Below are 46,181 nucleotides of genomic sequence, written 5' to 3'. Positions count from 1 at the left end.
CGAGGCCAGGTACAAGGCCCAGGGGCAGTAGGCAATCGCGAGCATCGATTACTAACGAGACGAGGGAGTTTATGCGGATTCTCATTACTGGTTGCAATGGCCAGCTCGGCAACGAGCTGAAGCGTCTTATCGAATCCGGTAAGGCCGAGATTGGTCCCATCCCCGCCGAGTACAAGGGCGCCGAGGTCATCTATGCCGATGTCGACCAGCTCGACATCACCGATGCCGATGCGGTCAACGTGTTCTTTGCCAATCATAAGTTTGACCTCGTCATCAACGGTGCCGCCATGACCAACGTCGATGGCTGCGAGAAGATTGAGGACGTTGCCTACAAGGTGAACGCCTTGGGTCCCCAGAACCTCGCTCGTGCCTGTGCCGAGCACGACGCCAAGCTCGTTCACGTCTCTACTGATTATGTCTTCCCCGGCAATGAGCCCGGCGAGCGCGTCGAGACCGACCCGACGGGCCCCATCAGTGCCTATGGCCGCACCAAGCTTGCCGGCGAGCAGCTCGCGCTCGAGGCTAACCCCAAGACCTTCGTTGTGCGCACTGCGTGGCTCTATGGCTATGTGGGCAAGAACTTCGTCAAGACCATGCTTCGCCTCGCCAAGGAGCTTGGTGGCATGACGGTTGTTGACGACCAACTTGGCAACCCCACGTCTGCCAACGACCTTGCCTACGAGATTCTCAAGATCGCCCTTACCGAGAACTACGGTACGTATCACTGCACGAACGAGGGCACGACCTCCTGGGCACAGTTCACCAAGGCCATCGTCGAGGGCGCCGGCTATGACCCGGCCATCGTGACTCCCTGCACGTCTGACGAGTACGCCGCGGCCCATCCGGACGCCGCTCGTCGCCCCCTGTTCTCGAGCCTTCGCAACAAGCACCTCGAGGACACCATCGGCAACGAGATGCGTCCTTGGCGGGATGCCCTTGCAACCTATCTCAAGAACCTTCCGGATCTCGAGGGCTAGAAAGCCGACCAGCCCCAATAATCGCTTGACCAGCTCGTGGGGAGCCAGTGGCTTCCCAAGGAGGAGACCACGTGCAACGCTTCAAGCTCGCCAACATCCTGCTCGATGACATCCCGCAGTTCCTCGAGGCCCCCACGCTGCTGTGCCGCTCCACGACGCCGTTCCGCAGGGCCAAGCGGGGTGGCAGCGCCTGGGTCTTCGAGGGCCCCGGCGAGCATGACTTCACCACGTTCTTCAATGCGCTCTCGGTAGAGAAATGGCGCAGCTTCACGGTGGCGCGCGAATTCCACCTGCACCTCGAGGTGAGGGGTTCGGCATTTACGCTGCACCAGACGCGTGCGGACCTCTACAGCTGGGATGCCGCGGACATCGAGGGCACGGAGCTCGAGGTTCCCGCTTCAGATGACTGGCACGAGCTGGACGTCACCATGGCCGCCGCCGAGGGTGACGTCATCGAGGCCTTCCGCATCTCCATCGCCGAGGCGGGCGAGGTGCGGCTGCGCAACGCCTACTACTACGCCCTCGTGAACGAGCGAGACATCCGCCCTGTCGAGCTTGCGCTCTGCACTACCACCTTCAAGAAGGAGAGCTACATTAAGCGCAACATCGGCCTTGTGAAGGACGGCATCCTTGCCTCCAACGAGCCGGTGGCTGCGCACTTTACGCAGCACGTGGTGGACAATGGCCGCACGCTGGACGTGGCGGCCCTCGAGGCCCCACGTGTGCACATCCACCCCAACGTTAACGTGGGCGGCTCCGGCGGCTACGCCTACGGCATGATCTGCGCCATGGAGCAGGAGCCCAAGGCTACACACGTGCTGCTCATGGACGATGACGTGGTCATCAACCCCGAGAGCATCATCCGCACGTACAACCTGCTCGCCATCGTCAACGACGCCCACAAGGACGACTTCGTGGAGGGCGCCATGATGGACCTCTTTCAGCCCGACGTGCGCTGGGAGGACACGGGCTACGTCACCTATAACGGAGACTGCACACCCATCAAGATGCCGGCGCACATCGGCCAGCTCCACGAGGTGGTGGCCAACGAGCTGGATGCCACGCTCATGCAGTACGAGGGCTACCAGGACCGCGCGCAGCAGTACGGCGGCTGGTGGTACTGCGTCATCCCGATGAAGGCCATCGAGGAGAACGGCCTGCCGCTGCCTGTCTTCGTGCGCTACGACGACATCGAGTACGCCCTGCGCTGCCACGCCAAGTTCATGACCATGAACGGCATCTGCCTCTGGCATCCGTCGTTCGTGCGCCGCTACAGCGCCGCAGTGGAGCGCTACCAGGTGACCCGCAACGCCCTGGTGGCCCAGTTCACCACCGGCGTGGCGCCCGAGGGAGACTTCCTCAAGAAGCTCTACCACACGGTGCAGCTTGAGCTCAAGAAGTTCAACTACACCAACGCCGAGCTTGCGCTCGAGGGCTTCGAGGACTTTCTCAAGGGCCCTGGCTTCATCGAGGAGCCCGGCAAGACCGAGGAGCGTTTCATGTGGGCCAACCGCAACGCGGAGAAGCTCATACCGTTCGCGGAGCTGCGCGAGCAGGCCAAGCGCGAGGGCATTGACCTGAGCAACATCCAGGAGGCGGACTCCCAGAAGGCCACGAACCTGGGTGAGAACCGCAGCCTACCCCAGCGCCTGTGGGACTTTGCCACCTTCAATGGCCAGCGCTTCGCCGCGGGCTACATCAAGCCGGGTGCGGCGGCCATCATCGACGTGGCCGGCTGGCTCTATCCGGGCAACCGCATCCGTCGGCGCGACACCATCGTGGCCGTTGACCTGGAGAACCAGAAGGGCGTCATTCGTCACCTGGACAAGAAGCGCTTCGATGAAGTCTGGGGCCGCTACAAGAAGGACATGAAGTACTTCAAGGAGCACGAGAAGGAACTCCGCGAGGCCTACGCCGCCAAGCGCGAGGAGTTCACCTCCGTGGCGTTCTGGAAGCAGTACCTCGCAGCGTGTGGCGGGGATAGGGGCTAGCAGGCCACACCCTCGCATCGTGTGGTGTAGATAGACGCTAACGGGTCACTCCCTCGCAGCTCATCAATTGCAAAAAGGTGACGGGCCCGGTTCGGTGGAACCGGGCCCGTCACCTTTTGAATGCTTCGGGTAAATTCGCAGCGCGGCCCAGATGGGCAAATCCTAATCGTCTATGTGATACAGGCACATGGTCCCAGACCTAAAGACGCAGGTGAAGCCCTTCGTGTCCAGAGTGATACAGTCAACGCCCGCAAACACCGAATCGTTGTAGTCGCCGCGGATGTTGAGCATTGAGAAGTCCGACCCCTTCTTGTTGAGTACCATCACGTACTTGGCGCCGGTCCTCTTCACGGCGTCCCTCACGGCATCGTCGTTGGCGATATCCGAGAGGCCTTTTCGAATGAGAAGGCTCTCCGTGGTCTCGTTCTCGTTGCCGTATCCCACGAAGTCACGGTAATAGACGCGCAGATCCGCATAGCCGTAGGCGAGGAAGCTGCCGTCCATGGGGTCATTGAGGACGAGGTCGTCACCAGCGATCTCCTTCACGTTGGTGACGAAGCGCTTCTCCTGAAGATCCAGCGGATAGTCGAAGCCGTAGGTGCTCTTGAAGTTGCTGCGATAGTCGCCAAAGGTCGTGTGGAAGTTCTTGGCGTAGTCCCTCGGCTCGATGTTCGAGAGGCTTTCGGTCATGCCGGGGGTCATTGTCTCGTTGCGATGCATGCCGGGGAGGTTGAACTCGGGCATGAAGTTGATCGCAAGAAACACCGCAGCGACTGCGCCGACAACAACGGGCACGTGAGTGGGCCTCCTGCGCTTCACGTTGTAGGACGTGACGAGGTCGAGCGTCACGCCGTACAGCCAATTGATGCCAAGCGCCGCGAGTGGAACGGCGGCAATGCAACACATGCTGGCGAGACGCATAGGGTCTGTGTACCAGAAGCCCGCGAGTAGCTGCTTAAGTGAGTTGGCCTGCGTGGTGCTGTAGAGGCAAATGAAGGCGGCGATTCCGTAGGAGAAGCTCATCCACCTGTTGCTGTGCGAGTAGAGCGAGGTCACGATACCTGCGATGACCAGGGGTGCCAGTGCGTACTGCACCGCCACCTCGCCCCAGAAGCCCAGAGCGTACGTCTGCGTGAATATGTTGACCAGCTGCTGAAGCGGCCTGGCATAGGGCTTCCAGACGTGGGAGACCGTGCCCTGGAACATGGGGAGCTTGTAGCAGACGTACCAGAAGGCGGCACAGACAAGCAAGAAGCCGGCACAGGCTGCCGCGGTCCTTGCTGCTCCCGCTCCGCGACCCTTGAGCTCCTCCGCGATTCTGTGGACGCAATAGGGAACGAGGATAACCGCGCACGTGAACAGCGTGTTTGGGTGGAGCAGGGCGAGCGCCGCAAAGGAGACGAGCAAAGCGAGCCCGAAGACCGCTCGGTCGCGATAGTCCGCGTCATGGGAACTCAGCAGCACAAAGAGCGCCATGGAGGCCGGCATGGCACAGAAGCCGGCGACGTTTGGGTACACGGGGCCAAAGATAACCAGGCCCCAGGGAAAGATGACAAAGGCGAGTGTAACCACCGCGCCAAAGCCCAGGAGCCGGGGCTGGCCGGGAAAGATGGCGCACAGGAAGGCACACATGGCCAGCGGATACACGATGGCTGGGAAGAGGAACATCGACGCGTTGATGGCGATGGGCGCGCTAAAGCCGGTTGCCTGCACCACGAGCGCACACAGGGCGTGCCATGCGGCCGGGTAGAACATACCCGTGGGGGCGGGGCTTATGGCGGCATCGGCGGGGGAGAGGTAGTAGTTCGTCCCAAGCGACGACAGATGGCCGGAGTCGGCCATGGCGCGAATGAGGTTGAGGTGCTGGGTGAGGTCGTAAGACTGGTAGATGATGTCTGTCGACGTGAGCCTGCTCAGGTAGAGGCTGTGGCCAAGGAAAAGCCCCATAAGCAAGAACAACGCGGGCGCCCAGCCCGGCATCTTGGTGACGCGGAGGGGCTCAAAGCGCAGGGCCCTCAAGACAACGAGGCATACCACCGGTAGCACTACGGCCGGAACAAGAGCCAGGACCGGCGTGACGGAAACGCCTGCGAGCGACAGCAGCTGGCACCAGACGGTTATGAGCGAGACGCTTATAACCGGGGCGACGCACACGGACCAGGCGCGGGGAAGCGAGAATGCCCTCAGCAGCAGATAGCCCGGGGCGAACAGCATGGCAGCGAGTGCGACTATCGCCAGATAAAGCTCAGACCACATAGTTGACACCATTCTGTAGGAAACCAAACAGCAAAAATCATAGCGCCCAGCCTGCGCGGTCCTTGCCGTTAATGGGGCTACGGCTCAGAATTAGCCTGTTGACGAACGAATCCCAGATCCACCAAGACCCATTCAGGCCCCAAGACCCAAGGAGCGCCCTCGGTGTTCGATCCCCTTCGCTTTCCGAGTCCCATCCAGCCGCTCGACCTCAAGGAGGCGAGGAGTCTCGGAATTCGCCTCTATGCAAAGCGCGACGACCTCATCCCCTATGCGTTTGGCGGCAATAAGGTCAGGATTGCGGCGGAGTTTGTCGCCGACCTGCGTACCAAGGGCTGCGACGCCCTCATCATGTACGGAGACCTGTGCTCCAACCTCTGCCGCGTGCTTGCGATGATGTGCCACGAGGAGGGAATTCCTTGCCTCATGGTTGCCACCTCCGCCGAGGGGGAGCCGTCGCGACCCTCCTTCAACGAGGAGATCGTCCGGGGCTTTGGCATTGAGGTCATCGAGTGCGATAAGGGAGCGATTGCCCAGGCCGTGGACAAGGCCTTCGAGCTCCTGAGGAGCAGGGGGCACAAGCCCTACTACATCTATGGCGACCGCACGGGTAGGGGCAACGAGGGTGTGCCAGCGCGCGCCTACGCCAAGGCCTATCGCGAGATCCTCGACTGGGAAGCCGCCCAGGGAACTCACTTCAACCTACTCGTGACGCCCTACGGAACGGGCTGCACGCAGTCGGGCCTTATATGTGGCAGCATGGCCGCTGGAGACCAGAGAGACATCGTTGGCATCTCCATCTCCTCCCGCCCGCGCGAGAGGGCGCTCTCGATTCTCGACGACGCGGTGCGCGAGTGGTTTGCCCTGGAGGACAGGGAGCTGCCCCAGGACTACGCAAGCCACATCACACTCGACACGAGCCACACGTGCGGCGGGTATGGCGTCAGAGACCCGAGGGTGGACGAGCTCATAGCGTCTTCCCTTGAGCAGACGTCCCTCCCCCTCGACCCCACGTACACGGGCAAGGCGCTGAGGGGGGCTTTCGACTATCTTGCCGAGCACGAGATTCATGACAAGGACGTGCTCTTCCTCCATACTGGGGGGCTGCCCCTCTTCTTTGATTACCTCAGAGAGGCACAAGAGGGTCGCTAGCTTTTCTAACAGCGTCCGGCCGCACGGGCGGATTTGGGAACAGGAGTCTTCATGGACGAAGTCAACAACACCGAGGCAACCGATGTCTCCATGGCAATCAGGGTCGATGACCTCAGACTTCTGGAGTGCGTGTTTCACGCGGAGGCGCCCATTGCGGACAGGGTCCCAGAGACGCGTCTGCTCATCACCAACCCCGACGTCAACTTCACGTTTGACGTGAAGACCCGCCGCACGGTGTGCCGCTCGATGGTCTGCGTCCAGTTTGGCTTGTTTGCGCCCGACGAGGAGAACGGCAGCGCGGAGGACGGCAAGCTTGAGCTCGTTCACTACGGCATCACGTGCGGCATGGTGGCCACGGTGCCCGTGCTGGGGGCCGCTGCCCCCGGTGCCCGTCACATGGCTGGTGCCGCGCAGGACAGCACGGCGCGCCGCGACAAGAAGATGGAGCACAGCCTGAGGCTCGAGTCCATCAAGGCCGCCTACGCCTACGCGTCCTCCAAGCTGCTCGAGATGACCTCGATGTCTCCGCTTGGCCCTATCAACCTCCCGCTCATCGACGCAGACGAGCTGCTGCTCGACATCGAGAAGCGCGAGGCGGTCAAGGTCCCCGAGGTCTAGTCGCCCGTTACTGGCAGCAACAGCCCTCCGCAGATTCCAGGAGCAGATTTCCCAATGAGCAAGCTCGTCTCCATCGTCATACCCTGCTATAACTCGGAGCACACGCTTCGCGAGGTCGTCGAACTAACCATGGCGGAGTTCAAGAACCTGCCGCAGTACGAGTGTGAGTTCGTGCTGGTGAACGACAACTCATCGGACGGCACCTTTGGCGTCATCCGAGACCTTGGCGGGGATTACTCCAACGTCCACGGCCTGAGCCTCATGCGCAACTTTGGCCAGCACAATGCCCTCATGTGCGGCATGAACTACGCCAAGGGCGACTACGTCATGGGCATGGATGACGACATGCAGACGCACCCGAGCCAGCTTCCCATCATCCTGGCCAAGATGGAGGAGGGCTACGACCTGGTCTACGGCGTCTACGAGAAGAGCACCAACGGCTCCATCAAGAACTTCACGAGCTGGCTCAACCGCAAGACGAGCCGCGTGCTGCTTGGCAGGCCCAAGGACATCCAGTCTTCCAACTACTGGTGCATCACGGGCCAGGTCAAGGGCGAGGTAATCAAATATCGCAACTACAGCCCGTATGTCGACGGCATCTTCTACCGCGTGACGCACAACATCGGCAACGTTCAGATTCAGCATCACAAGCGCGAGTACGGCGAGAGCGGCTACACCTTCCGCAAGCTCGTGAAACAGTGGATGGCCTATTTCAACTACTCGGTCATCCCCCTGCGCTTTGCCTCGGTGATTGGCGTCATTGCCGCGCTGGTTGGCTTTGTCGAAGGCATCGTCACCATTATTCGCAAGATCCTGCACCCAGACATGCTCATGGGATGGTCCTCCACCGTGTGCATCATGGTGTTCTTCTTTGGTCTCATCCTCATGGTGCTGGGCATCATTGGCGAGTATGTGGGCGACATCGTGCTTGCGATCAACGGAACGCCTCAATACATCGTGCGAGACAAGGTCAATCTCTAGCCGGAGGGCGAGGCGTCACGTGCCGCCTTGCCCTTGCGCACAAGCGCCGTGGTGAACGGTCCCGCCGCGTTGTCTGACCCTTGGATAGGAAGTTGGTGTGATATGAAGAGGCTCCTGATTCTTGGAGCCGGCATCTATCAGGTGCCCCTCATTCAAAAGGCCCGCGAGATGGGCCTTGAGGCCCTGGTGGCAAGCTATGCGGGCAATTATCCGGGCTTTGCCGAGGCGGACCGCTCCTTCTCTGTGGACACCACCGACGCCGAGGGCATCCTCGCCATCGCGCGGAGCGAGCATGTCAACGGCATCATGACCACGGGCACGGATGTTGCCGTAAAGAGCATCGGCCGCGTCTGCGACGCGATGGGGCTGCCGGGCATCTCGGAGGGCGCAGCTCTGCTTCTCACGGACAAGGCTCGCATGAAGCAGGCGTTTGCCAAGGGTGGGGTCAACACCTCTCCATTCCGCGTTGTCCAGAGCGAGGGGGAGGCGTTAGAGGCTGCCGCCGCAATCGGCTATCCCGTCATGGTCAAGGCCTGCGACGTCTCTGGCAGCAGGGGTGTCACGAAGGTTGACGAGCCCGATGCCCTGCCGGCTGCCTATGCCAGCTCCATGGCGGCAACGCACGCGGACCATGTGGTGGTTGAGGGATTCGTTCCGGGCATGGAGATTGGCGTGGACGGGTTTGTGAGCGGTGGCGAGCTCGTTCTCTTCGCGCCGCACCACAAGTTTGTGCGCCGCACCGGCGCTGTGACCATCCCGGAGGGCCATGCCTTCCCCATCGACGCGGACGAGGCGCTGCTCGGGCGCATTCGCACCCAGCTCGAGCGCGTGGTTGTCGCAACGGGCATGGACAGCTGCGCCGTGAATGGCGACTTCATGGTTGCGCCGGATGGCGAGGTGTACGTGCTCGAGGCCGGCGGTCGCTGTGGCGCAACCTGCATACCCGAGCTTATCTCGACGTACCTTGGCATTGATTACTATGAGCAGATGATTCGCGCGGCCTTGGGCGAGACGGCGGACTTTGTCCCGAGGGCAGAGAGGCCCTGCATGGCCAAGCTGCTCTTTAGCGATGTGTCCGGAACCGTGCGCGCCATTGACGGGGCGGGCCTCGCCGAGGTCGAGAGGCGCTTTGACGCCTCGGTGGGCCTTGACGTGGCCGTTGGCGACAAGATACATGCCGTGCACGACGGCACGGACCGCTTTGGCCAGGTCATCATGGCCACGGATGACGAGGCGAGTCTCAACGAGGCCCTCAAGTCCGTCTCGAGCTGTATCGAGGTGGCATAGGTGAAGACACTTCTGGGGCTCCACGCACTGCTTGCCCTGTACTCGCTCTGCAGCATCTGCGGCAAGCTGGCAGCGGGCTTTCCGTTCATGAGCATCGGCTTCATCCTGAGCTACGGCGGCATGATTGCCGTGCTGGGAATCTATGCGATTGGCTGGCAGCAGGTTATCAAGCGCATGCCGCTCACGGCGGCGTATGCCAACAAGGCCGTGACCATCGTGTGGGGCCTCGTGTGGGGTTTCTTGCTCTTCCATGAGACGGTGTCGCTTGGCAAGGTCATCGGCGCCGCGATCGTGCTTGTGGGCGTGGTGCTCTTCTCGCTGGCGGATGACAAGGCCGAGTCCGGGGAAGGGGAGCGCTGATGGACCTCTCCGTTATCGCATATGCGCTCGTCAACCTGCTCGGCGTCTTCATCAGTGCCGTCTCCCAGGTACTCCTGAAGAAGTCTGCCCTGCGGAAGCACGGGAGCGTGGCGGGGGAGTACCTGAATCCCTTGGTGATCTTTGCCTACGTGATGTTCGTGGGCTCAACACTCCTCTCCGTTGTCTCGTACAGGGGAATTCCCCTGTCCATGGGCCCTATCCTTGATGCCACGGGCTATCTCTGGGTCACGTTCTTTGGTGTAACCATCTTCAAGGAGAGGCTCGGCCGCAAGAAGCTTGCGGCGCTCGCGCTCATTCTCGTTGGCATTGGTGTCTATTCCATGAGCGTTTAGGGCTGTGCCGATGCCGCCCGCGGTGAGGAAGGCATTGCGGCCTATCCCATGAACCTCTTGGGTCGCAGGCTCGTGCCTTCTCTTGACCTGTTGGCCCCGCCTTTCGCCGGCACGCGCATCTTGGGGTGGGCGCCTGGTTGCCTGGCCTTGTGGCCCTTATTTGCGCAAAGGTGGTTGGTGATACACTAACCGGGCATTTGGACCCGTATGAGAGGTATCCATGGTCTCGAGTAAGCCTCGCGTCCTCATCATCATCCCGGCCTACAACGAGGCCGAGAATATCGTCGACACTGTTCAAGGTGTTGTCGACGCCGGCTATGACTATGTGGTCGTCAACGACGGGTCCAAGGACAACACCCTTTCGGTCTGTAGGGCAAATGACATCAACGTCATCGACCTTCCGCAGAACCTTGGCATTGGCGGTGCCGTTCAGACGGGCCACTTGTATGCGCGCGACATGGACTACGACGTCGACATCCAGCTGGACGGCGACGGGCAGCACGACCCTGCGTATCTTGGAAAGCTCGTTGCAGAGATTCAAAACGGCGCAGACCTCGTTATTGGCTCACGCTTCCTTGAGCAGACCGAGGGATTCCAATCTACTTTCATGAGGCGTGTGGGCATTACCTGGCTCTCGTTCTGGATCAAGCTGCTCACGGGTAAGCGCATTACTGATCCTACGTCGGGCTTTAGGGCCTGTGGTAGGCGTGCCACCAACCTCTTTGCCCAGAGCTATCCCATCGACTATCCGGAGCCTGATTCGATTGCGCATGCTCTGAGGCTTGGCATGGACGTGCGTGAGGTGTCCGTCGAGATGCGCGAGCGTCAAGGTGGCGTCTCTTCCATTGGTGGCTTCAAGAGCGTCTACTACATGATTAAGGTCACGCTGGCTATTTCCGTGGCATGCATGACCCGTCATACGCGTTAGGAGACTCCGGTGACTCTCGTTCTTCGAATCGTGGTAATAGCCGCGTGCGTGCTGCTCCTTGCCTATGTGTTCCATCTCGTGAAGCACGATAGGTTGTTGCTGAACTACTCGCTCATGTGGCTGGCTCTGGCGGCGGTAATTCTGCTCTGTGCCGTGTTCCCCTGGCCTCTGTTTGGCGTTGCGGCGGCGTTTGGGTTTGCCACGGCATCAAACTTCATCTTCTTTGTAGGGTTCCTCTTCTTGCTGGTGATTTGCCTCGTCCTCACGAGCATCGTGAGCAAGCAGGCACTCTCCATTAAGAACCTGACGCAGAAGATTGCTTTGATGGAGAAAGAGAATGAGAAGGGCGCCGAGAACCAAGCTCGGCGCCCCCTGTGAATTATTTTGAAGCTCCAAGTGCCCTGTAGCTCTTGAGGCAAGCCCTGAAGAGCGTGGGGTGTTTGGCGAAGAGCCAAACCGCTATGCGGTTAAACGGTGTCTCTCCGGTTGGACGGGAAGGCGCTGAGAGCTCGTTCTTGCGCCAGCCCCGGAAGTGCCCGTCGAGCCATTTTGTGTATCGGCGGTAGTTTCGACACATTCTTTGACGTTGTCTCCCCTGCAGGTGAAGAGGAGGAACCAGGCGACATATCTGACGAAATAAAACTCAAGGATAGCAGTGGGCTCCTTTTCAAGTTCTCTAATTCGCCCAAAGAGACCGTCGAGAACTTGACCAAATTCGAGTCCCCTTGACGACCTCTGTGATGTATTGGAAACGCTCTCATCGTTCATGAACCAGTTGTAACCACAGTAGGGAAGAACGACAACCCTGTCTGTGGAAACAACTGCGGGCAGCGTGAAATAGAGGTCCTCACCGATATTAACTGGCAAGAATGATAGATGGGCCTTTCTTACGTATTCGGTTCGGTATAGCTTCGCCCATGCCGCTTCTACAACGTAGGGACCCCATGTAGTGTCGGGTGTTGGCATTGCCGAGGAAACGATTCTACCTTCTGAATCGGGGCGCTTGAAGCCTCCGCAAACAACATCCGCTTTGTTTTCGAGGGCGATGTTTAGGAGGCTGCTTATATAGTCTTGGTCAAAGTAGTCATCGTTATCGATAAACGTTAGATACTCACCACGAGCGAGCTCTATGGCTCGATTACGCGCCGATGCAACGCCGCCATTCTCGCGGTGCTCAACGATGAAGGTCCCCGGATTACTGTTTGAGTATGCGTCGAGAATAGCCCCCGATTCGTCTTTTGAGCCATCGTCAATGGCGACTATTTCAATCGCCTTATGAGTTTGGGTAAGGATGCTATCAAGACAACGCGGCAAATACCTCTCAGCGTTGTAGACAGGTAGCAGGACTGATACGAGCGTTTCATTCTTTTGCATGAGATGGTCTTCCCCAAACTCCGGCACTCTAGTGACTCCTAGTCTCTCGGATTATGCCAATGAGGGCAACGAGGAGGCCGGCAGAATAGGAGGCTATGAGGACGTAGTTGATGCCGTCCATTCCGTAGCGAGGTATGACTACTTGCATGGCCGCGAGTGTGACAAGGAAGCTTGAGAGATTGGCGACAAGTACTGTTTTAAACGAACGCAAGATGATGAGAACGTCGCTAAGGAACATCATGAATGCCGCCTGCATGGTTATTACTAGAACCAGGGTAAGCAGGTATGTAAAGGGGGCGATGGAGGGACCATAGATAAGCGTCAGGAACCAATTGCCGAATGCCCCGAGGATCAGCATGAGAATGCCGAGAAAAGCGAACAATCCGAGAGACACTTTAACGAGGTGTTTGGCAAACGCGCCTTTGCCCTCTACGGAAAGTGTTCGCGAGAGCGGCTCAATAAGAGGACTGTAGAGGAAGCTGGCCATTGCCTGGATGATGACCGCCGGGGTTGCAACCGAGGCGTACTTACCAAGATCCTCCGTTCCGTAAAGGGTCCCGAAATACTGTCTCGTTATCGACACCACAGACGTAAGCAACAGGGTTGCGAGAACGGCGGGGAAGCACTGCCTGAGCAGGCTGACCGTGATGCTCTTATTGATCGCGGGCTTTATTGAGCCGAAAGCAGACATATGCGGAATGTCATAGAGAAGTGTCACCGCGAGACAGGACATGAACATGCCAAGAATGGCGAGGGATAGTGAGGCCGTGGCTCGGAGAATGAGGCCAAAGAAAAGCAGGGCGGCAATACCCCTCAAGAACTGCGAGATGCCGGCGTAATCCATCCGATTGAAGCGCTGCTCTGATCCGTAGCAAACCGCGGCAAGTTCCTCGTCTGCCTTGAAGAGGAGAAACAGGAGCGTGGGAACAATGACGTCTTTGGGAATGCCTGTGGCCAAGGCATAGATGGAGCACAGGACAAGCGCGAGGAGAATCGTGATGATTCTAAAGGCAAGATAGTTGCTCTGGGAGTATCTTCCCTCTACGTCGGATACCTGGTAGGTGCGCATGGCATAGATGGCTATGGTGAAGAAGATATTGCCGAGAGCCATCGCATAGGCGAGTGTTCCCGCATTGGAGTAGTTTCCGGAAAGGGCAACAACCAATACTGTCATGAGCCATAGGCAGCCTTGGTAGGTGAGGCTTCCGATAGTGTTGAACAAAATGTTCGTCTTAACGGGTAGTTCTTCGGTCTTAATCGTTCGGCCGAGATAGGTGTCCGTTCGCAAGGGGTTTTGCATGCAATGACCATCCCCGGGTTGTTATAAAGGTAACTTCCTAAATCAACTATGCCGCAAACGCTCATTTTGAGGTTGGCAATAACCAGAAGCTACAATGAAGAAATAGACAAAGTAGGATGACAAAACTATTGGAGCTAGTTTGTTCACACCAGCAGACCACACCTTTGTCCTGTGCGGCTACAAGGAGAGCCCCTTCATTGAGGAGGCCCTAAAGTCGCTTGAGAGGCAGACAGTAAGAACGAATATCCTGGTCTCCACCTCAACACCAAATGATTATCTGCGTGATATTTGCGCTCGCCATGGCGTGTGGATGGTAGTGAATACGGGAAAGACGGGCCTGGGGGAGGACTGGAACTTTGGTTACAACCAGGCTAACACCAAGCTTGTGACAATTGCGCACCAGGACGATATCTATGAGCCCGAGTTTGCCGAAAAGGTGCTAAAGGCCGCGAATGGTTGCAGAAAAAAAGAGCTCCAGATTGTGTATACGGGGTACTACGAGTTAAGAAATGGCAAGCGCGTTGAGAACAACAGGCTTCTCAAGATAAAGAGAGCCATGAATGCGCCGATGAAGATGGGGGCATTTGCAGGTTCCAAGCTCGGCAAGCGCCTGCTTCTGTCCTTCGGTGATCCTATTTGTTGCCCGTCGGTTACCTTTAACAAGGGCGTTGTGGGCCCATCCGTCTTTGATACGGGCTATAAGAACAGCTCGGACTACAGTACTTGGGTCAGGCTCGCATTGGTGCCGGGAAGGTTTGCTTATGTCCCCGAGGCTCTTATGGGTCATCGGATTTATGCCGGGTCGACCACAACCAAGAATCTTGCTGAGAGTATTCGGAAGAAAGAAGACCTTGAAGTGCTGTCGAGTCTGTGGCCCATGCCGATTGCGGGATTAATAAACAAGATTTATTCGAAAAGTGAGAAGAGCAATAAGACCAAATAGACATTCAATAGAGTCATTTCGATGAAATAGGGGATTAAATGAGAGAAGGAAAAGTAGAAATTGAGGGCATAGGCAGTACCTCAAGCAATAATCAAAAAATAATAAGAATTCTCGTGGTATTGAATGTCATCACAGTTGTGATTGGCATCTTTCTTTTTGGAGAAACAGGCACAAAGTACGCGCTGCTTGCCACTGCCATCGTGATTATCGCCACTACTATCGTAACTTCCATACATATTATATACGATAAAAATAATGAAAAGATTAATATAATATACTTATGTATATTGATCTTTTTAGGATTGATTTTTTGTTTCACATTTACTCCAAATACAGTTCCTGACGAGCACTATCACTATATGTCTGCATATAAGTATTCAGACTTTCTCCTTGGCGAAGAAGCGACGGATTCAGAAATCGTAATGAGGAATTCTGATTACGAGTATTATCAAGCAATGATGCCCTCTCATGGGGTTAATAGAGGACAATATGGGTATCTGATAGCCACTTTTTCCTTTTTTAATAATGAAGATGGGCAAAGTGTTATTCCGGTTTCGGATACATACAGCATTGCTACAAATGTCCCCCAAATGAGGCTGCCTGCTGCGCTCGCAATAACGGTGGCAAGATTGCTCAACCTTGGTCCTTCGGTATTGTTTTACCTTGGACGACTGGCAAATTACTCCCTTTTTGTTGTTCTTGCTTTTCTATCGGTGAGAATAACACCAATAGGAAAAAATGCATTTCGTATCATCTCGTTGCTTCCGATGACCTTGCATGTTGTAAGCTCATATTCGTATGACTCAGCAGTAATCGGCTTTAGCATGGTCTTTTCGGCCGTTTTACTTCGGGCTCTATTAACAGTTGGGCCTATTAGTAGGCGAGAAGTGATTGATTTGGCAATCACTGCCGTTTTGCTCGCTCCTTGTAAGGCTATATATTCTATTCTTCTGCTCGGAGTGTTGCTGATTCCGTCTTCTAGATTTTCCAATAAGGCTTCTTCAATAAAGATAAAGCTCATCATATTGACTTTATCGCTATGCGGCACATTCCTGTTAAGGGTTCCTTCTTTGCTTGCAATGTCAGGAATGGCCCAGGCGGCGTCCTCGGTAAAAAAGGACGGTGTGATTGATGCTCATTATTACTCTCTAGGAGATCTACTCTCTGCCCCTATTTCGACGTTGGGCCTCCTGGTTCGGACATTTAGAGTGCAAGGCGACTTCTATCTAAATACCCTTGTCGGTGGGTCTCTTGGCAACTTTCAGGCAAATATAGCTTCTCCTGGTTTTTTTGTTTCATTGCTGTATCTCGTATTGGGCAGCACTTCTGTATGCGATTCTGGTGATTCTATAGTATTGTCAAAATCACAGCGTGCTTTCTTGTTGACGATTAGTGCGTTGACGGTGGTGGCTATTGTTTTCACATTTGCTATGGCCTGGACGTTTACGTATGAAACCGTAATTCAGGGTGTTCAGGGTAGATATTTTGTGCCACTTCTGCCGCTTTTGCTCGTCTCTATCAAGGGCAAGCTTGTTCAGATAAATGGAAATACAGGTTTTTGGAGCTTGCTGGCCATCGTTTACCTCGATCTATTGTGCCTGCTCGGCATTATTTCAATAGTGGCCTCCTCTTAACCTCTTCAATCATTGTTATTTGTCGATTTATTTATATAGAAGCTGAGCACCTCAAATGCCCGACTTTCTATATAGAATGGTGCAGGATAACATCGTCCGTTTTGTAAAACTCGCGGAGGTCTGAAATGAATGAAGTAAGGTCTGGTAACTTTACATTTATTAATACTTCTATTGATGGAGTTAAAGTTATCGAAACGAAGTGTTTTGGTGATTCTCGCGGCTATTTCATGGAGACTTACAAGCGCCCCGACTTTGTCGCAGGAGGCATTGATGCGGACTTTGTCCAGGACAATCAGTCCTCCTCGTCTCGTGGAGTTCTTCGTGGCCTCCATTTTCAGATTGAACATCCGCAGTCGAAGCTTGTCCGCGTTGTCGAGGGCGAGGTGTTCGATGTGTGCGTTGACCTTCGACCGGGCAGCGATACCTTTGGCAAGTGGGAGGGTGTAATTCTCTCCGCAGAGAATCATCGACAGTTCTTTATCCCCCGTGGCTTTGCTCATGGCTTCCTCTGCTTGAGCGAGACGGCAGTATTTGCATATAAGTGCGACGACGTTTACCACCCGAATGACGAGGGCGGGCTTATGTGGAATGACCAAACTATCGGTATTGAGTGGCCTGCGCTTTCTGGCGATGAGGCGCTTGACCCGTCCAAGCTTATTCTTTCTGATAAAGATCAGGTGCACCCTACGTTTATCGAGTGGCGAGCTGAGCGGGGGTTGTAAGTGGGGGTTGCCGCCGTTAATTCGTCAAACAATATGATGGATCGAAATAGTCTTTCGGCTATTCCTAGCATTTCGGAGTACTTTTATGAGCACCCTCTGTCTGAAGGGGAGGTCGCTCGTGGCAAAGCTCTTAGGGTGGTGGGCTGCCTTCGAAGCGCAGAGGGGGTATTCGGCGACGGCTTCTCCTCGTTTCTTTGGATTGTGCTTTCGTGCTCTTGCAAGGGGGTGTCGGCACGTCCTAACATGCTTGGCTTTTCGGGGGGCGGCAGAATTCCGCGCAAGTTAAAAGGTTGCGCGGGAGAGCCTCTTGCCTTGCATTCTTACGAACTCGGAGGACGTAGCTGGACTGTCTCTGAGTTCGAATTTGTGATACCGGCCTTTGTTGATCGATTTGTTGTACACGCTGGGATGTTGGTCCGTATCGTAGACAGGGCCGGCATGTCGGGTTATTTGAGTGCGTATGGTGCCCGAATTGCAAATGCTAGTGTGGACAGGCGGTATGCAGAATGGCTTGACGCTCGTGCTCGTTCTCGTCGGGCCCTTCATGAGGTTCCCGTGAGTGGGCCTCTCATGAGTATTGTGACGCCGGCATATAAGACGCCGGCAGTATTGCTTCAGAAGATGCTCGAGAGCGTGTTGGCACAGACGTATACCAACTGGGAGCTCATCGTCGTTAATGCGAGCCCCGAGGACACTGAAATGCGTAGTGTGTTTGCGTCTTTCGATGACGCTCGTATTCGTATAATTGACCAGGAGAAGAATCTTGGGATATCAGGTAATACAAATATTGGTATTGCCGCCTGCACGGGTGAGTTTGTGAGCTTCTTCGACCACGATGATACGGTGGAGCCAGATGCCCTTGCGGAGCTTGTCCGGGCCATCAATGGGTGTGAGGTTGCCCCCGACCTTTTGTATTGCGATGAAGACAACATCGATGAGGACGACAATCCGTTCCTGCCGCTGTTCAAACCGGCTTTCAATATAGATTTGCTCCTCTCGAATAACTACGTTATTCACTGGCTAACTGTGCGTCATGCTCTTTTGCGACGCGTGGAGCTTTCCGACAATGCTGTAAATGGGGCACAAGACTACGATCTCACTTTCAAGATTGCGGAGCTTGGCGGAGCTGTAGTTCGCGTTCCGGAGGTTCTTTATCACTGGCGCATCCACTCCGGGTCGACGGCGGGCGATCCTGGCTCAAAGAGCTATGCGCAGGACGCGGGTGCTCGCGCTATTGAGGGGCATTTGCGCCGTGTGGGCTCGGAGGCAACGGTAGAGCGAGGTGCGGCATACTTTACTTATAAGGCTGAGTTCTCAACTCCAGTTCCGGCACCGAGCATATTGGTGGCGTGTGCGGGAGGTTGTTCGCCCAAGACCAGAGACGCTGTCCGTGCCTATGGGGTTCGTCATTCTGTTGAAGCTGGCTTCACAGCTGAGCCTTCCTTTGCGGAGGGATGTCAAAGCGGGGCTTCACTCTTACTTGTGACAACGGCTGAGCACGATCTTGACCTCGCAAATCTGGAAGTACTTGTTGCCAATGCATGCCGCCAAGAGGTGTTTGCGGTGTCACCGCGCGTTGTACGGGAAGATGGGCTTTTGGACTATGCGGGCATGATTGTGCTCCCGAACGGCGCTCTGGGCAGGCTTCTACACTTGCTTCCCGAACAAGATGGCGGCTATGTGGGCAGGGCACAGCGGCCGTATGATTCCTCTGTACTTAACGTGGGGTGCTGCCTCGTTGACTTGGCAAAGCTAAGGGAGCTTGGGGCGGGATCGGAATTTGAGACGCTGGAGTATCAGCTTGCTGATTTCTGCGTGATGGCACGGGAGAGGGGCTGGAGCAACGTTTTCATGCCCTACGCCACGGCACGGTATAACGTGCCGGTATCTGCCATTGGGGATGAGGTGGGAGAGGGCGTAGCTCGAGATGTAGGGCGCTTCTTGAGCATGCATCCCGAGTTTGTCTACGGCGACCCCTCTCATAATCCCAACTTCGACCCGTGGAGCTTGTATTACGGACTCGCTTGGGGTGAGAAGAGCGCATAGTCGAACGGCTTAGGCGATTTGTTAGACTTTTCCCAGCGTGAATTGAGGGACGGGAGCTCTATGGGCCGCTTTGATGAATTGAAAGAGAATTTTCGGTACGTATTGCACGAAGAGGGTGCCGGCGCTGCCGCCAGGCGACTCGGGCACCATGCTGGTGAGCTTGCCGGAAGGCTTATGCATAGGGGACAGCCTCGAGACGCCATGAGCGATAACGCTGATGTGCTTTTTATCAATGGCTGCGATTACTGTGTTCCTCATCCTATCCGGTATCGCGTGAATCATCAGGCTGAGCAGCTTGAGGCGGTAGGTATTACAACGCTTATTGTGAACGCCTGGGAGCTTACGGAGGACCACGTGCGTCTTGCGCGCGCCTTCGTTATCTTTCGCTGTCCATATGCTGACCACATTGGGGCGTTCATTGAGCTAGCGCACTCCCTCAACAAGGTTGTTCTTTATGATATCGATGACCTTGTGATTGACACTGCCTATACGGATCTGATTCCGTATCTTGCAACGATGTCTGAGGCTGAACGAGAGCAGTATGACGACGGTGTGCGCCGAATGGGCAAAACCCTCTCGCTTTGCGATGGTGCGATTACCACAACCGAGCAGCTTTCACTGGAGCTTCGTAAGTATGTGAACCCGGTCTTTGTCAATCGTAACGTGGCCTCTGAGGAGATGCTTCATCTTTCGGAGCGGGCCGTGTTCGAGCGCGATGTTCTGCCGAGCCTTGAGCGGGAACAGGTCAAGGCCGAGGATACTCATCGCTGGAAACTCGCTTGCGAGCGGCGAGATAATCGCAAGGGCTTCTCCATCGGGTACTTCAGTGGCAGTATTACGCATAACGATGATTTCGAGTTTATTCTTCCTGTCATAGCGCGGTTTATGGCCGAATACCCGGATGTGAGCTTGCATGTGGTGGGTGAGCTCAACTTGCCTAATGAGCTCAAGCCTTACTCTGATCGCGTTGTGCGTCTGCCGTTTTCTCCGTGGCGCCGGCTGCCGCAGATGCTTTCTCTTATGGATGTAAACCTGGCCCCTCTTGTTGACACGCTTTTCAACCGGGCGAAGTCCGAAAACAAATGGGTTGAGGCTGCGCTGGTCAAGGTACCCACGGTGGCAAGTTCTGTGGGCGCTCTGAGGGACAGCATTGAGGATGGAGTCACCGGCATTCTCTGCAGTTCTGTCGACGAGTGGTACGAAGCGCTTGTGAAGCTTAGGAGCGATTCTGATCTGCGCAGGCGTATTGGGGCACAGGCATATGAGGAGTGCCGCGCTCATCACGTGACCGTTGGCACCGGCATGCCGCTTGCTCAGTTTATACGCAGTCAACTGAATGAGAATATCGGCATCGTTTTGCCTGGACTTGATGTAAGCGGAGGAGTACTTGTAGCGTTCAAGCATGCGAAGATGCTCCATGACGCAGGGCTCGACGTCACTCTCATTGGAGATAAAATTAAGGTTGACGGGCGCTGGGCGGATGTCGACGGCATGAGGATACCGGTGGTCTCGCGGGATAAGGGGGTCATTCGAAGCTCGTATGACAAGCTTATTGCCACCATGTGGACTACTGTGCCGTTTTGCAAATTCTATTTCAATGTGAAGCAGGTTTATTACTTGGTGCAGAATCTTGAAACCGGCTTTTATGAAGCGGGCAAGTTCGAGCGCCATGAGGCTAGCAAGACTTATGGCTATAATCCCGAATTCACGTATTGCACCATCTCGCCCTGGTGCGCTCAGTGGCTTCATGATGACTTTTGCAAGGATGAGGTTCGTCTGGCGCCCAATGGCATTGATTTGAACCTCTTTAAGCCCGTTGACCGCGACTGGTCGGGCAAGATTCGAATCCTTGTGGAGGGGGACTCCTCGAGCGAATACAAGAATGTCGACGAGAGCTTTTCGATTATCAATAGGCTTGATCCCGAGAGGTATGAGGTTTGGTATCTCTCATATCGCGGTGAGCCGAAGAGCTGGTATCGCGTCGACAAATTCTTGAAAAGCGTGCCGCATGATGAGGTTGGAGCTATTTACCAGCAGTGTCATGTGCTGTTAAAAACAAGTGTGCTGGAAAGCTTTTCCTATCCGCCCCTTGAGATGATAGCCACGGGCGGCGCTGCCGTTGTTCTTGCCAATGAGGGCAACGCTGCCTATCTCAAGGATGGGGAAAACTGCCTGCTGTTTAATCGCGATGAGGACGATAAGGCAGCGGAGCTTATCGAGTGCGTTGTCGCAGATGGGGGATTGCGCGAACACTTGCGTGATGGAGGACTTGCAACGGCGCAATGTCTTAGCTGGGATACTATTCGCGATGATGTGCTGGCGCTGTATGCCTAGTGGCGTCAGCCCCACAGCGTAGCGCGGCGATATTCCATGCTTCATAGGCCATAGATACATGCATGTGAGGCTCTGGATGGTATTGTCCAGAGCCCCATTTTGTGTCCAATAATCGCGTAATTGCAAATCTCGTTATATAAGCATGCTGCGGTTAGATGGACTTGTTACCCGCGAAAGCGGGGCTTGCCTCAAAAGGATTGTCCCAATCGAGGTCATGATTGTCGGTAACGGCCAGCTCGACTTCTAACGGAATTGGCCTTCGAGGTGATTGCATGAGCTTGTTGAGCGCATGTTCGAGCTCGGCGGTTATGACAGAGCCGGAAAAGTGCTCGAGTGCGTAAGCACGAGCTGCGGAGCCCATGGCGTGGAGCTGCTGGGGATTTGCCATGAGAGTTTCGAGTGCAGAGATCCAGTCCTCCTCTGAGGAACAAAGGAAGCCGGTGCGCTTGTCTTCGATGGCTTCACGGTAGCTCTCGGTTGCGGAGGCACAAGCGGGTGTGCAAACTACTCCCGCCTCATATACCTTCAGCGCGCTCTTGCAGTTCGAGAAATCGTTTTCTACGAGGGGGGCGAGTACCACATCTACCGATGCTTGGAGATACTGAAGGGTGGCGTAGTCAACCTTAGGTACAAGCTTTAGTTTTCCGGTCTCTAAGAGGCCGTAGAGCTCATCGTCGAGCTTGAATTCTCCGCCGATAAGCAGCCGAGTTTCTCTATGGTTCTTGAGGAACTTCAGGAGCGCAGGCCGAACGAGCGCGAAGTCTTCTTGATGGCTCGAAGTGCCGCTGAAATAGCCAATAGTGAACGGGCGTGCGCTCGCTGTTGCTATTTGGATGGATGCGATCTCGTCAGAGAGCCTGAGTTGCTCCTCGTTTAGGAAAGAATGAGTTACGAAGCATGGCATGCCCGAGCGCCCCTCGAGTAATTCCGCGAAGAAGCGATTGGGTACGAAGACGCAGTCGGCAAGTCGCGAAGCGAGCTCAAAGCGTATCGCAGTGCCCGTCCAGAAGTCGCGTTCGAACTGGCTCGTGGGGTCATTGGCCATGAGATTGATTACATGGGGTGCGCAGGACGCACCAAGGACGTTGTCGTCTATGACGTAGGCAAGGGGCTTATCAGCCTGCTTGGCATGTCGGGCGAGTGTGACAAGCTCTGGACGGATGCGACAGCGCACGAGCGTGATGGCGTTGGCATGGTTCAAGATGTTGCGACATTGTGGCTGGGATAGTTCGTCCACAAAAATGTAAACACCGCCCCAGACTTGGGAGTATCCGAGCTGTTGGGAGACGTTGTAGCCGAAATAGCGGAATGTTGGAGCGTCGCCACAGTTGCGCTCATACACAGAAACGAGCAACCGCTTGCCATCGCTGACAATGCGTTTTGCGCTGGAAAGGCGTTGCTCTAGCGTAACCTTAGCCCAGGGCTCAAGGTCGAGTGTGCTGGTGGGTGCGGGCAGGTCGCGCGAGGCTAGAAAGGCGTTTACGAGTACGACCTGATCCTTCGGTGCGCGTGGAGTAAGGCGCTCAATGCTGCGAGGGTGGTTGCCGGATTCTGAGAGTATGGAGACGAGTCGCCAGCCGCAGCCTATCGTTGTGCGATTAAGCAGACAGTCATTGTGGGCCTGTGAGCCGATGCGTCTCCGAAGTTCCGGGTCAACCACCAGAGAGGAAACGGCGCGGAACCATTCGTCGGTGGTTTTGCAGAGAAAGCCCGTTTCACCATCTCTAACGGAGTGGTTAAAAGCACCGAGTTTGCTGGCTACAGTAGGCACGTTTACAAGCGCTGCCTCGGTCCATTTGTTTTCCGACTTTGCCTCGTTAAACAGGGTGCCCTCGAGTGGCGCAATATTGATATCTACGGACCGAATCAGTTTTGGGAGCTCCTGCCATGCGACGTAGGGAGAGCTTTCAATGCGTCCAGCGAAGGGCCGCAGCTCCTCAGGAAGGCGCAGCTCACCTACGGTCTTGAGGCGCACGTTTGGGTGAGTCTCGAATACGCGCACGAGAGCCGGTAGCACTTCGAGAAAATCGGCGTTGTGGGTCATGCTTCCGCTGAAGTAACCAATGGTGACGGTGTCGTCGTTGGTTGGCTCGTAAGAGGAAAGTGCGGCTTCGGAGAGGGCGACCATCTCTTTTGAGGCGACGTTGCGGTTTACAAATACTTTGGGAATGACATGCCGCAACTCTTCGGCAAGGCATTCGGTAGTGGTTATAGCGGCGTCACAAAGCGTGAGGGTGGCTCCCGCGCGCATTACCCCATCATCGAAGACGGCCTTCTCATCTTCACTCATGGCCTTCACCACGGATAGCTCATTTGTGTACGACGTGTCGATGACGAGGTCATCAACGTCGAAGAACACGCGCTTGCCCTGGCCGTGAGCGGAGTCTATGAAATCTCGGACGCCATCGGTGATGGGGCAGCGGTAGATAATGAAGGTGCGAGCGCGTTTGGCGTCGGTAGCTGTAACGGCGGTGTAGTGCACTTCATCGGTGGTTACGCCGTAGGTCTCAAGCTCCTCTCGTTGATGCAACACTCGGTAGCGTCGCAGCGTTTCGAGGTCGCATCCGTTGATGAAGAGTACATCGACATGCTGTGATGGTTCCTCGCGCGTGTCGATTATGCTTGATTCCGGTCTAAAAAAAAGACGCCTAATTGCATGGCGCGCCTGTCGCGAGAGGTTCTTGAGCGTGTTCTGGCGGGGCATGGGCCTGTCCTTCCGCTGAGTTACGATAATCGAACGGCCATCGTTTGTAACCATTGTTTGCCAATGTATATGAAAACGGGACCATAGACGAAGAAGGGTGCTTAAGAAATGAGCGGACAAAGCGCGGCCTGGTGTGTTCCCTTTCCCTCAAAGGGATCGGGGGGATTTAGGTCCATTATTCAAAATGCTCAGGCGCTCCGTAAAGCGGGGTTTTCTTGCGACCTATATGTTGCGCCATCACCGGACATTGTTTTCGACCCGGTGTCCATGCGCGAGAATCTCATGGAGTGGTATGGCTTCAAGGCTGAGGGTCTGTTTTTTGCCGACAACCTAACAAAGCCGTATGACGTGGTAATAGCCACTTCCTGGGATACCGTTTCTTTTGTCAGCGATGTGGAGTGTGATTGCAAGCTTTACTATGTTCAGGACTTTGAGCCGTGGTTCATGCCGATGGGCGATCTGCGAATTGCTGCAGAGCAGACGTACCGGCGGGGAATACCCGAAGTAACAATTGGCCGTTGGCTTTCGGCGCGCCTCTCTGCGCTCGGGAGCAAACCTATCGCCTACTGTGATTTTGGCGCCAATGGCGATGTATATCATCCCATTGAGGGCGCTGTTAGAGAGCATGCTATTTGCGCTCTCTGCCAGCCTGAGAAGCCTCGCCGCATGACCAACCTGCTCCTGAACTCAATTCGTGTGCTCGTTCAGTCTGATCCGTCTTTGAAGGTTTATCTGTACGGCTCTGATCAACTTGAGCTCCCCCTGTACCCCCAGGTCAACAATCTTGGGGTTCTGTCGATTGAGGAATGCAACGAGCTTTATAACAAGTGTGCCTGCGGCATTGTTCTCAGCGCCTCAAACCCTTCAAGGATTCCCTTCGAAATGATGGCGGCCGGGCTTCCGGTTGTAGACCTTTTTAGGGAGAACAACCTCTACGACTATGCCGAGGGGGATATCCTGCTTGCAGAGCAGACCCCAGAAGGTATTTCAAGCGCCGTGCTACAGCTGCTGAATAATCGAGCGCTTGCGGAATCTCTTAGCAGACGGGGGATTGCCCTAATGAGCGGCCGTAGCATTGATGCTGAATCTAGCGCGTTTGTACGGGCGGTAAAAAGCCTGCTCGTATCCGGAGACAAAGAGGCCGAAGCTAAGGTGCCGATGCGTACGTATGCCGGACAGGCTTTTACCGTTGACGCCGCGTGCCGGTCTCTTGCTTGTGAGCAGGAGCGCCTAGTGCGCCATCAGTCGTTTGTGCAGCAGAATCCCGTAAGCGCATCATCTTTTTCCGTTGAGGTAACTATCGAAAACGAAGGCTCTGCCGAGGCAAGCTATAAGCTGGCCATTTGGTCTGGCTACCATCAGGAAGACCTGATTTGGGTACCTCTGGCAAAGAAGTCTGTGGGAGTCTTGCGGTCAAAACGGATAGAGTTTAAGCGGGCGGTGGATGACCATCCGGTTAGGTATTGCATGCACCTCTATAAGGACGAGCCGGGAAATGAGAGCCAGTTTCAGGCCGGCTTTACGTTTCGAGTAAAGCACGGGAAAGACAGCGTCTTTCACTTGAAGCGACAGCACATTGTTTTGCGCGAGGCGACCGTGCAATTTGATGTGACGCTCATCCAGTGACGAGAGGGCAATGTAATTCGTATAGGAGGGTTTCGTGGAAAAGACGCCACGTGTAAGTGTCGTTATTCCTGCTTTTAATGCAGGGAAAACTCTGGGTCGCGCTCTGGATAGTTGTTTAGGACAAACGCTATCTCAGCTCGAGATTATTGTTGTGGATGATTGTAGTGACGACAATACGTCTTTGGTTGCACGACAAGTTGCGAATGCCCACCCGGACAGAGTCAGGGTTTTCCGCAATGAGAGAAATCTCCAATGCCTGGAGTCCCGTCGCGTTGGATGCCGGAAGGCCCGCGGTAGCTCTATTGCGTTTCTGGACGCGGACGATGAGCTCCCGGCTACGTATTGCGAGGATTTGTCGAGGCTTGCTGCGGATTCTGATGCGGATATTGTGACTACTTCAATCTTGCCATGCCGTGATGCAGATGGACCTACGGGGACGAATGACCAGGCGATTATCGCGGCATTTTCCGTTCCAGATGTCGTGCTTAGAGATGAAGAGGTGGTCCATGCTACCTATCGCCCTGGTTCCGCCGAGGACTCTATCCCCTGGAATCTATGTGGCAAGTTCTTTCGTAAGACCTTGGTAGATAAGGCGGAGTCGTCTCTGCCCCATACAAGCGTTTTCCACGGAGAAGACGCTCTTTTCTATTTCGTATTATCGGCGCATGCCGGCAAGCTAATTAGTTCTACTAATCTGCCGGCATATCGCTACTACATTGATAGCGGGTGTACGCATTCGACTGCGCTGGTGGGTTGTGACCGCTACTCTCTTGTCTGTCAGGGGTCTATTGCTGCCGAGGGAGTTTTTGCTTTTCTAACAGCAAGCGACATGTATGAAAAGTATCGTTTGGACTACGAGTCTATGCGTCGAAGACTCCTCCTTGACCCTGCCAATCGTTTTCCCGATACGGTCAAGCCTAAGGAAAGGCCTGCCGCGTTTGATGCCTTTCTTGGAAGCTGGCCTGCGGCGGAGGCAATAGGAGGCCTTGCGGAGCTCCACTGGCAGGACGCGTCTCTCGTTGTTCACGCTTCCCTTGGTTCGCGTTCCCTTCAATCCCGCCGTGGAGCGACACGGACCGTTGCAATATGCTGCCAAGCTCTCGACGATGGTGATGCCGGTCTCGCCATGCGAGGACTTGCGGACACGTTAAGGTCTGGAGGTTATAACGTCGTTCTTGTCCTTGATGAGGGGACTGGCGCGCCAGAGCTACCCGGCAACATTAGGATAGAGCGGATTCCTGGTTATTCTGGGTCTATCGGCAGTAGGTATGGCTCTCGGGCTGAAAGGCTATACGAGGCGCTTAGCCGGCACATGGTTGATACGCTTATTCACTGCCAATGGATTGCCGAGGCTCTGCCATGGGATCTCATGGTGGCGAAAAGTCTCGGCATACGCTGCATTGTCCATACGAGTGGGGCGTTCTATACCCCATACACGCGGAAATTGCCGAGTCTGCTTTCCAATGCACAAGGATGTGGGCTTGCGGATTCCGTGGTGTGTTTGAGCGGCGTGGACGCTGCGTGGTGGCGAAGATTCGTTCCGCGCGTTCACGTGGATGAAAAGCCATTTGAGCTGGCTTGCCTCGCAGATGGCCCCCACGCAAGCGCGGGAAAGACGGTGGCTTGGTGTGGGCGCGTGGAGAATGAGGAAGGGCCTCTTGACGCCATTTATGCCCTGCGAGAGCTCCTAAAATATGAGCCGGAGGCTCATCTGATGATGTATGGGCCTTGCACGAATCAGATGCGAGAAGCGCTGATGAATGAGGCGCGGAGCGCTGGCGTTGAGTCAAGTTTAAAGATATGCGGCCCAAGAACTGAGGGCGATCTTATAGGGGAGTATCGGCGGGCTGACGCATTTCTGCTCTCCTCGCATTTGGAAGGCTGGCCATTAGCCCTTGCGAAGGCTAAGGCAGCTGGGCTTCCGTGTGTCATGTATGACAAACCGTGTCTTGCTCTATGTCGGCCAGGTACTGGCGTGCTTACCGCGTGTGCGGGGAATGCTGATGGTCTAGGACGGCAGCTTGCTCATGTGCTTGGGGATAAGAGCGCGCGCCTACGGCTTGCAAATGAAGCTCTTGCGCAAGCGCGAGAGATTGCCGCGTTTGACCGGGAGTCATTCTGGGATAGCGTTATTGCCGAGCTTGATTATTTGCCTGAGGTGCAACCTCAGCCAGAAGATCTGGACGAAGAACGTATGTGGCGCTGTCTCTTCACCGAGATGCAGCGTCAAACTAATTCAGCGAATGATGAGTGTGAACGCGGGAAAGCCGCTTTGATTGCAAAAGACGCCGAGATTGAGGCAATTCATGCTGAGTTAGAAGCGGCTCGTACTCCTAGGACGCGTCGCCGGCGGGCTTACGCCCAGGCATGTGTTTGACGCACTACTAAGAAGGGGCGGGGGCCGCGGCGCCAGAGAATGATGGGGTGCGGATAGGTCTCGCGAAAGAGCGGCGATGATTATTACGCCGGACAAATACCGTCTGAAATGTGAGGCTCACATTGAGAGCGCGACCTTACTATTAACCATCATTTAGTTAATTAGCCTCTGTCTGAAAGGTTGTGAAGATGACCAAAGTGATGCGAGACTGCTCCGCATGGATTCCCAGTGCGCCTTCAAGGGTGGTGATTGCCGCGGGACTAGGTCTTGCTCTTGCGGCGTCGCCTACTATCGTTTGGGCCAATGAGGGGATAGCTGTTGACAGTCAGGTGGAATCAGACTCGCGACAAGCAGCAGACAACGAATTAGTTTCCACCGCCGAAGACGTTTCTACGACGGTAAATGACGAGGCCTCCTCGGCGGATCAATCCTCCAATTCCGGTTCTGATTACGAGGCGGAGGAAGGGGTTGAACCCGGCGGAAATGCCACCGATTCCTCGGATGAGGAGGAAACGGCTTCGGGGGCCGGCGGGCTCGAGGCTGCAGACGCGCTCGCGCCAGAGATATCTCCAGAGACGAACGACTCGACTTCGGCGAATCAAACAGACGGAGAGGGGTGGGGAGCCGGCACGCCTGTAGCGGCTACCCCGGCGCCCACCGATGTCGCCAAGGACACCTCTTCTGATGCGCCGAGCGCCGAGGGCTGGAATAGCACTAAAGACAAATATGCTGACAAGGTTGAAAAAGACGGATCAGTCTCTTACGTGTGGCGGACTGGATGGCTGGTTGACGCGAGCAGGGACCAGGGTCTCCAGCGGTATTGGTTCGATTCGAATGGCAACCTTGTCATTGGGTCCCTCATTGACACCCTTGACGGTAACTGGGTGTATGCCAGAAGCGAGGGATATGTTGTCCGCGGCCTGTATAAGGCCGAAGATGGGATGGTATATTACGCCGATAATGACGGCCGGCTTTGGAATCCCGGGTGGCATGTTGCCAATGTTGGACAAGGCCTTCAGCGCTATTACGTGGACTCCGACTCGCACGGCATGAAGGCTGGCTATTCTGATGCTGGTTATGCCCATTTCACGACTTCCGACGGCTATGTTGTGCGAGGCAAGTACGATAACGGCGCAGGACGAGTGTACCTTGCCGATAACGATGGCAAGCTTGAAGCCAAAAGCGGATGGGTTGTAACCGGAAAGTATGACAGCGGTGCTCTTCAGAGGTATTACGTGGAGCAGGGCGCGGCAAAAAGCAGCTACTTCACCCAGGACGGAAGCAATTATTACGGAATCGGCGGCGAAGGCTATGTGCTTCGCGGCTATGGGCTTGGTGTCGGGAATCAGTGGCTAGCTGCTGACAATGATGGCAAGCTTGCAAAGGCTACATGGGTTGTGACCGACGCATTTGGCAATGGACTGCAGCGTTATTGGTTCGCCGATGACAGCCTTATGGCCAAGAACCGTCTTGTTGCCAAGGCCGAAGGCGCCGGCTGGTGGGCGTGGGCCCGGGCCGATGGCACCATTCTCCGCGCTGTTTGGGACAACGGCAAGGGCCGCGTTTTTCTTGCCGACAACGATGGCAGGCTTGCCGAGGGCCGGGATGCAGACGGCTCAGGATGGCTTGTGACCGGTAGGTATACCGGCGGAACGCTTCAGCGCTATTTTATCGACGGCGAGACGCATGCTGCTAGGAGCAGTTTCTTTGAGGTGGACGGAACTCAATACTATGGGTTGGGAGGCGTCGGCTATGTGATGAGAAATGGCGTCGATTCGACTGGAAAGTCACTTTCCAACAACGAGGGCGCCATTTCGGGTTCGGGCTGGATCGTTACCTCGTCCTTTGGATTTGGGCTGCAGCGTTATTGGCTTTCTTCGGATAAGGTCGTTACATCCCAGCTGATAGACGCAGCCGCTGCTGGCTATGATGCGTATGCGCGTCCGGAGGGCTTTGTCGTTCGCGGCAAGTACACCGCAGCTGACGGGCTGGTGTATGTCGCCGACAACGACGGCAAGCTTCCCAATGCCGGCTGGTGCGTTACCGGCATGTATGACGGCGGGCTTCTCCAGCGTTATTACATTGACGAGAAGACGCATGCCTGCAAGAGCGGTGTCTTTCAGGTAGGCGCGGAAAACTACCTTGGTCTCCCGACCGTTGGCTATGTGCTCCGTGGTACCAAGGTTGTCGACGGCAAGACTTTCCATGCGGACAACGATGGCGCTCTCGTTCTTTCCTTTGCGAGCGACGTGAAGACGGGCAGCAAGAAGGGGACCGGGACTGTTACCGCCACATTTGTTGGCGATACTCCTTATCTCTTCCTGCCTGCGCATGCCAGCCTGAGCGGTGTGTCTCTAAAGTTTGAGACGTTTGACGGTTCGACGGGTGTTTTCATTTCGCTTGATGGTGGGAAGACGTTTGCGTCGTATGCAAGTGGCGATACCGCTGACATCACTGCGGTTAGCGCCCATGACGGAGTCCGCGCCCTCTTGTTCAAGACATCGGATATGGCTAAGGTGCGTACGCTGGCCGTTATGATGTCTGCCAATGCCAGAGCGATGTATCTCGTGAGCGAAGACCCCGTCAATAAGGGTCGCCTGTATGTTGACGGCAGCCCCGATCATTCGGCGAAGGCTACTGGTGTCATGCTGCTAGTCGATCCTGACGGGACGGTTGTCTATAACGGTGACTTGACTCAGATAAAGGGTCGCGGAAACACGACGTGGTCTGCGAGCGCTAAGAAGCCCTATCAGATTAAGCTTGATAAAAAAACTGACTTACTCGAGACGGGGAATAAGGCCAACAAGGCCAAGACATGGCTGCTGCTTGCGAATGCAAATGATGCCACCCTTATGCACAATACGATTGCGTATCAGCTTGCTAAGTCTCTGGGCATTACGACTACGCCAGAGTGCGCTCCTATCGACCTTTACTATGATGGGGAGTATCGTGGAAGCTATCTGCTGAGTGAGAAGGTGGAAATAAACAGCGGCCGCGTTGATATCTATAAGCTTGAGGATGCCATCGAAGAGGCGAATCCTGATGTAGATATAGACTCTCTACCCGTTGCACAAGGCGTCAACAAGTATGGGCAGACTTTCCAGTATGTAAAGGGTTTGAAGGGTCCGGCAGATAGTACGGGCGGCTATTTGCTTGAGCTTGATATCGCATATTACAGGGCGGAACGGTGCTGGTTTACGACTTCGAAGGGCGCGTTTGTTGTAAAGGACCCCGAGAGCTTGTCTTACAACCAAATGAAGTACGTTAGCGAACTTATGCAAGAGACGGTTGACGCCTGTAACGATGCGAACCTGAATTCGTATACAGGCAAGTCGATTGCCGACTATGTGAGCGGGTCATCGTTTGCCAGAATGTTTGCCATCAACGAATTTACGAAAAACAGCGATTACTGTGTTAGTTCGTCGTTTTTCTATTTGCCTTCAAACTCGGACAAGAGCTTGTCTCACAAGTTCTATTGCGGGCCCGCGTGGGATTTTGACGCCGCTTTTGGCATTAGAAACGATGGCACGAGTACTCCTGACCCGAATTCGATGATGTTCGATTCAGGCCGCCCCATCTGGTATACGGGAAGCTCAGAAATCGGCCGGCTGATTAATAGCTCTATCATTAATGAGCTTCTGCCAAAAGTTGAGAAGGGAGTCCTCGCCAGTAAGAGCCAGGTGGCGGGTATTCAGTCCATTGATGAGATTGCCTCCCATATTCGGGATTCTCAGCGAATGAATCAAAAGATCTGGGGTCTTACTTCATTTGCGAACTCGACAAATCCTCTCCCCACGTTTGAACAAAACGTTCAGCAGCTGAAGAACTGGATAAGTCAGCGCGTTGCGTGGGCAAAGAGTTTTTTTGCTTAATTGCGCCTGAGTTTATTTGACCCCTTGTCAAAGTGGCGAGGGGTCTTTTTGTTTGGCCGATTGTTTCCCAACGACGTCTGCCTGATGGCCTCCTGGCCCTTTGCTGAGTTAGGATTTTCTTCAGCAAAGTGATGAGCTATGACTTTTGAGCGTGGGGTGACGGAATGCATAGATCTGCTGAGATTCCAAAGTGGGTACGGGCACTGGGAAGCTGCTTGATTGCCGCGGCAGTGTGTGGCTTTCTGATGCTGTGCGTCCACATTGGCAACACGGATGATGACTGGTCCATTGCCTTCTACCTCAGCAACCGTCTGCCTGGCACGGGCTTGTCCCTGTACATCAACGCTCTGCTCAGCCAGCTTATCCACGGTCTTAACATGGCAATCCCTAGATTCAGCTGGTTCTTTGTGGCCGAGTATGCCTCGGTGTGGTTGGCGCTCTCGGCAGCGCTCTACTCCGCGGTTTCTTATGTCCGAAAGACCTCTGCTGCCGTATTCCTTTCTTTTTTGATGCTCTACATCCTTCCGTATTGCATTGCGGAGAGCAACTTTACGTATGTGGCGGGCTTTTGCGCAGCTATCGGCGGCTTGATGTTGGTTGCCCAGGTTGGACGCAAGGGTGTCGGCTGGTTTGCTCGCGCTGTTGCCATCGTGCTGTGCTGCCTCGGCCTCATGTGGCGCTCGAAGATGCTGCTCATGCTCACGCCGTTTATTGCCGCCGCGTACTGCTGGAGGCTTTGGGGAGTTGTGCGGGAGGAGGGCGTTACACTCCGCAGCAAGAGACTCCTCGCGATTATTCTCCCCGCGGTGCTCTCCGTTGTCTGCTGTCTTGGTCTCACCGGATATGACAGGCTGGTTTGGCAGCGCGACGGCTGGCAGCAGTGGCGCTCCTATGACTCGGTTCGCTCTGTCCTCTCCGATTTCCCCATGCCTCCATATGACGAGGTTGCCTCGGAGCTTTCTTCCATGGGCATCTCGGAGAACGACTATTACATGCTGCTCCAGTGGGGCAACGCCGATGTTGACGTGTTGAACAAGTCCGTGGTTGAGTCCGTAACAACGCTGCAAGAGCCGCCTATTCAGGGGCCAAAGGACATCCTTCGCGCTGCCTGGCAGTATACGAGGGGTTCCCTAGGCAAGTGGAAGTTCTTTGCGCTCATCGTTTTCGCCTTGGTTGCCGCTCGATACAAGCGCAGAGGCACGTATGGCATTGCCGCTCTCGAGCTTGCCATCGCGGGTGCCGAGTGCACATACTTCCTTGCGCTTGGCAGGTTGCTGCCGCGTGTTGAGGACCCGGCTTGGGCCTGCGCGCTTGCTATGTGCGTGGCGCTAAGCGCGGAGGGCGCCCTTGCCGAGGGGGGCTCGGGCGCTCTGGAAGTCGACGGCGACGGGGCGGCCGCGCACATGAAGGCGTCGCATGTCTCCCGTGCCCGCCGGGCATGGGGCGTTGGGCTGGCCTGCTGTGCCTCGCTTGTGCTGGTTGCCACCTCGGCGCTCCAGGCAAGGCGCATTGCTCCCTACATGGATGCTGCCGCATTTAAGGCGACCCTTCACCAAGACACGTATGTCTCTGATGGTTCCCTGTCACAGTACTTTGAGGCGTTTCCCCAGGCAACGTTCGTGATGGAGACGACGGTCCACACGAGGTACGAGCTTGAGTATGGCTTCCGGTATTTCCCCACCAAGGAGCTGGCGCCTAGGGTCATGCCGCTTGGCGGCTGGGGCTCTGGCTCGCCGTTTAGGAAGGCCCAGTGCGAGTTGGTTGGAGCCTCAAATCCCTACCAAGCACTTATTTCCAATGACAATACGTTTCTCATATCGGACGAGGGCACCTCGCAAAGGGTGCTAACGTTCTTGCAGGAGCATTACGATTCAAACGTAACCTGCGCGCGCATCATGAAGTTCCCTTCGGAAGATGGCAGCATAAACATGTGGAAGTTTATGATTGCTGGATAACAGGGCGCGGTGCAGATTTGATTGACGCTGAATGGAGCGGTTGATGGCAAGAATTGATTTTAATGTGGCTCCCTACGTGGGCACCGAGATGGACTACGTGCGCGAGGCGGCCGAGGTCAACCGCAAGATCTGCGGAGACGGCCCCTTCTCGCGCAAGTGCCACGCCTGGATGGAGGAGCGCTTCAACGCCGAGAAGGTGCTGCTCACCACGAGCGGCACCGATGCCCTCGAGATGGCGGCCGTGCTCTGCGACCTCAAGCCGGGCGACGAGGTCATCCTGCCCAGCTTTACCTTCTCCTCCACGGCAACGGCCTTCCAGTCCGTAGGCGCCACGCTCGTCTTCATCGACATTCGCCCAGACACGATGAACATGGACGAGACCAAGATCGAGGCAGCCATTACGGACCGTACGCGTGTCATCGTTCCCGTACACTACGCCGGTGTGGCGTGTGAGATGGACACGATCATCGCCATTGCGCGCAAGCACAACCTCATCGTGGTGGAGGATGCCGCGCAGGCCGTCATGAGCACCTACAAGGGTCGCGCGCTGGGCACCATCGGCACCTTTGGCTGCTACTCGTTCCACGAGACCAAGAACTACTCGATGGGTGAGGGCGGCGCCATCGTCATCAACGACCCGGCCTATATCGACCGCGCGGAGATTATCCGCGAGAAGGGCACGAACCGCCGCCAGTTCAAGCTCGGCCAGGTGGACAAGTACACGTGGGTGGACTGCGGCAGCTCGTACCTGCAGAGCGACCTCAATGCGGCCTACCTCTGGGCGCAGCTCGAGTGCGCCGACAAGATTAATGAGGACCGTCTGGCCAGCTGGGACTTCTACTACGAGGCCCTGAAGCCCTTGGCGGACGCGGGAAAGATCGAGCTGCCCACCATTCCGGAGGGCTGCACGCACAACGCGCACATGTTCTACCTCAAGACGGCTGACCTTGCGGAGCGCACGGCGCTGATCGCGCACCTCAAGGAGCGTGGCGTGCAGGCGGTGTTCCACTACATCCCGCTGCACAGCTCGCCGGCGGGGGAGATGTTCGGCCGCTTCAATGGCGAGGACGTCTACACCACGCGCGAGAGCGACCGGCTCGTGCGTCTGCCCATGTACTACGGGCTCACGCCCGAGGACCGCGAGACGGTGGTTGAGGCGGTGCGCGGGTTCTTTGCGTAGAAACAGGGGGCCGGTTGCCATTCGCTGGCAGCCGGCCCCCTGTTTTTGTTCCTGGCTTGCGAACCTTAGTGAACGATCCGGTTGCGACGCGTCCTTTGTTCTTCCGTTAGCGCGTCAATTGCATCAAGCTTGGCGCGGAAGTATGGGGCCGCCACGGGGTTCTCCCAAATGGGCTCGAATACCTGGATGTACTTGCAGCCCGAGTGCGAGTTGATCTCCATGATGCGGGGGCCGTCGGGCGTGATGCCCACGTCAAAGCCCAGATACTCGACAGGCCCCAGCTGCAGCGAGATGTCTCGCATCATTGCGAGGACATCGGGCCAGCAAGCGACCGTTCCCTCTGCCTTGACGCCGCTGACGGGGTGACAGGGTGCGTCGACGACCTTGTTCGCGTACACGAGCTTGCCCCTGCCGTACTCGCCGGTCTCCGGGTTGATGTAGACGTTGTAGGAGCAGATGTCGGCCGAGGTGGGAGACTGGTAGTTTGCTCCCGTCTTGGACGCCGAGTCTGCGACCGCAAAGCGCAGATATGTGGCGATGGGCTTGGGGGACACGCCGTCCGGGTTGGTCACGATGACCCTCATCGTGTGGATGAGCGGGTCAATCGCGGCCATCTCGGCGCTGGGGTGCAGGAATTCGGTGAACACGTAGTTTCGGTGCCCCTCCACAAACTCGATGATCCCTGCCTCGTCGGTGGGCTCGTGGTCAATGGAGAATGAACCATCCACATGGGCGAGTGTGTGGAAGCCTGCCGAAAGGGCGCCGTTGCAGGGCTTGCAGGCAAACATGCCCTTGGCCTTGAGGCATTCCAGCAGCGCCTCGTGGCCGGTTCTGTGGTCGCTCGAGTAGAGCGGAACGAGACGGTCTGCAGAGGTGTAGTAGTAATACTCGGGCAGGTAGTGCTCCAGCTTCGTGCCGGCAAGCATGTAGCCAAGGGTGAGCTTGTCATTGATCCAGATGCGCTGCCAGTCGTTGAGCGGCCAGAGCTTGTAGAAGTCGTAGTCGGAGAGGTACTTGCTGGCATTCTCCTCGGTGAGCCCGTAGGCATAGGCGCTTTCGGCAAAGAAGCCAAGGCTGTGGGCCCAGGCTCGGTATTCCGGGTTGAACAAATCGCTGGACAGCTCGTAGGTGAGCTGATCCAGATACTCTTGGGCCATGCGTCGCGCAAAGCCATCGGCGAGCATGTGCTCCATGGTGTTCTTGACCATGCGGTTCCCTCCGTACCCCTGCAAATGACAAACGAGACTTATCATACTATGGTCAAAATGACCGCCTTCAGGGTGCGCTCTCGAATCGGTGCATGGCGCCAATCTCCCAATATAGGGCGCTCCGAGGTTGCCTTGCGAGGGATTGGAACAACGTGGACACCGTTCTTATTACGGCTATAGGATCCTTTTCCGCAGACATCGCCATCAAGCGCCTTCACGAGCTTGGATGCCGTGTGATTGGGTGTGACATTTATCCGGCTGAGTGGATTGTGGACTCCAAGAGCGTCGATGTGTTCTATCGGGCCCCCTACGCAACCGATGAGGAGGCTTACGCAGCGTTTATCGATGACGTGTGTGCTCGCGAGGGCGTGAGGTGGATCATGCCATCTACAGATGTGGAGGTCGATTTCTTTAATACCCGCCGCGGAGCATGCCCGGCGGGGGATGCCGTTGTGTGCGTCTCGCCTAAGGAGACGATTGACATCTGCAGGGACAAGTCCCGCACTACTGGGTTCCTTGAGGGGTCAAACTCTGGGGTGCGCGGCATTCCCACGGCCCCGCTCGGGGAGGTTGGGAGTGAGTATCCCGGCCATCCCGTTGTGATCAAACCCCTGGATGGCAGGAGCAGCTCGGGGCTTCATCGTGTCCGCACGGAGGCGGAGTGGCGCGCGGCGCTTGATGAGATTGAGGGGGAGGAAGGCTATCTCGTGCAGCCCCTCGTCGAGGGCAACGTGATTACCGTGGACGTTGTGCGGTCGCCGAAGGGCCCGCGTGTGGTTGCCGTTCCTCGCGAGGAGCTCCTCCGCACGCTCAACGGCGCGGGCACGTCTGTCCGCGTCTTTCGTGACCCTGAGCTTTCTGGTATGTGCGGCAAACTGGCCGAGGAGCTTGGCATCGTGGGCTGCGTGAACTTCGAGTTCATTCGGGACGCTGAGGGCGGCTATCACTTCCTGGAGTGCAACCCGCGCTTCTCTGGCGGCCTTGAGTTCACCTGCATTGCCGCGTACGACTGCGTGGGCAACCACCTCCGTGCCTTCAAGGACGAGCCGATTGATGAGCTTGGTGCGTATGAGCCTCAATACATTGCCCGCAAGTACGAGGAGTACGTCATGGCGGTGGGCGAGTAGTGGCGGGGCGCTCCCTCAAGTCATCGGCGATCAGCTCGCTGTTCTGGAAGCTGTTTGAGCAGGGCGGCGCTGCCGCCATCACGCTCATCGTTCAGATCGTTCTCGCCCGCCTCCTCACGCCGGAGGAGTTTGGCGAGCTGGCGATCATGCTTGTCTTCGTGAACATTGGCAACGTGATCGTTCAGTCGGGCCTCAACACCTCCATCATTCAGGCGGCGGAGGCAGGCGAGCGCGACTACTCCACGGTCTTCTGGATGAGCGTGGGCATGTCTCTCGTTTTGTACGCAGCCGTGTTTGCGGCGGCTCCGTTCGTGGCGGGGTTCTATGGCATGCCTGCCGTTGTCTGGCCGCTTCGTGCCCTGTGTCTCGTTCTTGTTGTGAATGCCTACAACGCCGTGCAGGAGGCTATCGTTGCCCGGGGCCTCGAGTTTCATAAGACCTTTAACTCCACGCTTGCCGCAATGGTGGTCTCTGGCGCCGTCGGTGTCGTTTCCGCCCTTATGGGTGCCGGCATCTGGGCGCTCGTCATCCAGCAGCTGGTGCAGCAGGTGACGAAGTGCATTGTGCTCGCGGCCCAGGTCTCGTGGAAGCCCGCGGCGGTCTTTGATGCGAGCCTTGCCCGGCAGCACCTGGGGTTTGGTTGGAAGCTCCTGGCCTCCGGCTTGCTTGATCAGGGCTACCAGAGCCTGTGCGACCTCATTATTGGTAAGGTCTTTACCAAGGCAGACCTCGGTTTTGTCTCCCAGGGAAAGAAGTATCCTCAGGCGCTTGGCGTCGTGCTCGATGGGGCCATCCAGCCCGTGATGCTGTCTGCCGTATCTCGCGTGCAGGAAGATGCCGAGAGGGTTCGGAGCCTTGCCCGGCGCGGTCTCAAGACGAGCACCTATCTCGTGGTGCCAGCCATGACGCTCTTTGCGGTTGCGGCGGACCCTATTGTCGTCCTGGTGCTTGGCGAGAAGTGGCTTCCTTGCGTGGACTTCCTGAGGGCGTACTGCTTCATCTATGCGCTCCTGCCCATTCATACGACGAACCTGCAGACGCTCAACGGCGTGGGTAGAAGCGACCTGTTCCTTAAGCTAGAGGTCATAAAGAACATCGTCGGCCTCGTCATATTGGGCCTTGCCGCGCTGCTGACGCGCAATCTTCACGCCATCGTGGCCGGCTACATGCTTACGGGCCTCATTTGCACGTTCATCAACGCGTTTCCCAACAAGCGGGTCATTGGGTACTCCTATGGCGCCCAGGTGCGCGACATCGCACCGGCCTTCCTGCTGTCTGCAGTTTCGGCGGCTGCGGCGTGGCCCGTCCAGGTGTTGGCACTTCCTCCTTTGGCAGCCATCGCCCTGCAAGCGGTTGTCATGGCCGCCGTGTATCTCGGTCTTTCAGTGCTTCTCAAGGTGGAGGCGTTTTCGTACCTGTGGGATACACTGCAAGAGATTAGGATGAAAGGGCATATGTAGGGGGCTTGTGCCCAAAGGTGGTTGGAGCTTTTGATGGCCAAAGACAGAATTCTCGTTACCCGTTCCTCCATGCCCTCCCTGGAGGAGTACGTGGCCGAGATTGCGCCGCTTTGGGAGTCTCATTGGCTCACGAACATGGGCGAGAAGCACCAGGAGTTCGAGAAGGCTCTTGCCTCCTACCTGCATCTTCCCAGCGAGGGCCACATCGCCCTGTTCACGAACGGCCACTCGGCTCTCGAGTGCGCCCTCGAGGCCATGGACCTGCATGGGAAGGTCATCACGACACCGTTCAGCTTTGCCTCTACCACGCACGCCATCGTGCGCAAGGGTCTCACGCCCGTCTTTGCGGACATCAAGCCCGATGACTATACGCTTGACCCGGAGAGCGTCGAGCGCCTCATCGACGAGGATACCTGCGCCATCGTGCCCGTGCATGTCTATGGCAACCTGTGCGATGTGGATGCCTTCGAGGCTATTGCCAAGCGCCATGGCGTCAAGGTCATCTACGACGCTGCCCATGCGTTTGGCGTTGAGAGGGGCGGTGTCTCCGCGGCCTCATTCGGAGACGCCGCCATGTTCTCCTTCCATGCCACCAAGGTGTTCAACACCATCGAAGGCGGTGCCGTCTGCTTCCATGACGAGGCGCTCAAGGAGAAGCTCAACCAGTGGAAGAACTTTGGCATCACCGGTCTGGAGAGCGTCGAGTACGTAGGCGGCAACGCCAAGATGAACGAGTTCTGCGCCGCTATGGGCCTGTGCAACCTTCGCCACCTGGATGGGGAGATCGCAAGGCGCAAGGCGGTTGCCGAGCGGTACTGGGAGCGCCTGGAACCGCTCGAGGGCGTTCAGCTGTGCCGGCCCAAGGCCGGCATCAAGCCTAACTATGCGTACATGCCCGTGGTCTTCTGGGAAGAGAGCGGTACCTCGCGTGACGAGGTGTTCGCCAAGCTGCGTGAGCACCAGATCTATTCGAGGAAGTACTTCTTCCCGCTCATCTCAGACTACGAGTGCTATGCGGGCGAGTTTGACAGTGCCGCCACGCCGGTTGCCAGGCGAGTTGCCGCGCATGTGCTCTGCCTGCCCATGTTTGCCGATCTCACAAATGACGAGGTAGACGTTATCTGTGATGAGATAGTGTCGCTCTGCAACAAACAATAGCTGCGTTTTTTGATTCGCGTTGGTGAAGAACGAGGGGACGGGGATGGAAAACGACCCAATGAGGGATGATGCCGACACCATTATCAAGAGGGGCCGGCTTCCAAGGCGTGGGGGCGCCCTTGGAAAGGGCGAGAGGCCTCTTGTCTCGATTCTCATCTCCGTCTATAACCACGAGCGCTTCATTGAGCAGTGCCTCAAAAGTGTCGCCAGCCAGGAGACTGAGTTCAGCTACGAGGTGCTGATTGGGGAGGACTGCTCGCCAGATGGTACGAGGGCTCTGCTCGAGCGGCTCGAGGGCGAGCTTCCGGAGAACTTCGTCTTTTTGTATCGCACCCGCAACATGGGGGCAGTCCCCAATGGGCAGGACCTCTATGCCCGTGCTCAAGGCAAGTACTTTGCCGGGCTTGAGGGCGATGACTTTTGGACGTATGACCACAAGCTCCAGGAGCAGGTCTCCTTCCTCGAGGCGCATCCTGATTACTCGGCTACGTATACCAACTGCGTCGTGGTGGGGAAGGACGGCAAGCCAAATGGCGAGAAGTATCCCCAGTGTCCCTTCGAGGAGTACACGTCTCGGGAGTTCTTCTACTCGCGCATGCCGGGCCACCATGGCACGCTTGTATGCCGCTGGCCAGAGTTTCTCTCTGCCTATCGCGAGTTCGAGGAGATGAAGGAGTACAAGGCATATGCCGGAGACCGGCGCAATGCCTTTATCTTCCTGACGCTTGGCAAGGTGCGCTGTTTCCAGAGCGAATGGAGTGCGTATCGTCACCTCAATAAGGCGGGCGAAACCAACTGGTGCTCGACGATTCAGTTTGATGAGGCGTATGCACGTAACGAGGTGGCCTTTGGCGCATCGCTCATCAAGTGGGCGGAAAGGCACGGTACGCCCGATGTGGTGAGGGTGGCAAAGAAGACCTATTACCGCTTCCTGCTCAAGTGGAGCGTTGGCAAGGTTGCACCCTTTTCCCTTGTGGGTAGCCTCAAGGAGCTGTTGGGAGAGTCCGGATGGCCCCGGTACCTGGTGGCTCCCTTAGAGTGGTACCTGGTCCTTGGGATGCGTGTGCTTCGGGGCAATGCGGTCGATTTGTAGGCGCCCGGCTACTTGGCGGGCATTGATCTTGGTCGGGGGCAATGATATCTAATAAGAAGCTCGCCATTATTGGCGCTGGTAGGATGGCTTGCATCTATGCGGAGCGCGCTCGCAAGATGGGCGTTGAGTCGCATGTGTTCGCGTGGCGCAAGGGAGCTATGGCGGCGGACGTATGCGACGTGTTTCATGACGTGTCCGTGGTGGATATTGACGAGATTGCTTGCATTTGTCGCGAGATTGGTGTGGGTGGCGTTGTTGCTACCTCCGAGTTTACGATTGCGCCCTGCGCCCAGGTTGCCCAGGCCCTTGGCCTCCCAGGTAATCCGGTGGAGGTTGCAAACGGCATTACTGACAAGTCTCGCAACAGACGGCTTGTGGAGGGAGTCGAGGGGCTGAGCCAGCCTCGCTGGTGGCGCATCGCCAACCTTGCGGATATCGACCAGCTTGATTTCACGTACCCGGTCGTGGTGAAGCCCACCTCGGAGGGTGGCAAGCGCGGTGTCTCTGTTGCCAGGAACGAGGACGAGCTTCGGCGTGCCGTCGCATATGCGGAAGGTGAGCCGAGCCGCTCCCACGCATATCTGGTTGAGGAGTTTGTCGGGGGCTCCGAGTACTCCGTCGAGACGCTTTCCTGGCATGGGGAGAGCCGCGTCGTACAGGTTACGGAGAAGATTAGCTCCGGCGCCCCGCACTGCGTCGAGCTTGGGCATGACCAGCCGGCTCGCATACCGGATGCGATGAGGTCCCGTATCGAGGATGTCGTTCCTCGGGCCCTGCGGGCAATTGGCCTTCAGTCTGGACCGTGCCATACCGAGGTCAAGATCTGGAACGATGGTATCTACCTCATCGAGTTCAATGCTCGTCCTGGTGGAGACCATATCGCTGCCGATCTTACGCGCCTGAGCACGGGCCGCTCGTATATTGGCAGTGCGATAGAGATCGCGCTCGATGAGTTCGACCCGACGGTGCTGGATGAGCTTCAGCACTGGTATTCCGGTATCAGGTTTGTCACGCAGCTCTCACCCGAGCTTGCGCCTGTGTTCGATACCTGCCAGGAGTATGCCTGGTGCCACGAGAAGCACCAGGCATACTCCGGGCTTGTGCCGTACGAGCACAACGACGGATACAATGTGAACTACTTCATCTATGCGTCGAAGACGGGCAGGCCCGTCTTCTAGCTGCTACCACTTGATGTCTACGCCCAAGCGCTCCACCACGAAGCGGTACGTTGCCAGGAACGGGCGCATGAGATGGGCCTTGTAGAACCGTTGGGCTATCAGGAGCTTCGTGAAGGCGCCGCCATGGGCCTTTGCGTAGCTCCTGTCGATAAAGGGCGAGTTCTTCCACGTGGGGAAGTGCTCGTTCAGAAATGCCGTGCACGCCTCAATGGACTCCCCAAGGTTGCAGCTCGGGTTGCTGGAGAGCCTGAAGGTGAGGGAGACGCCCAGGTGGAGGAAGGCGGCGGCGTCGAGAGCCTGCATGAGCTCCGGTGACGCGGGCTTTTCCTGATAGATGGCCTTGGTATGCAGGAAAGCACCGTAGATTGCCTCGACCTGCTCTGGCTTGATGGTGTTGATGATCGATCCGCTGCGCACCATGTAGTTCACGAACGGCTTCGGGACAAAGGTTACCTTGCCGCATGCCTCGAGATAGAACAGCTCATGGAAGAGCATGTCGTCCAGGACGGGGGGAGGCGCGGGCAGGTCCTTCATCTTGCGCATGACGCTCGCGCGGAAGAGCTTGTTCCAGGGTGCCGTGTTGAGTTCGATGAGTCTGCCGGGCTCGTCGGCGATGACGAAGTCCTCGTGCGGGTTGCAGAGCTCGCGCGAGAGGACCTTGCCGCTCTCGAGGTCGATGCGCTCAAAGCCGCCCACCGCGACGTCGGCGTCGGCCCGCTTTGCCGCGTGGTACAGCTCTTCTGCGAGCGTGGGCTCGGCGTAGTCGTCACTGTCTAGGAATCCGATGTACTCGCCCTTGGCCTTGGCGATGCCGTCCCAGCGACCCTTCCAGACGCCCTCGTTGGGCTTGTCTATGACAACGATTTTGCCGGGAAAGCGCGTCTCGTAGTCGCGGAGGATGTCGATGCAGTGGTCTGGGGAACCGTCGTTGATGCAGATGGCCTCGACGCCCTCAAGCGTTTGCCCCACGAGGGAATCAAGGCATCTGGGGAGGTACTTCTCCACCTTGTAGCAGGGAACGATGATGCTGACCTTGATGTCCTCTTGCCTGGGAGCCATGCCAAAACCCTCCGAACGTGCGAGTATGCTAGGAACCATACTAACCCACCGACCCCCGCTGCCGCCAAGAGCGGCAGGGCTATGACTGGAGAGTTTTGTGAGCAAAGCGCAGGCTAGGCGGAGCGTCGCCGTTGTGATGTCCACGTATAACGGGGCGGCGCACGTGGAAGAGCAGCTGGACAGCGTTCTGGCCCAGGATGTTGCATCCGATGCGAATTTGTCTGTCTATGTTCGCGACGATGGCTCGAGCGACAATACGCTTGAGGTGCTGGAAGCTTACGAGAAACGCGGGCTCATCACGCTCTTGAGGGGCAAGAATTTGGGAGTGGTTGGGTCCTTCTGCGAGGCAATTGCTGCCGTGCCGCAGGATGTCGACTACGTGGCACTGTGCGATCAGGATGACGTTTGGCACGCAGACAAGCTCTCCCGCGCCCTCAAGGTGCTCGCGCCCTACGACGCCTCCGTGCCAGCCCTCTATTGGTCTGAGTACACGTTCTGCGACGCAAACATGAAGCCGCAGGAGCGCTCCCATCACAATCAGGTTGGCGTGCACTTTGCCACGATGCTGTATGAGAACATGGCGTCTGGCAACACCTCGGTCATCAATCGCCCGCTTGCCGACCTTATTGCCTCTACCGGGTCAAAGGGCATTTACTGTCACGACTGGTGGAATGCCCTGCTCGCCTCGGCGTTCGGCAACATCGTGTATGACGACTTCTCCTCGCTCGAATATCGACGCACCGGCTCCAACGTGAGCCCCACTGGCTCCGGCAAGCTGTCGCTGTTGCGCTATCGAGTCATAGCTTTCCTCGAGGGTAACGACCTGGCAAAGATCACGGCCCAGCTCTCGCGCTTTAGGGAGGCATATGGGGACGCGCTGAGCCCCGAGAAGCGCAGGTTGCTGGACCGTATGCTCGACGGCGGGCGACTCGCCAAGGCGTTCGTGCCCCTTCGCTTGAGGCAGAGGCTTCCCGATGAGCTTGCGGTGCGGCTTCTCTTCCTAATGGGCAAGCTGTAGCTGATTGCTAAAGCGCCCGGCCACCTCTCCTTGAAGGTGGCCGGGCGCTTTGTGCGTGCTGGGTGCGGAAGGCTACCTCTTATCCTCGTCGTCCCCGAGCTGCTCAAGGGCAATCTCCTGGGCAAGCTCGTTGACCTTGGCCTTGAGGCGAGAGATCTCGCCGGAGTTTGCGAACACCTTCCAAAGCAGCATCGTGATGATGACCAGGAAGACGAAGTTGGCGGGAGACATGAAACCAAGGCCAAAGGCCAGGTTAATCACGAAGTCCGGGAAGATTGCCAGCAGCACGAGAATGAACGAGGCCACAACCCAAAACGTTGCGTCCTCAATCAGGATCTTAGACTTCTTGACGCGCGTACCAACCGCGATGAGGGCCACGAGGGCGCCCGAAATAAGGAGAACACGAAGTGAGATGGGCATGGACGCTCCTTATCGCAGGAATCTCAGCATGATGATGGACAGGCACGTGCGGCCCATGTAGCGAATGACGTTGCCGAGCTTGAGATAGCTCTCGCCGCCTTGGCGCTCCTGCATCTTCGCCTGGATCTCGATGACGGGGCCGTACTTGCGGGCGGTGAGGGCAACCATGTCGGGCTCAGGGGCGCAGTCAAAGCCCGTGGCAAAGAGCCTGATCATCTCGCGGTCGTACATGCGCATGCCGCTCGTTGGGTCGGTGATGGTGGTGCCGGTGGTGAGTTTGATGAGCCACGTGATGAGGCGAGAGCCCGCGCCGCGCGCCCCGGACGGCTTGACCGATCCGTCGAGGTAGCGCGAGGCGATGACGATGCTTGCCCTCCGCGTCTCCAGGGCATCCGCCATAAGGGGAATGTAAGAGGGGAGATGCTGGCCGTCTGCGTCAAACTGAACGACAGCGTCATAGCCGTGGCGGTAGGCGTACTTCATACCGGTTCGAAAGGCCGAGGTGAGGCCGGTGTTGACGGGAAGGTTGACGCCGTTCAGGTGATGACTTGCGACAATCTCGGCCGTCTGGTCGCTCGATCCGTCGTTGACGACGAGGTAGTCGATGTCCGGGCACTCCGCCTTGAACAAGGAAACCGTATTCGCGAGACACTCTTCCTCGTTGAAGGCTGGGATGATGGCGAGCACTCTCATAGGCAACGACTTTCCGGTGGACGATACTAGAACTCATTGAGTATAGCGTTTAGAACCTGAACCCCGGCATTAGCCAGTCCCCGGCTTTGGGGGAGCTCGCTGTTGAGCAGCATATTCAGGGTAAATGTATGAATCACGAGACCCACTTAAGGTTTTAATCCACGCGTGCCTATACTGAAGCATGTGTGACTATGCCATTCGCTTCAAGTTTGGCGCGCGATGTTCGGAGGGAAGGGTTTATGAACTCTCGATTCTCTGAGAAGTCCGAGCTCAAGGGTGCTGCCGTGAACGGCGTGCGTCCCCTTGCGGCTCTTGTTGCAACGGCCGGCCTTGGCATCGCCCTTGCGGGCGCGCCGACTCCTGCGCTTGCCGAGCAGGTGGCTCAGCCTGCTCAGCCCACCACCACGGATACCTCTTCTGCCGAGGCCGCCCTTGATGGCATTGGCGCTAAGGCTGCCGAGTATGCCCGGGCTCAGCAGGATGATTCCAAGGCTGTTGTTGAGGACGCCGCCTCGTCTGACGCGGCCGCCTCTGATTCCGTGACGCCTTCCGAGGGCGCCACGGGCGGCGCGGCCGCCGAGGGCGACAAGGCCGCGACGGACGGCCCCGCCGAGGGCAACAAGAAGCCCGGCCAGCCCGAGGCCGGCGGCCCCTCGACGGAGACCGATGGCTCGAAGGCCGACGGCTCCGGCTCCGGGGCGGGCGGCGGTGTCGCCGAGGGCGGGTCCGGCGCCAAGGCCGACGGCTCCGGCTCCGAGTCGGACGCCGGGGCGGCCGAGGGCGAGGCCGGCGCCAAGCCC

General features: G+C 56.8%; 34 protein-coding genes and 1 pseudogene. 27 read left to right on the top strand and 8 right to left on the bottom strand.

Annotated features, from left to right (window positions below; genetic code table 11):
* The first annotated feature begins 71 nt into the window (after positions 1 to 71).
* Both rfbD and EFAMC2_RS01735 read left to right on the top strand, forming a co-directional pair.
* Entirely contained in the window at positions 72 to 977 is a 906-nt protein-coding gene (rfbD, locus tag EFAMC2_RS01740; protein ID WP_154026398.1) for a dTDP-4-dehydrorhamnose reductase, read from the top strand.
* 71 nt (positions 978 to 1,048) lie between these two features.
* Positions 1,049 to 2,968, top strand: coding sequence for a glycosyltransferase (locus EFAMC2_RS01735; RefSeq protein WP_154026397.1), 1,920 nt, complete (start codon positions 1,049 to 1,051; stop codon positions 2,966 to 2,968).
* 162 nt (positions 2,969 to 3,130) lie between these two features.
* Here the strand turns inward: EFAMC2_RS01735 and EFAMC2_RS01730 are convergent, their stop codons facing one another.
* Positions 3,131 to 5,224, bottom strand: a complete 2,094-nt coding sequence (locus EFAMC2_RS01730; RefSeq protein WP_154026396.1) for a DUF6541 family protein — start codon at positions 5,222 to 5,224, stop codon at positions 3,131 to 3,133.
* Positions 5,225 to 5,386: 162 nt separating this feature from the next.
* Between EFAMC2_RS01730 and EFAMC2_RS01725 the strand changes: the two genes are divergently transcribed.
* The 8 genes from EFAMC2_RS01725 to EFAMC2_RS01690 all read left to right on the top strand — a co-directional run bounded on the left by EFAMC2_RS01725 (position 5,387) and on the right by EFAMC2_RS01690 (position 11,278).
* Positions 5,387 to 6,373, top strand: coding sequence for a 1-aminocyclopropane-1-carboxylate deaminase/D-cysteine desulfhydrase (locus EFAMC2_RS01725; protein WP_154026395.1), 987 nt, complete (start codon positions 5,387 to 5,389; stop codon positions 6,371 to 6,373).
* A gap of 51 nt (positions 6,374 to 6,424) precedes the next feature.
* Positions 6,425 to 6,991: a hypothetical protein gene (locus EFAMC2_RS01720; protein WP_154026393.1), complete on the top strand. Its 567-nt coding sequence runs from the start codon at positions 6,425 to 6,427 to the stop codon at positions 6,989 to 6,991.
* Positions 6,992 to 7,045: 54 nt separating this feature from the next.
* A complete protein-coding gene (locus EFAMC2_RS01715) occupies positions 7,046 to 7,972 on the top strand; it encodes a glycosyltransferase family 2 protein (protein ID WP_154026391.1) in 927 nt (308 codons plus the stop codon).
* A 102-nt stretch (positions 7,973 to 8,074) separates the two neighbouring features.
* Positions 8,075 to 9,259 (top strand): ATP-grasp domain-containing protein, encoded by a 1,185-nt coding sequence (locus tag EFAMC2_RS01710; RefSeq protein ID WP_154026390.1) that lies wholly within the window; start codon positions 8,075 to 8,077, stop codon positions 9,257 to 9,259.
* Positions 9,260 to 9,619: a transporter gene (locus EFAMC2_RS01705; RefSeq protein ID WP_222838502.1), complete on the top strand. Its 360-nt coding sequence runs from the start codon at positions 9,260 to 9,262 to the stop codon at positions 9,617 to 9,619.
* Positions 9,619 to 9,972 (top strand): multidrug ABC transporter, encoded by a 354-nt coding sequence (locus EFAMC2_RS01700; RefSeq protein ID WP_187325087.1) that lies wholly within the window; start codon positions 9,619 to 9,621, stop codon positions 9,970 to 9,972. Before EFAMC2_RS01705 ends, EFAMC2_RS01700 begins: the two co-directional genes overlap by 1 nt.
* Before the next feature lie 220 nt (positions 9,973 to 10,192).
* A complete protein-coding gene (locus EFAMC2_RS01695; protein ID WP_154026389.1) occupies positions 10,193 to 10,900 on the top strand; it encodes a glycosyltransferase family 2 protein in 708 nt (235 codons plus the stop codon).
* A 9-nt stretch (positions 10,901 to 10,909) separates the two neighbouring features.
* Positions 10,910 to 11,278, top strand: coding sequence for a DUF2304 domain-containing protein (locus EFAMC2_RS01690; RefSeq protein ID WP_187325086.1), 369 nt, complete (start codon positions 10,910 to 10,912; stop codon positions 11,276 to 11,278).
* An 81-nt stretch (positions 11,279 to 11,359) separates the two neighbouring features.
* On the opposite strand, the gene EFAMC2_RS01685 is transcribed toward EFAMC2_RS01690, so the two are convergent.
* Together EFAMC2_RS01685 and EFAMC2_RS01680 are read right to left on the bottom strand one after the other, a co-directional pair.
* On the bottom strand, positions 11,360 to 12,301 hold the full coding sequence (locus EFAMC2_RS01685; protein ID WP_154026388.1) for a glycosyltransferase family 2 protein: 942 nt from the start codon (positions 12,299 to 12,301) through the stop codon (positions 11,360 to 11,362).
* A 1-nt stretch (position 12,302) separates the two neighbouring features.
* On the bottom strand, positions 12,303 to 13,496 hold the full coding sequence (locus EFAMC2_RS01680) for a lipopolysaccharide biosynthesis protein (protein ID WP_261979974.1): 1,194 nt from the start codon (positions 13,494 to 13,496) through the stop codon (positions 12,303 to 12,305).
* Between the two features lie 217 nt (positions 13,497 to 13,713).
* Here EFAMC2_RS01680 and EFAMC2_RS01675 point away from each other — a divergent pair, with 217 nt between their 5' ends.
* From EFAMC2_RS01675 to EFAMC2_RS01655, 5 genes are all read left to right on the top strand, one after another.
* Positions 13,714 to 14,517, top strand: a complete 804-nt coding sequence (locus EFAMC2_RS01675; RefSeq protein WP_154026386.1) for a glycosyltransferase family 2 protein — start codon at positions 13,714 to 13,716, stop codon at positions 14,515 to 14,517.
* 38 nt (positions 14,518 to 14,555) lie between these two features.
* Positions 14,556 to 16,151: a DUF2142 domain-containing protein gene (locus EFAMC2_RS01670; RefSeq protein ID WP_154026384.1), complete on the top strand. Its 1,596-nt coding sequence runs from the start codon at positions 14,556 to 14,558 to the stop codon at positions 16,149 to 16,151.
* Between the two features lie 125 nt (positions 16,152 to 16,276).
* Complete coding sequence (gene rfbC / locus EFAMC2_RS01665) at positions 16,277 to 16,873, top strand: dTDP-4-dehydrorhamnose 3,5-epimerase (protein WP_154026382.1); 597 nt, start codon at positions 16,277 to 16,279, stop codon at positions 16,871 to 16,873.
* Positions 16,874 to 17,443: 570 nt separating this feature from the next.
* Positions 17,444 to 18,919, top strand: coding sequence for a glycosyltransferase (locus EFAMC2_RS01660; RefSeq protein WP_187325085.1), 1,476 nt, complete (start codon positions 17,444 to 17,446; stop codon positions 18,917 to 18,919).
* A 201-nt stretch (positions 18,920 to 19,120) separates the two neighbouring features.
* On the top strand, positions 19,121 to 21,253 hold the full coding sequence (locus tag EFAMC2_RS01655) for a glycosyltransferase (RefSeq protein WP_187325084.1): 2,133 nt from the start codon (positions 19,121 to 19,123) through the stop codon (positions 21,251 to 21,253).
* A 151-nt stretch (positions 21,254 to 21,404) separates the two neighbouring features.
* Here EFAMC2_RS01655 and EFAMC2_RS01650 read toward each other — a convergent pair whose 3' ends face one another.
* On the bottom strand, positions 21,405 to 23,957 hold the full coding sequence (locus EFAMC2_RS01650; RefSeq protein ID WP_187325083.1) for a glycosyltransferase: 2,553 nt from the start codon (positions 23,955 to 23,957) through the stop codon (positions 21,405 to 21,407).
* 267 nt (positions 23,958 to 24,224) lie between these two features.
* Here EFAMC2_RS01650 and EFAMC2_RS01645 point away from each other — a divergent pair, with 267 nt between their 5' ends.
* The 5 genes from EFAMC2_RS01645 (at position 24,225) to rffA (ending at position 34,967) form a co-directional block, all read left to right on the top strand.
* On the top strand, positions 24,225 to 25,583 hold the full coding sequence (locus tag EFAMC2_RS01645) for a glycosyltransferase (RefSeq protein WP_187325082.1): 1,359 nt from the start codon (positions 24,225 to 24,227) through the stop codon (positions 25,581 to 25,583).
* Positions 25,584 to 25,617: 34 nt separating this feature from the next.
* Entirely contained in the window at positions 25,618 to 27,960 is a 2,343-nt protein-coding gene (locus EFAMC2_RS01640) for a glycosyltransferase (RefSeq protein ID WP_154026373.1), read from the top strand.
* 188 nt (positions 27,961 to 28,148) lie between these two features.
* Positions 28,149 to 31,832, top strand: coding sequence for a CotH kinase family protein (locus tag EFAMC2_RS01635; RefSeq protein WP_154026371.1), 3,684 nt, complete (start codon positions 28,149 to 28,151; stop codon positions 31,830 to 31,832).
* Positions 31,833 to 32,047: 215 nt separating this feature from the next.
* Entirely contained in the window at positions 32,048 to 33,787 is a 1,740-nt protein-coding gene (locus EFAMC2_RS01630) for a hypothetical protein (protein WP_154026369.1), read from the top strand.
* A 43-nt stretch (positions 33,788 to 33,830) separates the two neighbouring features.
* Positions 33,831 to 34,967 carry a dTDP-4-amino-4,6-dideoxygalactose transaminase gene (gene rffA / locus EFAMC2_RS01625; RefSeq protein ID WP_222838501.1) on the top strand — a complete coding sequence of 379 codons (1,137 nt, stop codon included), beginning with the start codon at positions 33,831 to 33,833 and terminating at the stop codon, positions 34,965 to 34,967.
* 65 nt (positions 34,968 to 35,032) lie between these two features.
* Here the strand turns inward: rffA and EFAMC2_RS01620 are convergent, their stop codons facing one another.
* Positions 35,033 to 36,175, bottom strand: coding sequence for a sugar-transfer associated ATP-grasp domain-containing protein (locus EFAMC2_RS01620; protein WP_187325081.1), 1,143 nt, complete (start codon positions 36,173 to 36,175; stop codon positions 35,033 to 35,035).
* Positions 36,176 to 36,327: 152 nt separating this feature from the next.
* Between EFAMC2_RS01620 and EFAMC2_RS01615 the strand changes: the two genes are divergently transcribed.
* From EFAMC2_RS01615 to EFAMC2_RS01595, 5 genes are all read left to right on the top strand, one after another.
* Positions 36,328 to 37,302 (top strand): ATP-grasp domain-containing protein, encoded by a 975-nt coding sequence (locus EFAMC2_RS01615; protein WP_154026363.1) that lies wholly within the window; start codon positions 36,328 to 36,330, stop codon positions 37,300 to 37,302.
* Entirely contained in the window at positions 37,302 to 38,762 is a 1,461-nt protein-coding gene (locus tag EFAMC2_RS01610) for a lipopolysaccharide biosynthesis protein (RefSeq protein WP_187325080.1), read from the top strand. Before EFAMC2_RS01615 ends, EFAMC2_RS01610 begins: the two co-directional genes overlap by 1 nt.
* A gap of 33 nt (positions 38,763 to 38,795) precedes the next feature.
* Positions 38,796 to 39,920: a DegT/DnrJ/EryC1/StrS family aminotransferase gene (locus EFAMC2_RS01605; RefSeq protein ID WP_154026358.1), complete on the top strand. Its 1,125-nt coding sequence runs from the start codon at positions 38,796 to 38,798 to the stop codon at positions 39,918 to 39,920.
* A gap of 43 nt (positions 39,921 to 39,963) precedes the next feature.
* On the top strand, positions 39,964 to 41,013 hold the full coding sequence (locus tag EFAMC2_RS01600; RefSeq protein ID WP_154026356.1) for a glycosyltransferase family 2 protein: 1,050 nt from the start codon (positions 39,964 to 39,966) through the stop codon (positions 41,011 to 41,013).
* An 83-nt stretch (positions 41,014 to 41,096) separates the two neighbouring features.
* Positions 41,097 to 42,191, top strand: a complete 1,095-nt coding sequence (locus EFAMC2_RS01595) for an acetyl-CoA carboxylase biotin carboxylase subunit family protein (protein ID WP_187325078.1) — start codon at positions 41,097 to 41,099, stop codon at positions 42,189 to 42,191.
* Positions 42,192 to 42,194: 3 nt separating this feature from the next.
* On the opposite strand, the gene EFAMC2_RS01590 is transcribed toward EFAMC2_RS01595, so the two are convergent.
* Positions 42,195 to 43,250, bottom strand: coding sequence for a glycosyltransferase family 2 protein (locus EFAMC2_RS01590; RefSeq protein WP_187325077.1), 1,056 nt, complete (start codon positions 43,248 to 43,250; stop codon positions 42,195 to 42,197).
* A 136-nt stretch (positions 43,251 to 43,386) separates the two neighbouring features.
* On the opposite strand from EFAMC2_RS01590, the gene EFAMC2_RS01585 reads away from it, so the two are divergent.
* Positions 43,387 to 44,268, top strand: coding sequence for a glycosyltransferase (locus tag EFAMC2_RS01585; protein ID WP_154026350.1), 882 nt, complete (start codon positions 43,387 to 43,389; stop codon positions 44,266 to 44,268).
* Between the two features lie 72 nt (positions 44,269 to 44,340).
* On the opposite strand, the gene EFAMC2_RS01580 is transcribed toward EFAMC2_RS01585, so the two are convergent.
* Complete coding sequence (locus EFAMC2_RS01580; RefSeq protein WP_154026348.1) at positions 44,341 to 44,688, bottom strand: DUF2304 domain-containing protein; 348 nt, start codon at positions 44,686 to 44,688, stop codon at positions 44,341 to 44,343.
* 9 nt (positions 44,689 to 44,697) lie between these two features.
* Positions 44,698 to 45,381 carry a glycosyltransferase family 2 protein gene (locus tag EFAMC2_RS01575; protein WP_154026346.1) on the bottom strand — a complete coding sequence of 228 codons (684 nt, stop codon included), beginning with the start codon at positions 45,379 to 45,381 and terminating at the stop codon, positions 44,698 to 44,700.
* 239 nt (positions 45,382 to 45,620) lie between these two features.
* Between EFAMC2_RS01575 and EFAMC2_RS01570 the strand changes: the two are divergent.
* Positions 45,621 to 46,181: pseudogene (locus tag EFAMC2_RS01570) on the top strand (hypothetical protein); the annotation flags it as partial.

This window comes from Olsenella uli, from assembly GCF_901212655.1.
Taxonomy (GTDB): Bacteria; Actinomycetota; Coriobacteriia; order Coriobacteriales; family Atopobiaceae; genus Parolsenella; species Parolsenella uli_A.
Note: the sequence above shows the minus strand (reverse complement) of the source record. Positions and strands in the feature narration are given on the sequence as shown.

What these genes read in the sequence shown, in the direction of transcription:
- EFAMC2_RS01715 (WP_154026391.1), top strand. Translation starts at nt 7,046, where the DNA reads ATGAGCAAGCTCGTCTCCATCGTCATACCCTGCTATAACTCGGAGCAC.
- EFAMC2_RS01595 (WP_187325078.1), top strand. Translation starts at nt 41,097, where the DNA reads ATGGCTTGCATCTATGCGGAGCGCGCTCGCAAGATGGGCGTTGAGTCG.
- EFAMC2_RS01575 (WP_154026346.1), bottom strand. Translation starts at nt 45,381, where the DNA reads ATGAGAGTGCTCGCCATCATCCCAGCCTTCAACGAGGAAGAGTGTCTC.
- rfbC (WP_154026382.1), top strand. Translation starts at nt 16,277, where the DNA reads ATGAATGAAGTAAGGTCTGGTAACTTTACATTTATTAATACTTCTATT.
- EFAMC2_RS01710 (WP_154026390.1), top strand. Translation starts at nt 8,075, where the DNA reads ATGAAGAGGCTCCTGATTCTTGGAGCCGGCATCTATCAGGTGCCCCTC.
- EFAMC2_RS01650 (WP_187325083.1), bottom strand. Translation starts at nt 23,957, where the DNA reads ATGCCCCGCCAGAACACGCTCAAGAACCTCTCGCGACAGGCGCGCCAT.
- EFAMC2_RS01730 (WP_154026396.1), bottom strand. Translation starts at nt 5,224, where the DNA reads ATGTGGTCTGAGCTTTATCTGGCGATAGTCGCACTCGCTGCCATGCTG.
- EFAMC2_RS01695 (WP_154026389.1), top strand. Translation starts at nt 10,193, where the DNA reads ATGGTCTCGAGTAAGCCTCGCGTCCTCATCATCATCCCGGCCTACAAC.
- EFAMC2_RS01605 (WP_154026358.1), top strand. Translation starts at nt 38,796, where the DNA reads ATGGCCAAAGACAGAATTCTCGTTACCCGTTCCTCCATGCCCTCCCTG.
- EFAMC2_RS01580 (WP_154026348.1), bottom strand. Translation starts at nt 44,688, where the DNA reads ATGCCCATCTCACTTCGTGTTCTCCTTATTTCGGGCGCCCTCGTGGCC.
- EFAMC2_RS01620 (WP_187325081.1), bottom strand. Translation starts at nt 36,175, where the DNA reads ATGGTCAAGAACACCATGGAGCACATGCTCGCCGATGGCTTTGCGCGA.
- EFAMC2_RS01590 (WP_187325077.1), bottom strand. Translation starts at nt 43,250, where the DNA reads ATGGCTCCCAGGCAAGAGGACATCAAGGTCAGCATCATCGTTCCCTGC.
- EFAMC2_RS01700 (WP_187325087.1), top strand. Translation starts at nt 9,619, where the DNA reads ATGGACCTCTCCGTTATCGCATATGCGCTCGTCAACCTGCTCGGCGTC.
- EFAMC2_RS01600 (WP_154026356.1), top strand. Translation starts at nt 39,964, where the DNA reads ATGGAAAACGACCCAATGAGGGATGATGCCGACACCATTATCAAGAGG.
- EFAMC2_RS01635 (WP_154026371.1), top strand. Translation starts at nt 28,149, where the DNA reads ATGACCAAAGTGATGCGAGACTGCTCCGCATGGATTCCCAGTGCGCCT.
- EFAMC2_RS01645 (WP_187325082.1), top strand. Translation starts at nt 24,225, where the DNA reads ATGCGCGAGAATCTCATGGAGTGGTATGGCTTCAAGGCTGAGGGTCTG.
- rffA (WP_222838501.1), top strand. Translation starts at nt 33,831, where the DNA reads ATGGCAAGAATTGATTTTAATGTGGCTCCCTACGTGGGCACCGAGATG.
- EFAMC2_RS01670 (WP_154026384.1), top strand. Translation starts at nt 14,556, where the DNA reads ATGAGAGAAGGAAAAGTAGAAATTGAGGGCATAGGCAGTACCTCAAGC.
- EFAMC2_RS01655 (WP_187325084.1), top strand. Translation starts at nt 19,121, where the DNA reads ATGAGCGATAACGCTGATGTGCTTTTTATCAATGGCTGCGATTACTGT.
- EFAMC2_RS01660 (WP_187325085.1), top strand. Translation starts at nt 17,444, where the DNA reads ATGAGTATTGTGACGCCGGCATATAAGACGCCGGCAGTATTGCTTCAG.
- rfbD (WP_154026398.1), top strand. Translation starts at nt 72, where the DNA reads ATGCGGATTCTCATTACTGGTTGCAATGGCCAGCTCGGCAACGAGCTG.
- EFAMC2_RS01585 (WP_154026350.1), top strand. Translation starts at nt 43,387, where the DNA reads ATGTCCACGTATAACGGGGCGGCGCACGTGGAAGAGCAGCTGGACAGC.
- EFAMC2_RS01720 (WP_154026393.1), top strand. Translation starts at nt 6,425, where the DNA reads ATGGACGAAGTCAACAACACCGAGGCAACCGATGTCTCCATGGCAATC.